Below are 42,556 nucleotides of genomic sequence, written 5' to 3'. Positions count from 1 at the left end.
CACGGTCTCGTCGCTGAGTGCCAGCTCCGGAAGCTCGCCGACCAGTGGTTTCGCCCGCTCCCCCCACTGCGCGGCGATCTACGACCTCACCGCCGGCGAGGCCGCGCAGCGGGCCGCCAACGTGGAGGGAACCCGCGCCGTCATCGAGCTGGCGCAGCGACTGGGCGCCACGCTTCATCACGTGTCGTCGATCGCCGTGGCCGGCGACTTCGCCGGCGAGTACACCGAGGACGACTTCGACGTCGGCCAGCAGTTGCCGACGCCGTATCACCAAACCAAGTTCGAGGCCGAGTCGCTGGTGCGCTCGGCGCCCGGGCTGCGCTACCGCATCTACCGGCCCGCGGTGGTGGTCGGCGATTCGCGCACCGGCGAGATGGACAAGGTCGACGGGCCCTACTACTTCTTCGGAATATTGTCCATGCTGGCCCGCCTTCCCAAGTTGACGCCGATCCTGCTGCCCGACACCGGGCGCACCAACATCGTCCCGGTCGACTACGTGGCCGACGCGCTGGTCGCCCTCATGCACGCCGACGGTCGAGACGGGCAGACCTTCCACCTCACCGCGCCGAAAACCATTGGGCTGCGCGGCATCTACCGCGGCGTCGCCAAGGCGGCCGGGCTGCCCCCGCTGCGCGGGTCGCTGCCCGGCTCGGTGGCGGCGCCGGTGCTGAAGGCCAGTGGGCGCGCCAAATGGCTGCGCAACATGGCGGCCACCCAGCTGGGGATTCCCGCCGAGATCCTCGACGTCGTCGACCTGAAGCCAGTTTTCGTCAGCGACGAGACCCGGAAAGCGTTGCGCGGCACCGACATCGAGGTCCCCGAGTTCGCGAGCTACGCCCCCAAGCTGTGGCGGTACTGGGCCGAGCACCTCGACCCCGACCGCGCACGGCGCGACGACCCGGCGGGACCGCTGCAGGGCCGGCACGTCATCATCACCGGCGCATCGAGCGGCATCGGCCGCGCGTCGGCCATCGCCGTCGCGGAAAAGGGCGCGACGGTTTTCGCGCTGGCCCGCAACGCCGACGCGCTGGATCAGCTGGTGGCCGAGATCCGCGCCAACGGCGGCCGGGCGTTCGCGTTCACCTGCGACGTCACCGACTCCACCTCGGTCGAGCACACCGTCAAGGACATCCTGGGCCGCTTCGGCCACGTCGACTACCTGGTGAACAACGCCGGCCGGTCGATCCGGCGCTCGGTGGTCAACGCGACGGACCGCATGCACGACTACGAACGGGTGATGGCGGTCAACTACTTCGGCGCGGTGCGGATGGTGCTGGCGCTGCTGCCGCACTGGCGCGAACGCCGGTTCGGGCACGTCGTCAACGTGTCGAGCGCCGGTGTGCAGGCCCGCAATCCGAAATACAGTTCGTACCTGCCCACCAAGGCCGCGCTGGACGCGTTCGCCGATGTCGTCGCGACGGAGACGCTGTCCGACCACATCACGTTCACCAACATCCATATGCCGCTGGTCCGCACGCCCATGATCGTGCCGTCGCAGCGGCTCAACCCGGTCCCGCCGATCAGCCCCGAGCGCGCCGCGGCGATGGTGGTGCGCGGGCTGGTGGAGAAACCGGCCCGCATCGACACCCCGATGGGCACGCTGGCCGAGGTCGGCAACTACTTCACACCGAGGCTGTCGCGGCGGATCCTGCATCAGCTCTACCTGGGCTACCCGGATTCGGCCGCGGCCCGCGGGCTGCCCACCGACCCGGGCGCGGCCACGCCGGCCCGCCGCAAGCCGAAGCGCCCGGCGCGGGCAGTCGCCCGCGGCGTCCGGACGCCCCGCCCGGTCAAGCGGCTGGTGCGATTGGTGCCCGGAGTGCACTGGTAAATCCGCTAGTTGCGTTTCGCCGCACCGGATTGCGGTATTCCCGACCGATGACCCGGATTACTTCCGACCGGCGCACGCACGCCGACCCGGTGGCCGTCGCCACCGAACACCTCACCAGCACGGGCGCGGCCCTGATCCCGTCGTTCGATGTGACCCGAAGCCTGGGGGTGGGCCGTGAAGCCTGGACGCGCTTTGGCCGGCACTGGGAGGACCTGGTGTCCGACCCCTACGCGGCGGAGCTCGGTGTGGTGCGGCTACGCCGCTACGGGCAGTACCTGTTCCGCGACGGGGTTGCGCAACGGATGCCCGCCAACACCTTCGCGCAGCCGGACGACTCCAATCCCCTCTACATCAACCGGGGTCGCGACTTCGAGCCGCTGACCGACGCGTTCGGCCAGGATCCCTTGCTGCACAAGGTGATCAAGCTGCTGGCCCGCTTGGCGGCGGCTCTGGACGACGTGGTCAACTGGAACGTCAAGGTGCATCCGTTCCGCGTCCGATCCAGCGGCGAGGGCGGCCATCCGACGCCCGAGGGCATGCACCGCGACGGCGTCACCCTGGTCAGCGCGCTGCTGATCGGACGCCGCAACGCCATCGGCGGCGAGAGTTCGGTATGCGACGTGGACGGTCGCCGACTGCTGACGACCACGCTGGCCGAGCCCGGGACGTTACTGCTGGGCGACGACCGCCGGACCCTGCACGGCGTCACCCCGGTCCGGCCGATCGACGGCCCCGCGCCGGCGCAGCGTGACGTCCTGGTGATCACTTTCGCGTCCCGCTGGCCATGAGCCGGCCATGAGTGGGCCGGCATCCGCCCCGGTATCCTTGCCGCGGTGAAGCCCGTTTTCGTCGATGTCGACACCGGTGTCGACGATGCGCTGGCGCTGATGTACCTGCTGGCCAGCCCGGACGCGGATGTGATCGGCATCGCCTCGACGGCCGGCAACGTCGCGGTGGATCAGGTGTGCGAGAACAACCTGGGTCTGCTCGAATTGTGCGGGGCCACAGACATACCCGTGTCCAAGGGAGCCCAGCAGCCGTTGAGTTGTCCGTTGCGCTCCGGGAAGGCGCACGGCCCCAAGGGCATGGGATACGCCGACTTGCCGCCGACCGGCCGCCGGCTCGCCGACTACGATTCCGCGACCGCCTGGGTGCGCGCGGCGCACGCCCATGCCGGGGAGTTGATCGGCGTGGCCACCGCGCCGCTGACCAACCTGGCGCTGGCGCTGCGCGCCGAGCCCGCACTTCCGACGCTGCTGCGCCGGCTGGTGATCATGGGCGGGGCCTACGATTACCGCGGCAACACCAATCCGGTGGCCGAATGGAACATCAGCGTGGACCCGGAGGCCGCGGCCGAGGTATTTGCTGCCTGGTCTAAAGCCCTTGATCCGCAACGCCTTCCGATGCTATGCGGGCTGGATCTCACCCAGCACATCGCGATGACGCCGGAGATGGTGGCGCGGCTCGCGGCCGCGGCGAACTCGACCACCACGCCGATGAGCGCCGACGACGAACGCGGCACCCGGTCGACGGCATCGAATCCGCTGATCCGGGTGATCGAGGACGCGCTGCGCTACTACTGCGAGGTCCACCACGACCACGCTCACGGATACGTGGCGCATCTGCACGATCCGCTGGCCGCCGCCGTCGCGCTGGAGCCGGAGCTGGTGACGACCCGGGCGGCGACGGTCGACGTCGAGCTTGCCGGCACCCTGACCCGCGGCATGACCGTCGTCGACTGGTCGGCGCGCTGGGGACGGGAACCCAACGCGCACATCGGTGTTGGCGTGGACCCCGAGGAATTTTTCGACCGGTTCATCGCACGGGTCGGCAGGTTCGCGCGCGAGACCGATGAGTTCAGGCGACGCGGAACTGCTCGAGATCCGCGTCCTTGACGGTCACCCCGTGCCCGGGCGCGGTGCGGTCCGGGCGCAGTAGCCCGCCCGGCTCGGGGCCGATGGTCCCGTCGAACGCGAGCCGTTCGATCCGCACGTGGTCGTGGAAGTACTCGAGGTGGCGCAGGTGCCAGATGGCGGTGCCGACCTGGGCGCTGATCTGCGGGGCGCAGTGCAGCGAGAGGTCCATGCCCCGCGCGTCGCACAACGCGGCGACCTTGAGCACCCCGGTGATGCCGAGGGCCCGGGTGACGTCGGCCTGCAGGCAGTCGACCGCGCCCGCGGCGAGCATGTGCTGGAAGTAGGGCAGGTGGTACCCGTACTCGCCCGCCGCGATGTCCATGCCGGCCGGCCCGCGCTCGCACAGCTGGCGTAATCCGTCGAGATCGTCGGAGGACACCGGTTCTTCGAACCACCGCACGTCGTACTCGGCGTAGCGCTCGGCCCACAGCAGCGCCTGCTTGCGGTGATACGCCCCGTTGGCGTCCACGAACAGCTCCGCGTCGTCGCCGATCGCCGCCCGGGCCGCCGCGACCCGACCGGCGTCGGCGTCCGGGTCGCGGCCCACCTTCATCTTGACCCGCGGGATGCCGGCCTCGACCCAGCCGCTCAGCTGCGCGCGCAGGGCGTCGTTGTCGTACGAGGTGAAACCGCCGCTGCCGTAGATCGGGGTGGCGTCGTGGACTGCGCCGAGCGTGACGACCAACGGTTCGTCCAACAGGCGAGCGCGCAAATCCCACAGCGCGATGTCGAGCGCCGAAATCGCCTCGGCGACCACCCCCGGCTTGCCGAGGTTGCGCACCGCCTCCTGCATCTGCGCCCACCGCGCCGGCGGCTGCAACGCGTCCGCGCCGTCCAGGACGCCGGCCAGCTTGGAGCGCACCACATCGACGACAGGCGTGCCCGCGTACGTGTAGCCGACCCCGACCTGCCCGCCGGCCCGCACGCTCGCCAGGACGAGGGTCGTCGAGTCCCACTCCAGCGTGCCGTCGGACTCCGGCGCGTCGGTCGGGATCGAGTAGGCCGAGGCCTCGACGGATTCGATGGGGATCGGTGAACTCGCACGCAAAGCCATGCTGGATGACTACCCGCGCACCCACCGGACACACCCGATAACCAGCGTCTGCGCCGTTTGACGGCCATATCCGCGGGTAGCCGACGAATTGTGGCCCCCGGCAATCGTTGCTATGGGTAGCTGTCCGGACCGAAGGGAGCGATCATGAACCTGCTCAGGGCCGACGAGGTGCGGACGATCCCCGCCCGCCCGGACGCGCGGTTCGTCGCCGGAATGGCCGCTGTCGACAAGATCAACGTCACCGGCCTGGAGAACCAACTGCGCCGGCACGTCACCGGCGAAGTGCGCTTCGACACCGCCACGCTGGCGATGTACGCCAACGACGCGTCCAATTTCAGGCAGGTGCCGATCGGGGTGGTGGTGCCCAAAACGCTGGAGGACGTCGTGCAGACGGTCCGGGCGGCCCACGCCTACCACGCCCCGGTCCTGTGCCGCGGCGGCGGAACCAGCCTGTCGGGCGAAACCGTCAACGTGGCTGTGGTGATCGACTTTTCGAAGTACCTCACCGACATCATCGACATCGACCCGGCGCGCCGGCTGGCCACGGTGCAGACCGGCGTGATCAACGAACAACTCAACAAGGCCACCGGCGAACACGGGTTGGTGTTCGGCCCCGACCCGTCGTCGCACTCGCGGTGCACGCTCGGCGGCAACATCGGCAACAACTCGTGCGGGGTGCACTCGATCCAGTCGCACCTGTACGGCCCCGGACCGCGCACCTCCGACAACACCCACGAGCTGGACATCGTCACCTATGACGGGGCGCGGTTCACCGTCGGCGTCGACGAGGAGAAAAACCTCGACGCCATCATCGCCGCCGGCGGCCGCAAGGGCGAAATCTATGCGGCCCTAAGGGATTTGCGCGACGAGTACGCCGAGGACATCCGCAAGGGCTTTCCTTCCGTCGACGAGCTGCCGCGGCGAGTGTCCGGCTATAACCTCGACGAGCTGCTGCCCGAGAACGGCTTCAACGTCGCGCGGGCCTTGGTGGGCACGGAGAGCACCTGCGCGGTCGCGCTGACGGCCACCGTCATGCTCACCCCGGCGATGAACCACCGCACCCTGGTCGTCGTCCAGTACGACTCGATCGGCGAGGCCGGCGACGCGGTGCCGGAGATCATGGCATGGAAGCCGATCGGTCTCGAGGCGGTCGACCACCTGCTGGTCCACAACCAGGAGCTGACCGACGTCAACTCCGCGGGCCGGGCGGCCCTGCCCCGGCCCAAGTCCACCGGGGCGTGGCTGTTCGTGCAGTTCGGGTCCGACGAGCCGGGCGAATCACTGCGCCGCGCCGAGGAATTCGCGGGCTGGCTGCGCAAGAAGCAGGGCTACGACGACGATCGCATCGTGCTGTCGCGCAGCAAGCAGGACGGCGGGAACAGCGAGGAACTGTGGGCGATCCGCGAGGCCGGCCTGGGGTCGACGGCGTTCCCGGCCGACAGCGGCGATCACTGGCCCGGGTGGGAGGACTCGGCCGTGCCGCCCGCGCGGGTCGGCGACTACCTGCGCGATCTACAGCGCCTTTACGCCGACCACGACCTGCGTGGCGCCATGTACGGGCACCTGGGCGAGGGCTGCATTCACTCCCGGATCAGTTTCGACCTGCGGCACACCGATGGGCTGCGCACCTACCGGCACTTCCTCGAAGCGGCCGGGGACCTGGTGGCGTCCTACGGCGGCTCGATGTCCGGCGAACACGGCGACGGTCAACAGCGCGCCGAGTTGCTCGGCAAGCAGTACAGCCCGCGGCTGATCGAGGCGATGCGCAAGTTCAAGCTGATCTGGGATCCCGAGTGGAAGATGAACCCGGGCAAGGTGATCGACGCGTATCGCTTCGACGAGAACCTCAAGCTGGGCACCGACTACAACCCGCCGCGGCCGCGGGTGAAATTCGCCTACTCCGAGGACGACGGCGACTTCTCGCACGCGGCGCTGCGCTGCGTCGGGGTCGGCGAGTGCCGAGTGCCCGAGGCGACCACCACCATGTGCCCGAGCTACCAGGTCACTCGGGAGGAGAAGCACTCGACCCGGGGTCGGGCGCGGCTGCTGTTCGAAATGCTGCGCGGCGAGGTGATCACCGACGGCTGGCAGTCCAACGAGGTGGCCGACGCGCTGGATCTTTGCCTGGCGTGCAAGGGCTGCACCAGCGACTGCCCGGTCAACGTGGACATTCCCACCTACAAGGCCGAATTCCTCTACCACCACTTCCGGTCGCTGCGCCGCTGGCGGCCGCGCTATGCCTACGCGTTCGGGTTCATCGACCAGGCCGCCCGGTTGGCCAGCGCGATGCCGGAGCTGGCAAACCTCGCCACCCAGACGCCGGGCCTCTCGCGAATCGCCAAGGCGCTGGGCGGAATTGACCGGCGCCGGCCGCTACCCACCTTCGCACCGATGACGCTGCAGCAGTGGTTCGCCGCGCGTCCGGTCGTCAATGCAGGCGGCCGGCGGGTGGTCCTATTCCCCGACACCTTCAACAACCGCCTGCACACCGACGTCGGCGTGGCGTGCGTCGAAGCGATCGAGGCCGCCGGCTGGCGGGTCGTCATGCCGATGGGCCACATCTGCTGCGGTCGCCCGTTGTACGACTACGGCTTCCTCGACGCCGCGCAGCACTACCTGACCCATGTCCTGGACCGGTTGCGCGACGAAATACGCGCCGGCACACCGGTTGTCGGGATGGAACCGAGCTGCCTGGCCGTCTTCAAGGACGAACTCAAGAAGCTGATGCCGTACGACGATGACGCGGACCGGTTGGCGCGCAACAGCTATCACTTTGCCGAGTTCCTCACTTCGTTCGACATCGAGCCACCCAAGGTTTCCGCCGGGCGGGTCCTGTTGTGGGGTCACTGCCACCAGCGCGCCACCGGCGGTGTCGACGCCGACGAAAAGGTGCTCGAGAAGATGGGCCTCGACGTCGAACCGGTCTCCGGCGGATGCTGCGGGCTGGCCGGCTCGTGGGGATTCGAGCAGGGCAAGTACCAGATTTCGCTCGACTGCGGCGAGCAGGCGCTGCTGCCGGCGATCCGGAAGAATCCGGACGCCCTGGTGGTGGCCAATGGGTTTTCCTGCCAGACGCAGATCGGCGACTCCGGGGAGGCCAACGCGCTGCACCTGGGTCAGCTCATGGCCATGGCGAACGGCTCGGCCGACATCCGCTCGGCCGCTCCCCCGGAGCGGCCCCGACCGGACCCGCGGACGCGCGTTGCCCGGGTGGCCATTCCGGCGGTGGTCCTGGGCGCGGCCGCGGCGGCCGGTGCGCTGTTGACGCGAAAGATCTGGCCCACAAGCGATTAGGAAGGAATCCGCCCATGGCTTTCGCCGAATATCAGAACGAGCTTTACGATCAAGGCCAGGCGGGCCGCCAGCCGCCCTACCCCATCAAGTTCGCCGACCTGGAGGCCAAGGCGGCCGCCGCGATGCCTCCGAAGGTGCTGGGTTACGTCGCCGGTGGCGCCGGCGACGAGCACACTCAGCGGGCAAACGCCGAGGCCTTCAAACGATGGGGCCTGTTCCCCCGCATGGGCATCGCCCCCGAGGAGCGCGACATGTCCGTCGAATTGTTCGGCCTCACCCTGCCGTCCCCGATCTTCATGGCGCCGATCGGGGTTCTCGGGGTCTGCGCCCAGGACGGCCACGGCGACCTGGCCGCGGCCCGGGCGTCCGCGCGCACGGGTGTGCCGTTCTTTGTGGGAACCCTCACGTCCGACCCTATGGAAGACGTCGTGCGCGAACTCGGCGATACCCCAAGCTTTTTCCAGCTGTACACCCCGCCGGACCGTGAGATGGCCGCCAGCCTGGTGCATCGCGCCGAGGCGTGCGGCTTCAAGGCCATCGCGGTCACTCTGGACACCTGGGTCACCGGGTGGCGCCCGCGCGACCTGAGCGCCGGGAACTACCCTCAGGTGCCAAGTGGGTGTCTGGCCAACTACACCTCCGATCCGGTGTTCCGCGCCGGCCTGCAACCGGGCGAGGACGCCACCGAGGCGGCGGTGCGCAAGTTGCCGATTTTCGGTGGCCCGTTCCGGTGGAGCGACCTGGAGTGGCTGCGGTCGGAGACCGCGCTGCCGCTGATGGTGAAGGGCATCTGTCATCCCGACGATGTCCGGCGCGCCAAAGACATTGGTGTGGATGGCATTTACTGTTCCAACCACGGCGGCCGGCAGGCCAACGGCGGGCTGCCCTGCTTGGATTGCCTGCCCGGCGTGCTGGAAGCCGCCGACGGGATGCCGGTGCTCTTCGACTCGGGCGTCCGCAGCGGCGCCGACATCATCAAAGCCCTGGCGATGGGCGCGACCGCGGTGGGGATCGGCCGTCCCTACGCCTACGGCCTGGCGCTCGGCGGTGTCGACGGTGTGGTGCACGTGCTGCGCTCGCTGCTGGCCGAAGCGGATCTGATCATGGCCGTCGACGGGTACCCCTCGCTGAAGGACCTGACGCCGGACGCGTTGCGGCCCACCGGATAAGCACCGTCACTCGTAACTCCCCTCGAGATACCAGCGCCGCTGGCGGTAGCACAGCAGAAACGCTCGCTCGTCCTCCAGCAAGACCTGTGCGCGGGCGGCGCGGCCCTTGGCGTCGGGATCCCACCACCGCTCGTCGACCGGCCACGGCCCGGCCCACCAACTCAGCCGCTCGTCTCGAGCGCGCACGGTCAGCCGGGCGGGGTCGGCCGAGAACAGCCCCCGGCCCGTCACCCGTATCGGATTGCCTTGGGCGTCAAGCAATTCCACCGGGTCGTCGAGCAAGACCGCCGGCGACGGCTCGGGCAGTTGCCCGGGCCACGGCAGGCCAGGGTCGGCGTGCGGCACCGGCTCATCACCCAGCGGGGTCAGCGTGATGCGTTCGGCGGGCCCGCGGCCGCCGGACAGGACCGGCACCCGCACCGCCTCCGGGCCGAGCAGGCCCTGCACCCGCACCAGCGCCCGGCGGGCCCGCAGCCGGTCCTCCTCGCCGAGGCCGCCCCATAGCGGCAATTGCAGCGCCTCGGCGGACACCACCTCCACCGCCTGCAGCCGCAACAACGTCACCGCCGCCGTGGGCCGGTCCTGCGCGGTCCGGTTGCTCAACCACCCGTCCAGCTGCCAGCGGACCCGGTCGGCGGTGGCGTCCTCGGTCAGCGGCTCGGCGCACCGCCACACCCGTTGCAGCTCTTCGCCGTTGGCGGTGACGGCGTGGATGGCCAGCCGGGTGCATCCCACTCCGGCGGCCATCAGCATCTGGTGCAGCGTGCCGGCCAGCGAGCGTCCGGCGAATGCCGCGGCATCGACCCGGTCGATCGGTGGATCGCAGTCCAGGACGGCCTCGAGTTCCTGTGGCGGCTCCCGCCCGGACGGACCCCGCTCGGGTTCGCCGCGGGCGAACCGGTGTGCGGTCACCCCGTCGGCGCCGAACCTGGAGGCCACGTCGGTGCGGGACAGCGCGGCGAACTGCCCGATGGTGCGAATCCCCATCCGCCACAACAGATCCGTCAGCTCTTCTCGCCCCGGACCCGACAGGCTCGGCTCGGTGGCCAGCTGCCTGATCGAGAGCACCGACAGGAACTTCGCGTCGCCTCCCGGTTCCACGATCCGACCCGCGCGCGCGGCGAAGACCGCGGTGGACAACTGGTCGGCGATCCCGACCTGACACTCGGCGCCGGCCGCGGCCACCGCGTCGATCAGCCGCTCGGCGGCCTTCTCCTCGGACCCGAAATAGCGGGCCGCCCCACGCACCGGCAACACCAGGAGGCCGGGACGCAGCACCTCGGCGCGGGGCACCAGATCGTCCACCGCCGCGATCACCCCTTCGAAGAAGCGGGCGTCGCGGTCGGCGTCGGCGGTCGCGACGTGCAGTTGCGGACACCGGGCCGCGGCCTCGCGGCGTCGCAGCCCTCGGCGCACTCCCACCGCACGAGCGGCCGACGAACAGGCGATCACCCGATTGGCCAACGTGACCGCAATGGGAGCAGTAGCGGGCAGGTCCGCCGCTGCCGCCGCCGCGACCGCGGGCCAGTCCATGCACCAGATCGCCAGCACCCGAGAACCGGGACCGGAACCCGGACCGGAAGTAGCCACCCGACTTCACCCGGCTCGCGCTCGGCCGCTCACCCGTCTGCCCGCACATACGCCGCTGACCTGCAGCCGCACCCCGCTGATGCGTCCGAATCCAGGGGCGGGAGCCCCTGGAGAAGCCGAAGTGGTCTCGTAGCCGCAAACCCGGGCCGCAAGCCGCGTCGGCGCCCCTTGCCAATCGCCGTCGGTGACCAGCAGGGTGCACCCCCTGCTGCGGGCCCGCGCCACCACCGCCCGCGCGCGGGTATACGGCACCCGGCGCCCGCCCAGACCGAGTACCACCAAATCCATGCCGTCGATGAGTACCGCGGCCACCTCCACCGGATCGGTCCCGGGATCCGGTATCACCGCGAGCCGGCTCAGGTCCGCCCCCATCTCCGCGGCGGCCAGCAGTCCGATGTCCGGCTGGCCGACGATGGCCACGTTGCCCCCGGCCGCCGTCACCGCGGCGACCATGCCCAAGAGCAGTGACCGCGCCCCCGACAGCACCGCCACCGTTCCCCTCGGTATCTGGACTTGCAGCAACTCCGCGAGCCACCGTGGGGTTGCCAGCCGGGACTCGGAGTCCGGCAGCAGGTCGTCGGCGGGGGCGACGGCCCGCCCCGACATCTCAGCCATCCGCCGGCGCAGCGATTCCAGCTGCTCAGCGCGGTTTTCGGAGGCCAATGCCGCGGTCATGACTGCCTCCTAGTGAACGCCGTTTTCGAACGCATGTTCGATATATTGGGAGTAAACACCCGCCCTCCGACAACCGTCAAGAAACGTGAGAGGCTGCTTTATGCGCTCGGTACTGGTGGGGCTCGTGGTGCTTTTTTGCTCTACTTTTCCCGCGCCCACCCATGCCGAGCCCTGTCATCCGGCGGAGCTGTTCGTCACCGACACCACCGATCCCCTGTTCGAGGCGCAGGCTGACGTCACGATCGCGCTGAGCGGCGCGGCGGTGACGGGTTCGACCCCGCTCGACGGCGTGTTCTGGTCGACGGCGCTGCAGCGGAGCACCTATGAGCGCTCGCGCGAGTTTCACCTGTGCGGCGCCGGCGGTTCGCCGCACGCCGCTGCCGAGGCGCTGCGCGGCCAGCTCAACCAGGAAGCGGTGCTGACCTTCGACTACCTGCCACAGCACGCGCCGGAGCAGGACGCGGTCCTCATCGCCGTGCCGGACGTCGACATCGCCCGCTTCGGTGACGCGCTGGTGGCCGACCCGGCCGCCCGCGACCGCATCCGGGGCGGGTCGGTCACCACCACCGACCACACGTTGATCCTGGTGGCCGGGAACGACGACCGAAACGTCGCCCGCAGGCTCGTCGCCGAGGCCGGCGGGAACTGGGATGCGGCCACTATCGCCTATGGCAGGCGCGAATTCGTGGAGTAGCCAAGCCCCGCGTGCTTATTCCCACTCGATGGTGCCGGGGGGCTTGCTGGTGATGTCCAGGACCACGCGGTTGACCTCGGCGACCTCGTTGGTGATGCGGGTGGAAATGCGCTCTAACACCTCGTAGGGCACCCGCGTCCAGTCCGCGGTCATCGCGTCCTCGCTGGAGACCGGCCGCAGCACGATCGGATGCCCGTAGGTGCGGTTGTCGCCCTGGACGCCGACCGAGCGGATGTCGGCCAGCAACACCACGGGGCACTGCCAGATCTGGTTGTCCAACCCGGCGGCGGTGAGCTCCTCGCGCGCGATGGCGTCGGCGCGTCGCAATGTGTCCAGCCGCTTCGCGGTGACCTCGCCGACGATCCGGATGCCCAGCCCCGGTCCCGGAAACGGTTGGCGCGCAACGATTTCCTCCGGCAGGCCTAACTCCCGCCCGACGGCGCGCACCTCGTCTTTGAACAGCAGCCGCAGCGGTTCGACGAGTTTGAACTTCAGGTCGCCGGGCAGGCCGCCGACGTTGTGGTGACTCTTGATGTTGGCCGTGCCGCTGCCCCCGCCGGACTCCACCACGTCGGGATACAGCGTGCCCTGCACCAGGAACTCAACCGGCTTGTCCCCCAACACATCCCGGACCGCACCCTCGAACGCCCGGATGAATTGCCGACCGATGATCTTGCGCTTGCCTTCGGGATTGGTCACCCCCGACAACGCCTCCAGGAAGGTGTCCGCCGCGTCGACGGTCACCAGGTTGGCGCCCGTGGCGGCCACGAAATCGCGTTGCACCTGCGCGCGCTCGCCGGCCCGCAACAGCCCGTGGTCGACGAACACACACGTCAGCCGGTCACCGATGGCGCGCTGCACCAGCGCGGCGGCCACCGCGGAATCCACCCCGCCGGACAGCCCGCAGATCGCATGGCCGTCGCCGACCTGGGCATGCACCTGCTCGACGAGCGCGCCCGCGATGTTGGCGGCCGTCCACTCGGCACCCAGCCCGGCGAAGTCATGCAGAAACCGGCTGAGCACCTGTTGACCGTGCGGGGTGTGCATCACTTCGGGGTGGTACTGCACCCCGGCCAGGCGCCGCTCGCGATTCTCGAAGGCGGCCACCACCGCGCCCGGGCTGCTGGCCACCACGTCGAATCCATCCGGGGCGGCCGTGACGGCGTCGCCGTGGCTCATCCACACCGGCTGCACACTCGGCAGGCCCGAATGCAATTCGCCCCCAGTGACTTTCAGCTCGGTGCGGCCGTACTCGCTGGTGCCGGTGTGGGCGACCGTCCCGCCCAGCGCCCGCGCCATCGCCTGAAACCCGTAGCAGATGCCGAACACCGGCAGCCCGAGATCGAACACCGCCGGATCGAGCTGTGGCGCGCCCTCGGTGTAGACGCTGGCCGGTCCGCCGGAAAGAACCAGCGCCACCGGATCGCGGGCCTTGATCTCCTCGACCGAGGCGGTGTGCGGGATCACCTCCGAGAAGACCCGCGCCTCGCGCACGCGGCGGGCGATCAGCTGCGCGTACTGTGCGCCGAAATCGACCACCAACACAGGGCGGGGCGTCGACACGGCGTCAGCGGGTTCGGTCACGGCAGAAAGTCTAGTGGCCGCCGACTACCGCCCCTGGGTCAGCGCTCGGCGGCCTGGATCACGGCGTCGACAACGCTCCTGATTCGGATGGCGGCGTCGTCGGGGTCGGGCTGGCCGGCGTCGAGCCAGGCGATGACGGCGTCGATCGTCATGCTGGGTAGCAGCCGCGCCGCCCAGCTCCGCCACCGATCATCGGCGACGCCGGCGAGGTGGCGGCGGGTGAGGTCGGCCGAGCTCTCGATGAGGGTGTCGATAATGTCGTGAAACTCCGGTTCGCGGGCGGCGTAACGGTAGAGAAGTCGGAAGGCGTCCGGATCGGCCGCGGCCGCGCGGATGAACGCGGGGATGCTGGCATCGTCGAGGTCTTCGCCGCCGGTCGCCTCGCGCAGCCTCAGGTGACCACTCTCTATAACTTCGCGATACAGGTCGGCCTTCGACGCGAAGTGCCGGTACAGGATCACCGGGGTCACGCCGGCCTCCGCGGCGATGGCGTCGAGTCCCGTGTTCGCGAAGCCGCCGCGGGCGAAGGCGCGGGTGGCGGCCTCGAGGATCTGCTCGCGCCGTTGGGCGCGAGGCATCCGCCGGGTCGGCTCGGATTGGACAAGCGTCACCCCAAAACCTCCTCTTGTCTAGAACCAAGTATACAAGTACGGTTGTATAAGGATCCTTATACTTCCTCGGGACATGTTATGACATCCATCGGACTGCCCATACATCGGGTACGGACCCCGGTCGGCGATATGGCCTGGCTGGTCAGCGACTACACCCACGTGCGACGGCTGCTCGACGACGATCGCCTCGGCCGTTCGCATCGCGAACCCGAAACGGCCGCGCGCACGGGGGAATCGGCTTTGTTCGGTGGCCCGCTGGGCGACTTCGACAGCGAGGCGGCGGATCACGCGAGGATGCGGGCACTGCTACAGCCCCATTTCTCGCCCAAGCACCTGCGCTCGCTGGCACCGAGAGTCGAGGCACTGACCACCGGGCTGCTGGACGAACTCGAAAAGCAGGGCCCCCCGGCCGATCTGCACGCGCGATTGGCGCTGCCGCTGCCCATCCTGGTGATCTGCGAGCTGCTCGGGGTCCCCTACTCCGACAGAGACCAGTTCCGCGCCTGGGCGGAGGACGCAGGCAACGTGCGCGACCACGCTCGCTCCGAGCGCGGGCTGGCCGCGCTGTTCGACTATGGCCGCACCCTGGTCGAGCGCAAGCGCGCCCACCCGGGCGACGACGTCATGTCGCGGCTGTGTGCGACCGACGGCGTCTCCGACGAAGACGCCGCCACGATGTCGATGCTCTTGCTGTTCGCCGGTCACGAGACCACTGTGGTCCAGATCGGCTTGGGGACAATGCATTTGCTGACCAATCGCGATCAGTGGCAGGCGCTTGTTGATAACCCCGCGCTGATTCCCAATGCCGTCGAGGAACTGTTACGAGCGGCGACAACCGGGGGCGGGGTGGGCGGCATTCCCCGTTACGCGCGCACGGACCTCGACATCGACGGTGTCGCCATCCACGCCGGAGACCTGGTGCTGCTGGACGTCGGGGCGGCCAACCACGACCCCGCGACGTTCGCCGACCCGCAACGCGTTGATGTCGCCCGAAAGGAAGCCGCCCATCTCGCGTTCGGATACGGCGGGCACTATTGCATCGGAGCCCCGCTGGCCCGCATCGAGCTGAAAGCGGTTTTCGCTCAACTGATTCCACGGTTTCCGTCGATGAACCTCACGGTCGATCCCGCAACACTGCCCATGCGTCGCGACGTGCTTGCCGGCGGGCTCGTCGAACTTCCGGTCACGTGGTGATCCAGCTCCTGGTGTGCTCCAGCAGGGTGGCCCCGTCGGCGGGCAACAGCTGGAACTCGACCGACATGGCGGGCAGCTGGGGGGTGTATTGAACCCAGCTCAGCCACCTCGGCGCCCGCAGCGACGTGACGCGGCACAGCGCGGTGTCGTCGCGGCCGCGGCGATGACGAATCAGCCGAAACGACGTGCCCACCTGGAGTCGTTGGTCCTCGGCGGCGTGTTCGACGGCGTCCCAGGTGTCGTACCACTCGGCGATGCCGGCGACGGTGGTGATCAGGTTCCACACCTTCTCCGGCGGTGCGGCGAGGCGGATCGACTTGGAGAGTTGTTCGGCGTGACGGAAGGTCATGCGTGCAGGCTTTCGGCGACGGTCCGGGTCGAGGCCGCTGGCCTCGCGGCTCGGGGTCTGGAGGCGACCCGTTGCGGCCACCAGAACCAGCGTCCGAGCAGGGCCGCGATCGACGGCATCATGAGGGAGCGCACAACGAGTGTGTCGAAGAGCAGCCCCATTCCGACGATCGTGCCGAATTGGCCAATCATCCTCAGATCGCTGAACACAAAGGACGCCATGGTGAACGCGAACACCAGCCCGGCGGAGGTCACCACCGCTCCGGTTCCACCCATGGCGCGGATGATTCCGGTCTTGATGCCCGCGCCGATTTCCTCTTTGAAACGGGATACCAGCAGCAGGTTGTAGTCCGATCCCACGGCCAGCAGGACGATCAGCGCCATCGCGATGACCAGCCAGTGCAACGGACTCCCGAGAATGTCTCGCCAGACCAGCACCGACAGTCCGAACGAGGATCCCAGCGACAGCAGCACCGTGCCGATGATGACGAGGGCCGCGATCACGCTGCGGGTGATGATCAGCATGATGACGAAAATCAGGCTGGCCGCGGCGATCCCGGCGATCAGCAGGTCGTACTTGGCCGCATCGCTCATGTCCTTGTACGTCGCGGCCGTGCCACCCAGCTGAATCTTGGCGTCCTCCAAGGGGGTTCCCTTGACGGCGTGCTGCGCGGCCTTTTTGATCGCGTCGACGTGCGAGATGCCCTCGGGCGTCGCGGGATCGCCGTTGTGGGTGACGATGAACCGGGCGGCCTTCCCATCGGGCGAGAGGAACATCGCCAGGCCGCGTTTGAAGTCGGGGTTGTCGAACGCCTCCGGCGGCAGGTAGAAGGAATCGTCGTTCTTGGCCGCGTCGAAGGCCTGCCCCATCGCGCTCGCGTTCTGCTGGGCGGCGTCCATCTGATCCAGCAGCCCGGAGAACGAGCTGTACATCGTCATCGTCATCGTGCGCATGGTCGAGGTGGCGTCGATGATCGGCGGTAGCAGCGAGATCAGTTGCGGCAGCATGACATCCAGGCTGTCGGTGTCTTTCACCAGGCCGGCCAGGTCGCCGGTGAGTTTGTCGACGCCGTCCAGCGAATCGAACGCCGAGCGCAGTGCCCAACAGACGGGGATGTCGAAGCAGTGCCGCTCCCAGGAGAAGTAGCCGCGCAGCGGCCTGAAGAAGTCGTCGAAGTCGGCGATGCGATCGCGCACGTCGTTGGTGTCCGCGACGATCTGTTTTGTCCGGCCCGCGATGTCGTGGGTGGTGGCCGCGAGCCCGCGCATCAGGGCCAGCATCCGTTGCATGGTGTCGATGACGCCCGCCATCTGATCGGCGACGGCGCGCATGTCGGCCATCCGGTCGTGCATGTACTTCATGTTCTCGGTCAGCGTGGTCCCCTGCATGCTGATCTGGAACGGAATGGACGTGTGCTCGATGGGGGCGCCCAGCGGCCGGGTGATGCCCTGAACGCGGGCGACGCCGTCGGCCCCGTAGACGGCCTTGGCAACCCGGTCCAGGATGAGCATGTCGGCGGGATTGCGCATGTCGCGGTCGGTCTCGACGAGAAGTAGGTCGGGGTTGAGCCGCGCCGGCGAAAAGTGCCGGTCCGCGGCGGCGTATCCGATGTTGGACGGCGTGATCGCGGGCAGGTAGTTGCGGTCGTTGTAGCTCGTCGTGAACGACGGCAGGGCCAGCAGCCCGACCAGGGCGCTCGCGCAGCTCGCGGCGAGTATCGGCGCGGGCCAGCGCACGACGGCGGTTCCGACCCGGCGCCAGCCTCGCGTCTTGATTTTCCGTTTGGGATCGAACAGGCCGAATCGACTGCCCAGGGTGAGGATGGCCGGGCCCAATGTGAGCGCGGCCGCGACCATCGTGAACATGCCGATGGCACAGGGCGCGCCCAGGGTTTGGAAGTAGGGCAGCCGCGTGAAGGACAGGCAGAACATCGCGCCCGCGATGGTCAGACCCGACCCCAGGACCACGTGGGCGCTGCCGCGAAACATGGTGTAGTAGGCGGCTTCCCGGTCCTCACCCGCCTGGCGGGCCTCCTGATATCGGCCGACGACGAATATCGCGTAGTCGGTGCCGGCCGCGATGGCCAGTATCGGCAGGATTTGCACCGCGAAGGTCGAAAGCCCGATGACTCCATGGCTTCCCAGAAACGCGATCACGCCCTGCACGGCGGGCAATTCGATGAAGACCATCAGCAGCGTCAGCAACACGGTGACCAACGATCGGTACACGATCAGCAGCATCAGGACGATGACCCCGACCGTCACACCCATCACCTTGCGGGCGCTTTTGTTGCCGAATTCGAGTTGGTCGGTGGTGACCGCCGCCGAGCCCGCGACATACGCCTTGACCCCGCCCGGTGCCGGTGCGCCCGACACGATGCGCCGCACGGCGTCGACGGACTCGTTGGCCAGTGTTTCGCCCTGGTGCCCGGCGAGGAAGACCTGCACGTAGGCGGCCCTGCCGTCGGGACTCTGCGAGCCGGCCGCGGTGAGCGGATCGCCCCAGAAGTTTTGGATGTGCTCGACGTGCTTCTTGTCCTGTGCGAGCCTGCGGATCAGGTCGTCGTAAAACCGGTGCGCCGTGTCGCCCAGCGGCGCTTGGCCTTCCAGGACGATCATGACGGCGCTGTCCGAATCGAACTCGTGAAATACCTGGCCGATGCGCTTCATCGCCTGTATCGCGGGAGCGTCGTCGGGGCTCATCGACACCGCGTGCGCTTCCCCGACCGCTTCCAGTTGTGGCACAACGGTATTCGTGACGGCGGCGAGACCCAGCCAGAACAGCAGGATGGGCAGCGCAAGCCGGCGGACCGTTCGCGCGATCACGCGGACTTCACCAGGCAGAAGGTTTGGGGGTTGACCCCTTCGACGGTTCTCTGATCCTTGATGTTGCCGTTCACCGTGATTCGGCAGCCGATGACCTCACCGCCGCCCTGCGCCACGACGTTGACGCTGACCGCCGGCGCGGTGGTGGAGTCGCTGTAAGTCCACGGCAGCCCGGCACCGTCGACGCGCCGCGGTGCGGCGTTGACGTCGAGGTAGTTGATGTCGGCCACGGTCCCGGCTGGACCGAACACCTCGAGGGTCACGCGCTTGGGATTGAAGGACTTGATGTCATCGGGGCGCCCGTTCGCCGCCGACGTGGTGGGATCAACTCCGAAGATCCCGTGCAGCCGGTAGACGGCGAAACCCGCGATCGCGACCAAGACCGCGATGGCCAGCGGCATCCATGCACGCCTCACGACATTCATCTGGCTCTAGCCTCTCGCGCCGTAGTCGTTAGTCAGTCAGACAACTAACATAAACGCGCAATGTTAGCTAACGCAACCTGCAAACATATTTCCGCCTTGCCAGCGTCCAAGTGAGATAGTAAGTTGGCTAACTAGCTTGCTCGGACAGGAAGAAAGGCCATCGCCATGGGCATCAACGCACACCAATTCGGCCCTTGGGCCGTCGTGACGGGCGCATCATCGGGAATCGGGCGCGAGTTCGCCAGCCAGCTCGCCGTGGCGGGCATCAACGTGGTGCTGGTCGCCCGGCGCCTGGACGTGCTGCGGGACGTCGGCGCGGAGCTGGCGGAGCGCCACGGTGTGGACTATCGCGCCCTCGCCGTCGACCTGTCCGAGCCGGGCATGCTGACCCCAATCGCGGAGGCCACCAACGACATTGACGTCGGCCTGCTGGTGTCGAACGCCGGCCTGGCGTTGCCTGGGGCCTTCCTGACGTCCGATCTGCAGGCGCAGCGCGCGGTCCTGCGGCTGAACACCGCCGCGCACCTGGGCCTGAGCCACCACTTCGGTCAACGGCTGGCGCGGCGCGGCCGCGGCGGCATCATTCTGGTGTCGGCGCTCGGCGCGATCCACGGCGTGCCCTACATGGCGCATACCGCGGCGACCAAGGCCTACGTGACCAGCTTCGGCGCCGGCCTGCACGGCGAGCTGGCCAAGCACGGCGTGCACGTGACGGTCCTGCACCCGGGACCCACCCGCACCCCGGTGCTGGCCGAGTTGCGCCTGGACCCCGACAAACTGCCGATACCGCCCATGGCGGCGGACGACTGCGCCCGCGAGGCGCTGCGCGCACTACAGCGCAACCGCGCCAACTGCATACCGGGCCGCATCAACCGGGTCAGCGCCGCGCTGGTGCCGGCGGCGTTGACCCGCTCGATGATGTCGCGCATGTTGGCGCGGCCCTCGCAGCTCGACGCGGCCGCCCAGTAGCTCATGGACAAACCGATCTGCCTGATCACCGGGGCCACCGACGGCATCGGCAAGGTCAGCGCGACAGCCCTCGCCGCGAGGGGTTACGCGGTCGTCCTCGCCGCGCGCAACGAAGCCAAGGCGGCAAGCGTCACAAGGGAAATCGTCGCGTCCACCGGTAACCACGACGTCGACTACCTCACCGCCGACCTCAGGTCCCTCGCCCAGCAGCAACGGCTGGCCGACACGTTCGCGGTCCGCTACCCGCGGCTGGACGTGCTGATCAACAACGCCGGGATCGTCATGACGCGGCGCACCCTGACCGAGGACGGCTACGAGACGACCTTTCAGGTCAACTACCTCTCGCAGTTCTACCTCACCCACTTGCTGCTCGACGAACTGAAGAGGAGCCGGCAGGGCAGGATCGTCAACCTGAGCTCGAGCGTGTACCGCGTAGGCAAGTTCGAACCGGACAACCTGCAAGGCGAGCAACGATTTTCGGCCCTCCGCGCGTATGCGGCCTCCAAGCTGCTCGTGCTGTTGTTCACCATCGAGTTGGCGCACCGGCTGGCGTCGACGCGGATCACCGCGAACGCCGCGCATCCCGGGATCGTCAGGACACCGATGATGCGGCATGCCCCCGGAGCCCTGCGTGCGATGTCCTATGCGGCGCTGCCGTTTTCGATCTCCCCCGACAAGGGCGCCGCGACTTCGGTGGACCTTGCCTCCTCCGCGCGGCGGGCGCAGCACTCAGGCCAATACTTCGCGCGTGCTAAGGCAAAGAGCGTCAAGACCTCCTGCAACACGCAGGAGAACCGGAACCTGTTGTGGGCGCTGAGCATGGATGCGTGCCGTCTATAGTCCGTGAGTGATATGGCTGACTTAACCGACGCCGACGAAGCCGCCTCGGCGGTGCCCACGGGCAAGCGAGAGCGACTGATTGCCGCGGCGTGCGACCTGTTCTACCGCCAGGGCATCGCCGGCACCACACTCGCGCACATCGCCGAGGCCGCCGAAGTGCCGCTGGGCAACGTGTACTACTACTTCAAGAGCAAGGACGACATCGTGGCCGCGGTCGTCGAGGCGCGCACCGACGAAATCCGATCCGCCACCGCGGCCGTGCAACGCCGGCACGGTAGCCCGAAGGCGCGGCTCAAGGCGCTCGTGGGCATGTTGGCCGACTCCCGAGACACGGTCGCCGACCACGGCTGCCCGTTGGGGACCCTGTGCACCGAGCTCGCGAACCAGTCGGGCCGATCGCCCGCCCTGACCGCTCCGCTCATGCAGACCCTGCTGGACTGGGCCGAGCGGCAATTCCGCGCCATGGGTCGCCGCGACGCCCGCGATCTGGCGCACCAACTTGTCATCGCCTACGAGGGCAGCGCGCTCCTGACCAATGCGTTGGCCCAGCCGGAAATCATGGCCCGCGAAGCCCGGCGGCTGGAGAAGTGGATCAACGGGTTGGAGGTCTGACGGGGCGTGGGTGTCACATCAAGTGGGTGGGTTGGGTGATACCGAATTGGGTGTTGGCATACCGCTTCAGGGCGGACGGGCTGAAGTACACGTGCTGACCGACGGTGTGCAAATCCCGGAAGCATCGCTGCAGCGGATGGGTCGCGTGCACCGCCCCCGCACCGGTCAGGCCGAACGTCGTGTCGACCGCGTGGCGCGCCGCGCGCATCGCCTGCTGGGCGGCGAGCTGGAAACGGGCGCGCTGCTGTAGCGACGGTGCGTCGCCCGCGAGCGCGGTGTCCCACAGGGCGCCGGCCTCGTCGAGAACGAAGGCCCGCGCCGACCGCCAAGCCGCTTCGGCACCGGCGAACTCGACCTGCGCGACAGGGTCCTGGGCGAGCGGCTCGAAGGTGCCGGCACGGGTCTTTGTCGTCGCGAGGTCGGTGAACTCGTCGAGCGCGCGCCGCGCGATCCCGAGCGGGACACCGACCAAGGCGACTCCGACCAGTGTGAAGAACGCCAGTCTCCACAACGGGCCGTCCTGGCGGGCCGGCTCGAAGAACGGGCGGATGGTGTGTTCTTCGGCAACGTGCAGCCCTCGGGCGAGCACGTCATTGCTGCCCGTGGCGCGCAGCCCCAAAACGTCCCAGTTGTCCACGATTTCGGCGTCGGCGCGCGGAAAGAACGCGAGGCGCCAGTCCGGGCCCTGGCCGGGAATCATTCGCGGCGCCTGGCCGTCGAAGCCATCGAACACGAACATCCCGGCCAGCAACCATTCGGCGTGGCGACAACCGCTGGCAAACGGCCATCGGCCCTCGACGGCGAACCGACCGTCGCCATCGGGAACAGCCCGCCCGGTGGGGGCGAACACGGTGGCCGCCAGAAAGTCGGCGTTCGAGCCGAACAGTTCTCTGGCGACGGCAGGCTCGAGCCAAGCCGAGAATGCCGGGGCGCCGGCACCGATGGCCGCGATCCATCCCGTCGAGCCGTCGGCACGCGCCAGTTCCTCGACCATCTGGATGAACTCGACGGGAGCCACTTCAAAGCCGCCAAGCGAGCGCGGTTGCAAGGCACGGAAGATGCCGGCCGTCCGCAGCCGCTCGACCAGGTCGATCGGCAATGTCCCGAGGGCCTCGGCCTCGTCGGCTCGCTGCGTGATTTCGGGCGCCAGGGCACGCGCTACCGCCGTGGAGTGGTCGCCGTCCGACAGGGTGGCGGGGGTGCGTGTCGCGGTTGTCATGGCTGGCTCCCTACGTCTGATACAGTAAACTGTAATAGATACAGGAGCATGTACTGAAATATGGGATCTGTCAAGAGCCAGCCCCCGCGCCGCTACGACTCGACCCGTCGTCGCCAACAGGCCCTCCAGAACCGAGGCGCGGTGCTTGCGGCCGCGCGAAAGCGCTTCCTGGCCCACGGTTACGCGGCGACGACCATTGCAGAGATCGCAAAGGACGCCGGCGTGTCGGTCGAGACCGTGTACAAGGCGTTCGCGACCAAGGCGGGCGTGCTGAAAGCACTGTTCGACGTGTCCGTCGCGGGTGACGACGAACCGATCCCCATGGTCCAGCGAGACGTGATCCAGAACGTGCTCAACGCGCCCGAGGCCGCCGCCAAGATCGAGATCTACGCCAAGCACCTGGCCTCCACGATGCCGCGCAGCGCTCCGGTGCAGCTACTCGCACGCGATGGCGCCGCGTCGTCCCAGGACGCTGCGACGGTCTGGAAGCAGATCCGGAGCGAAACCCTCACGGCCATGACAATGTTCGCCTCCGACCTCGCCGGCACCGGACAGCTACGGGTCAGCGCCAGACAGGCGCGCGATGTCCTATGGACGTATCACGCGCCCGAGCTTTACGAGCTTCTCGTACTGGAACGCGGTTGGTCGGCCGCCCGCTACGGCAAGTTCATCGCCGATGCGCTGATTGATGCACTGCTCGAAAACCGGCATTGACCCGCGGCCTACAACGAAAACGCCCGACGCACCGCGTCGACGGCGCCCGGGTCGCCCGCGAAGTCGATGCGGCGCAGCGCCGCCTTGCGCTTGGCGTCGGTTGACCCGAGCCGGGCGTTGACAAGGTCCGCCGCGCCGGCGGTGATGGTCACCGCGGGCTCTCCGCGCGCCCCGGCGAGGCGACCCTCAGTGACGGCGAACTCGAAACGGCGGCCGTCGATCTCGATGCGGCAAGTCGCCTCCAAGCCGGCCGCGGCACCCGAGTCGAAGCCCAGCAGGATGCCCGCCAGGAACCCGTTCAGCGGCGATGCCGGCCCATCCCCGATCGGGTCCAGCCAGTCCAGCCCGAACCACGCGATGCTCCGCAGGATCGGCAGCACCCGCTGCCAGCCCAGGTCGCTGAGCGTGTACACGGTGCGGCCGATCGGGGCGGGTAGGTCTGCGCGGTCGACGAGCCCGGCGTCCTGGAGTTCCTTGAGTCGCTCGGCCAGCAGGTTGGTCGCGATGCCGGGCAACTCGTCGCGCAGATCGCCGTAGCGGCGGGGCCCGCCGACCAGCTCGCGCAGGATCAGCAGCGTCCACCGCTCGCCGAGGACGTCGAGGCCGCGGGCGATCGGGCAGTTCTGGTTGTAGTTCCTGCGGGCGGGCATAACACCACCCTACCTGCGATGGACATCTTTTTCAAGTTTCTACTTGATTTATTTGTCTATCAAGTTTAGTCTCTTGTCCATGCGTACCGAACCGATATTCCGAAACCACCCGATTTCCGCGCTCGCCGTCATCTGCCTCGGCGTCTTCGTCATCAGCGTCGACGCCACCATCGTCAACGTCGCGCTGCCCACGCTGTCGCGTCAGCTCGGCGCCGACACCGCCCAGCTGCAATGGATCGTCGACGCCTACACCCTGGTCATGTCCGGCCTGCTGCTGTCGGCCGGCAGCCTGTCCGACCGTTATGGAAGGCGGGCCTGGCTCAACTCCGGGCTCGCGGTGTTCGCGCTGACATCTGCCGTTGCGGCACAAGCGAATTCGGCCGACGCCCTGATCGCGGCTCGCGCCGCCATGGGCGTGGGCGCGGCCGTGATCTTCCCGACCACACTGGGCCTGATCACCAACATCTTCACCGACCCGGTGCCGCGCGCCAAGGCCATCGGGCTGTGGGCGGCCATGGTGGGCGTCGGGGTGGCCGTGGGGCCGATCAGCGGCGGCTGGCTGCTCGAACACTTCTGGTGGGGCTCGATCTTCATGGTGAACATCCCCATCGCGGCGCTGGCCATCGTCGGCGGCATCCTGTTCGTTCCCACCTCACGCGACCCGGCGGCACCGCGCGTCGACGTGCCCGGCCTAATCCTGTCCGCGGCCGGTATCACGGCGCTGGTCTACACCGTCATCGAGGCGCCGACGTGGGGCTGGACCAACGGCCGGACCGTGGCCGGGTTTGCCCTCGCCGCGGCCGTCCTCGCCGCGTTCGCGCTGTGGGAGCGGCGCAGCACCCATCCGATGCTGGACGTCTCGGTGTTCTTCAACCGCCGGTTTTCCGGCGGCAGCCTCGCGGTGACCGCCGGCTTCCTGACGTTGTTCGGCTTCATCTTCGTGATCACCCAGTACTTCCAATTCATCAAGGGCTACACGGCATTTCAGAGTGGCGTGCGATTGCTGCCGGTTGCCGCCCTGATCGCGCTGGCGAGCATCCTGGGCCCCCGGCTGGTCCAACGAATCGGCACCACCACCGTCGTCGCCGCCGGCCTCATCGTGTTCGCCGCCGGGCTCGCGTGGGCGTCCACGGCGGACGCCGCCACGCCCTACACCGAGATCGCCCTGCAGATGGTGCTGCTCGGCGGCGGGCTCGGCCTGACCACCGCCCCGGCCACCGAGGCGATCATGGGATCGCTGGCCGTCGACAAGGCCGGCGTCGGCTCGGCCGTCAACGACACCACGCGCGAGCTGGGCGGCACCCTCGGCGTGGCCATCGCCGGCAGCATATTCGCGTCGGTGTACTCGGGACATCTCTCGTCCGCCGCGCTGACCGGCCTGCCGGCCGACGCGATGCGGCACTCGATGGCGTTCGCTCACCGGGTGATCGAACAGCTACCAGCGCACCAGGCCGGCTATGTCCGGGCCGCCGTCGACAACGCATTCCTGGACGGCCTCCAGGTGAGCTCACTCGTCTGCGCGGGCATCGCGCTGGGCGCCGCGATCGTCGTGGCCTGGCTGTTGCCGGCACGCGAGCGGCAAGCGACGCCGTCACCCGAACTGGCCAACGCCTAAAACCGCTCCCACACAGAAAGGCACGAAACCCATGGGTACATCAGACAGCACGTACGTCCTCGGCCACGCCGACGCGGAGGTGCAGCGGCTGCTCCTGCAGGGACGGCTGTACGACGGCTATACGGAGCACGCGCTGCGGCTCGCCGGGCTGCGCCCGGGCATGCGGGTGCTCGACATCGGCAGCGGCCCCGGCGACGTGTCGTTCGTCGCCGCCCGGCTGGTCGGGCCGACGGGAAGCGTACTCGGCGTCGACGCCGCACCCGCCATGGTCGAACTGGCCCGCGCCCGCGCCGCCGAAAAAGGCCTGTCCACAGTGCATTTCACACAAGCGGTCATCGACGCGCTCACCCTGGACGAACCGGTCGACGCGGTCATCGGCCGGCTGATCCTGATGCACCTGCCCGACCCGGCCGCCACGCTGCGGCACCTCAGCTCGTTGCTGCGTCCCGGCGGCGTGATCGCGTTCGCCGAGATCGACATCACTCGGGCGCGCAGCGTCCCGGAGCTCCCGCTGTTCAGCCGAGTGATTGCGGGCATCGTCCGCGCCTTCGAGGACATGGGCATCAGCCCGCGGTTCGGCAGCACGCTGCACGCCGTCTTCGCCGAGGCCGGCCTGGGCGCGCCGCGGCTGACCATCGGCGCGCCGATCGGGACCGCCGCCGAGGCCGACATCCTCGCCTACGGCGCGGAAGTCTGGCGGCTCGTCTCGCCCATCGCAGAACAGGGGGGCTTTGGTCTCGACGATCTCGACGACATGGGCCAGTTCGTCCCGCGTTTCCGCGAGGAGGCGCTGGCGGCCAATGCCCTCATCACCATGCCCTCCATCATCACCGCCTGGACAGAGGTGCAGAAATGAACGACACGATCATCGAGCAGTACTCGACCGGCCTGTCGCGCAACAACATCGAGCGGGCCCTGCGCGCCGCGGGCAAGGACCTCAACCACCTCGCGCCCGCCGACCTGGCCCTGCTGGAGGACTTCCACACGATGGGTCGCATCGCCACCGGCCAGCTGGTGGACCTGGCGCGGATCACCAACGCCAGTAGGGTGCTCGACGCCGGCAGCGGGGTCGGCGGCACCGCCCGCTACGTCGCCGACCGTTACGGGTGCACCGTCGATGCCGTCGATCTCACCGACGAATACTGCGACACCAGTCGTTGGCTCAATCGCCTGGTCGGACTCGACGACCTGATCAGCGTCCGCCAGGCCGACGTCACCGACCTCCCGTTTGCCGACGGCACCTTCGACGTCGCCATCAGCCAGCACGTCCAGATGAACGTCGCCGACAAAGCTCGCTTGTACTCCGAGGCGCGGCGAGTGCTGACGGACGGCGGCCGGCTGGCCATGTGGGACATCACCATTGGCGACCATGGCGACCTCGACTATCCGCTGCCGTGGGCCGACCATCCCGGCCACAGCCAGCTGGTCACCGCCGAAGCATTGCGGTCCGCCGTCGAGTCGGCCGGATTCTCGGTCGAGCACTGGAACGATCTCACCGACCAGGCGGCCGCGCTCATGCAAGCCCTGCTGGCGCAGCCCGCCAATCCGCTGGGCCTGCACGCCTTCGTCACCGACTTCGGGCGCAAGGCCGAGAACCTCACCCAAGCCCTGGCCGACGGACGGCTTCGTGTCATCCAGGCAGTCGGCGGAGGTTAAGGTCATGCAACGCAACGACATTGCGGACCATAAGTACACGACCGCATGGGCCGGTGGCCGCGGCGAGGTCAAGTTTCTCCGCCGCTCCGACGGCTCGCGGCTGCGCTACTTCACCGCGGGAACCGGCCCGCCGCTGGTCCTGCTGCACACGGTCCGCACGCAGCTGGACTACTTCCAGCGAGTCATCCCCGCGCTCTGGGACGAATTCACGGTTTATGCCCTGGACTTCCCAGGCATGGGCTGGTCCGACATCCCAGCCGACGCCCGCTACAGCGAGCCGGAACTGCGAAGCGCCGTAGTGGAATTCGTGAGGGCGCTCGACCTGCGTGACGTCACGCTGGCCGGCGAATCGATGGGTGCCGCGGTCGCGCTGTCGGCGTCGATCGAGCTGCCGGACAACGTGCGCAACGTGATCGCGTTCAACCCGTACGACTACCCGAGCGGACTGGAACGGGGCAACTGGTTCGCAAGCGTGATCGGGACGGCCGTCCGCCTTCCCGGCTCCGGACCGATCTTCGCCGCACTGGAAAACCGCCTCATCCTCAAAGGAGTGCTGGCCGGCGGCTTCGCCGATCGCGGCGCGCTGCCGAAGGACTTCCTCGTCGAGCTGCGCCGCAGCGGCCGCAGACGCGGCTACCCGAGGGTGGCCCGCGCAATCATGCGCAGCCTCAAGGGGTTCATCGCCGCACGGGTGCGCTACCCGGAGGTGAGCGTGCCGGTGAGACTGGTCTACAGCGAACGCGACTGGTCGCGCCCCGCCGAACGCGAACGGGTCGCTCGCCTGCTGAACGTCGACCCAGTCACGGTGCCCGGCGCGGGTCACTTCTCCGCGCTGGAGCGTCCGGCCGACATGGTCCGCGTCATCCGGGAAACCGCCCGCGCATGAACCAAACCCGCGCCTCGGCTTGGCTTCCGCTGATGATCCGGCTGACCGCGATCGGGTATCTGCTCTTCTTCGTGCCCGACCTCGTCCTGGCGAGCACGCATCACATCGGCACCTTGCCGCCGTTTTTCGCCCGGCTTTTCGACTGGGGCGCGGGCGGCGACTCGGTCGCGGTCATGTTCGCCACCGTCTACATCGTCTGGGCGCTCTTTCTGTTCGCGTCGGCGCGCGACCCACTCGCCAACCGGCTGTTCCTTGATTTCAATCTCACCGCGAACGCCGCCCACTTCGCCGCCATGCTCGTCATGGCCGTCGCCATGCACGACGAACACCAGCACATCGCCGGAGTCCTCGCGCTCGGAGTGCTCACCACCGTCCCGCTCGCGGCGTGCTGGCTTCCGGTCCGGCGCCGCCGATGAGTTTCCGCTCCTCGTCGCCTCCATACCGACATGACAACAATTGCGATTTTCGGGGCGACCGGCTACTCCGGCGGGAACATCGCCAACGAGGCGCTCTCCCGCGGGCACCGGGTGATCGCGGTGGCCCGCGACACCGGCCCGTTGGCCGGCCGCACCGACATGGACGTCCGGCGGGGTTCACTGTTCGATGAGCAGTTCGTCCGCGATATCGCGGCCGACGCGGACGTAGTCGTAGTTGCCGTGCCGGCGCATCGCACCGGCCTGGCCGACCACATACCGGAACTGGGGCGAATTGCCGCTGACAACGCGGCGCGCATTGCCGTGGTGGGCGGTGCGGGCAACCTGCGGGTTTCACCCAGTGGGCCACCCGCGCTGGACACGCCGCTCTTCCCCGAGGAGTACAGGGAGGATGGCATCGCGCATGCCGAGGTGCTGGCGCGACTGCGCGAATTGCCCGAAGGCGTGGATTGGTTCAGCCTTTCCCCGCCGGCGGCGTACAACTCCGAAAACCGCGGCGAGCGCACGGGGACCTTCCGCGTCGGGGAAGACGTGCTGCTCGTCGACGCCGAGGGCAACTCCCACATCGGCGGCGCCGACTATGCCATCGCCTTTGTCGACGAGATCGACAACCCGAGGCATCACCGAGCGCTCTTCACCGTCGCCTACTGATCGCGCCTTGATCTGCCAACCCACCACAAATTGAAAATGAAGGGAAGTTCGATGAGTGCAATCAACAGCGAACGCGTGCCAGGAAAGGGCTTGGCATTCAAAGTGTTTCTGCGCATCTACGGTGTCTTGACGCTCACGATCTTCGGTCTGCTCATCGTGGGATTCCTCGCGCAATCCCCGCTACTGGCCGAACACGGCGGGGCTTTGAACTGGACGATCTGGAACGATGTTCGTTGCGGCAGCGAGCATATGCACGTTCCGCCGATGCTGATGGTGATCTACATCGTCTGGGGTGTGTTCCTCCTGATCGCCGCCGCACACCCATACAGCTATGCGTCGTTCCTGCGCTTCACAGCGTGGGCCAACCTGGCACACGGTGGCCTGATGATCGTGCAGGCGGCCTCTGAATTCGACCACTACTGGAGCAAGTTCCTCACCGACATACCGTTCGTGCTGATTCTTGCTGTGGGTATTTTTCTGTGGGCGCGCGGCGCGAAACTCCAGCGGCCAGGCCGGGATGTCCGCCCCTCGTTCGGTACGGATGAGCCGAGCAACGACAGGTGATCTGTGGCGGCTCTCGAGCGCCCGGCGGAGATGGTGCGCTTCCGCCGCCGAAGCGGCTTGCGGATTGTCGGGCCGAGGTGAGCTTATGCCTTTGGTATGAGGTTTGCGGCTGGCATTGATAACGACAATCATTTTCAAATACCGTCGCGATGGTTCTGCAAGCGCCCAGCCCAGGAGTTGCCGTGATGACGTTGCCTGCCGCAACCACCCCGCTGATCGCCGCCCGCAGCGGGGGCGTCCATCGATGACCGCACCGATTTGGATGGCCTTTCCGCCCGAGGTGCACTCGGGGTTGCTGAGCAGCGGCCCGGGGCCGGCGTCTCTGTTCGCAGCGGCCGCCGCGTGGAGCTCGATGAGCGCCGAATACGCTTCCGCGGCAGAAGAACTCAGCGCGGTGTTGGCCTCGACGCAGGCCGGGGCGTGGCAGGGTCCGAGCGCGGAGTCCTACGTGGCCGCGCATGCCCCGTATCTGGCGTGGTTGGCGCAGGCCAGCGCGCACAGCGACGCGGCGGCCGCACAACATGAGACGGCGGGCACGGCCTACACCGCCGCGTTGGCGGCGATGCCGACGCTGCCGGAGCTAGCCACCAACCACGCAGTCCACGGCGCGCTGGTGGCGACGAATTTCTTTGGTATCAATACGATTCCGATCGCGGTCAACGAGGCCGACTATGCGCGGATGTGGGTTCAGGCCGCCGCCACGATGGCGACTTACCAGGCCGTCTCCACGGCCGCGGTGGCGGCCACACCGCCGACAGCCCCTCCGCCGCAGATCCTGAAATCCGATACCGCCGTAGAAGACGACCACGAGCAAGACGATGACCACCATGACCACGACCACGGGTTCGACAGCCCCCTCAATCAGTTCGTCGCCCAGATCCTGCGGCTGTTTGGAATCGACTGGGATCCCGTCGAGGGCACGCTCAACGGACTGCCTTTCGAGGCCTATACCAATCCAGGAGACTTGCTCTGGTGGGTGGCTCGAGCCCTCGAACTTTTTTCGGATTTTCAACAGTTTGGGGCGTTGCTGCAGGAAAACCCGGCGGCGGCTTTCGAGTTCATCACCAACCTCGTGCTGCTCGACTGGCCGACTCACTTGGCCCAGCTCGGTAGTTGGCTTCCGACGCAGCCGCAGTTGTTTTTGGTTCCCGCGCTCCTCGCGGTGGCCCCCTTCGGAGCGCTGGGCGGTTTTGCGGGGCTGGCCCCGCTGTCGGCGCCGCCTGCGCCCGTGCCGGCGCCGGCAGCCCCACCCGCTGCTGCAGCGCCCAGCCTGCCGGCGGCGCTCGGCACGACCCCGGCCGCCGCGCCTGCCGCGGCCACCGCGTCGGCACCCGCCCCTGCGCCTGCTCCCGCAGCGACCACGGCGGCCAGCCCGGCACCGCCCGCGCCGGCGGCCTCGGCTGCGGCCCCATCCGTGCCTCCGTATGCCGTTGCGCCTCCCGGTGTCGGGTTTGGTTCGGGCATGAGTGCGTCCGCTGCTGCCAGTGCGAAAAAGAAGGCGCCGGAGCCTGATTCGGCTGCGGCCTTCTCCGCGGCGGCGGTCGGTGAAGCGGCGCGCACCAGGCGGCGCCAGCGGGCGCGACAGCGTGGTTATGGAGCCGAGTTCATGGACATGAATGTCGACGTCGATCCCGAATGGGATGAGCCGGCGACGACGGCGTCGGAACGCGGCGCCGGGAACCAGGGCTTCGCCGGCACGGCACGCAAGAAAGCCGCCGCCCCGGCGGGCCTGACCACCCTGGCCGGTGATGAATTCGGCGACGGACCCAGCATGCCGATGATCCCACGCACCTGGGCTCCGGAGGACGGCAACGGGGCGCACGACAGCGCGGGCTGAGGTCACCAATCCGGCGGCGGTCATGCTGGCCCGGCCGCCGAGCCGCTGGGCCTGCAAGCCTTCGTCGCCGACTCCGGCATCCTCGCCGCCAGCGCACACCGGCGTCCGGTCCCCCACCCCAATACCCGCCGATCGGTGGCGACGAACATGTCGACATGGTGAAGTGGTATCGCCCGACAAGCCCAAGAGTAAGGATCCGCCGTGCTGGGTCTGCCCGAAAAGGTGCGTGCCTGCCTGTTCGACCTCGACGGTGTGCTCACCGACACCGCGAGCGTGCACACCAAGGCCTGGAAGGCCATGTTCGACGCCTACCTTTCCCAACGGGCCAAGGACACTGGCGAAAAGTTCGTCCCGTTCGACGAGGCGGCGGACTACCGGAAGTACGTCGACGGCAAGAAGCGTGAGGACGGCGTCCGGTCGTTTCTGAGCAGCCGCGGTATCCAGCTGCCCGAAGGGAGTCCCGACGATCCCGACGGCGCCGACACCGTCTACGGCCTGGGCAACCGCAAGAACGAGATGTTCCAGAAGGTTTTGCACGACGACGGGGTCAAGGTGTTCGAAGGGTCGCGGCGCTATCTGGAAGCGGCCTCGGCGGCGAGCCTCGGCATTGCGGTGGTGTCCTCGAGCGCCAACACCCGTGACGTGCTCGAGATCACCGGGCTCGACCGGTTCGTCCAGCAGCGGGTGGACGGGATCACGCTGCGCGACGAGCACATCGCCGGCAAGCCCGCCCCCGACTCCTTCCTGCGGGCAGCACAGCTGCTTGACGTCCCGGCCGACGCGGCGGCCGTGTTCGAAGACGCGTTATCCGGCGTGCAGGCCGGTCGCGCCGGTAACTTCGGCTTCGTGGTGGGCGTCGACCGAGTGGGCCAGGCCGAGGACTTGCGGCGCAACGGCGCCGACGTCGTGGTGACCGATCTGGCCGAATTGCTGCAGTCATGATCACCCAGGAAGCGTTCCCCGTCGAACCGTGGCAGGTCCGCGAAACCAAGCTCGACCTGAACTTGATCGCCCAGTCGGAATCCCTGTTCGCCCTGTCCAACGGGCACATCGGGTTGCGCGGCAACCTCGACGAGGGCGAGCCGCACGGCCTGCCGGGCACCTACCTGAACTCCTTCTACGAAATCCGGCCCCTGCCGTACGCCGAGGCCGGATACGGCTATCCGGAGGCCGGGCAGACCGTCGTCGACGTGACAAATGGCAAGATCTTTCGCCTGCTCGTCGGGGACGAGCCCTTCGATGTCCGGTACGGCAAGTTGCTCTCGCATGAGCGGACCCTCGACCTGCGCGCCGGGACGCTGACCCGCCGGGCGCACTGGTGCTCGCCCTCGGGCAAGCAGGTCAAGGTGGTGTCCACCCGGCTGGTGTCGCTGGCGCAACGCAGCGTCGCGGCCATCGAGTACGTCGTCGAGGCCGTCGATGAATTCGTTCGCGTGACCGTGCAGTCCGAGCTCGTCACCAACGAGGATCAGCCGACGACGTCGGCCGACCCCCGGGTGGCGGCCATCCTGGACAATCCGCTCGAGGCCGTCGACCACGAAAAGACCGAGTACGGCGCGCTTCTCATGCACCGGACCCGAAGCAGCGCGCTGATGATGGCCGCCGCGATGGATCACGAGATCGACGTGCCCGGACGTGTCGAGGTCACCACCGACGCGCGCGAGGACCTGGCGCGCACCACCGTGATCTGCGGGCTGCGCCCGGGCCAAAAGCTGCGGATCGTCAAATATCTGGCCTATGGCTGGTCGAGCCTGCGTTCGCGCCCGGCGCTGCGCGACCAGGCCGCCGCGGCGCTGCACAGCGCGCGCTACACCGGGTGGCAGGGATTGCTGGACGCGCAGCGCTCCTACCTCGACAACTTCTGGGAGAGCGCCGACGTCGAGGTCGAGGGCGATTCCGAATCGCAGCAAGCGGTGCGCTTCGGACTGTTCCACCTGTTGCAGGCCAGTGCGCGCGCCGAACGCCGCGCGATTCCCAGCAAGGGGCTCACCGGAACCGGCTACGACGGCCACGCCTTCTGGGACACCGAGGGATACGTGCTGCCGGTGCTCACCTATACCGCGCCCCACGCGGTCGCCGATGCCCTGCGATGGCGGGCCTCGACGATGGATCTGGCCCGGGACCGGGCCGCCGAACTCGGCCTGGAGGGTGTCGCCTTTCCGTGGCGCACCATTCGCGGCCAGGAGTGCTCGGCGTACTGGCCGGCGGGCACCGCGGCCTGGCATATCAACGCCGACATCGCGATGGCCTTCGAGCGGTATCGCGTCGTCACCGGCGACCAATCGCTGGAGGCCGAGTGCGGTCTGAACGTTCTGGTCGAGACCTCGCGGCTGTGGATGTCGCTCGGGCACCACGACCGCCACGGCGTCTGGCACCTCGACGGGGTCACCGGTCCCGACGAATACACGGCGATCGTCCGCGACAACGTCTTCACCAACCTGATGGCCGCACACAACCTGCTCGTCGCCGCCGACGCGTGCAACCGCCATCCCGAGAAGGCGGCAGAACTGGGCGTCTCCACCGAAGAGGCCGCCTCGTGGCGTGATGCGGCCGGCGCGGTCAACATTCCCTACGACGAAGAACTGGGAGTCCATCAGCAGTGCGAAGGCTTTACCACCTTCGCGGAGTGGGACTTTGAAGCCAACACGACCTATCCGCTGCTGTTGCACGAAGCGTATGTGCGGCTCTATCCCGCGCAGGTGATCAAGCAGGCCGACCTGGTGCTGGCGATGCAATTGCAGAGCCACGCGTTCACGGCCGAGCAGAAGGCCCGCAACGTCGACTACTACGAGCGCCGCATGGTGCGCGACTCGTCACTGTCGGCCTGCACCCAGGCGGTGATGTGCGCCGAGGTCGGGCATCTGGAGCTGGCGCATGACTACGCCTACGAGGCCGCGCTGATCGACCTGCGCGACTTGCACAGCAACACCCGCGACGGGCTGCACATGGCTTCCTTGGCCGGCGCGTGGATGGCGCTGATCAACGGTTTCGGCGGCCTGCGCGACGACGAGGGTGTCCTGGCCCTGGATCCGCAACTGCCCGATGGCATTTCGCGACTTCGGTTCCGGTTGCGGTGGCGGGATTTCCGGGTGACCGTCGACGCCAACCACTCCGATGTCACCTATACCCTGCGCGACGGGCCCGGCGGCGACCTGACCATCCGGCATGCCGGCGAGGACCTCGAACTGAGCACCGAGAAGCCGACGACCATCGCGGTGCGCCGGCGCAAGCCGCTGCTGCCGGCGCCGCCCCAGCCCCCGGGCCGCGAGCCCGTGCACCGGCGCAGCATGCTCCAGCAGTTGACCGATAGCTGAGCCGTCAGTGCGGCTGAACCATCCGGGCCACCTCGGTGCGGATCGCCTCGCGGATTTCGGGCTCGGGCATGTCGTCCAGACCGGTCGCCGAGCGCAGAATGGGCGCGAACAACCGCCAACCGAATTGCAGCGCAAGGGCATTGGCCACGGCTAACCGCGCACTGGTGTCCTTCTCATGCAGTGGACGCACCAAGTCCAGCAGGGCCGCGATGTTCGGAAAGTGCTTTTGCAACTGGGCGGCCGGATACCCGTCCAGCAGTGTGCGGGCCATCACCCGCATCTGCCGGTCCAGGGCATCGTCCAAAACGCCGACGGTCGAGCCGGCCTGCAGTCGCTCTTTCAGATTTGCGCCCAGCTGATCCAACACGGCGCCGACGAGGTTCTCCTTGGTGCCGAAATGACGAAACACCAGCCCATGGTTGACCCTCGATCGCGCGGCGATGTCGCGGATCGAGGTCGCCGCGGGGCCGCGCTCGGCGAAAAGGTCGGTGGCCGCTTCCAGGATCGCCGCCGCCACCTCCTCCCGCCCGGTGGGCGGTTTCGAGCGGCCCCTTGCGGAAGGTGTAGTCATATGACTACAGTAGCGTATGTAGTCAGTTGACTACACCTACGATGACACAGAGGACACAAAAATGACGCAGCCAGTAACCGTCACCAAGCTGGGCAGCCGCATCGGCGCCCGGGTCGACGGGGTGCGCCTGGGCGGCGACCTGGACCCGACCGCGGTCGAGGCGATCCACCAGGCGCTGCTGACCCACAAGGTGATCTTCTTCCGCCACCAGCACCACCTCGACGACCAGCGCCAGCTCGAGTTCGCCCACCTGCTGGGCACGCCGATCGGCCACCCGGCGGCGTCGGTGCTCGCCGCCAAGGACGCGCCGGTCATCACGCCGATCAACTCCGAATACGGCAAGGCCACGCGCTGGCACACCGACGTGACGTTCGCCGCCAACTACCCGGCGGCCTCGATCCTGCGCGCGGTCACCCTGCCCAGCTACGGCGGTTCGACCTTGTGGGCGTCGACAGCGGCGGCCTACGCGAACCTGCCCGAACCGCTGCAGTGCCTGGTCGACAACCTGTGGGCGCTGCACACCAACCGCTACGACTACGTCACCGACGAGGCGCTGACCGACACGCAGCGGGCCTTCCGGCAGGCGTTCGAGAAGCCGGATTTCCGCACCGAGCATCCCGTGGTGCGGGTGCACCCGGAGACCGGTGAGCGGACCCTGGTGCTCGGCGATTTCGTGCGCGGCTTCGTCGGCCTGGACGACCGCGAGTCAGGCCTGCTGCTGGAAATGCTGCAACGGCGAATCACCATGCCCGAGAACACCATTCGCTGGAATTGGGCGCCGGGCGACGTTGCCATTTGGGACAACCGGGCGACGCAGCACCGGGCCGTCGACGACTACGACAACCAGCCCCGCCTCATGCACCGGGTGACGTTGATGGGCGACGTGCCCGTCAGCGTGCACGGCGAGCGCAGCCGGGTGGTCAGCGGAGCACCCCTCGAGGTGATTGCCAGCTGACTCTCAACCGGCCGAGCTGACCGGATCGACCGGCAGCCAGCGCAGGGCACCCGGTGCGTCGAGGGGTACCACCGGGTGCTGGGGCGCGATCGGGGCCAGCCGGCGGTAGGCGTCACCCTGCAAGGGGCGCTCATCGATCTCGCCCTTGTTCGGCCACAGTGACGCGGCCCGCTCCGCCTGGGCGGTAATCGACAGCGACGGGTTGACGCCCAGGTTCGCCGATATCGCGGCGCCGTCCACCACCAGCAGCGTCGGGTAGCCGTAGACCCGGTGGTACGGGTCGATGACCCCGTGCTCGGGGCCGTGGCCGATCACCGCGCCACCGAGGAAGTGCGCGGTCAGCGGGATATTGAACAGCTCGCCCCAGGTGCCGCCGGCGACGCCGTCGATCTTGGCGGCGATGCGGCGGGTGACCTCGTTGCCGACCGGAATCCACGTCGGGTTCGGCTCGCCGTGCCCCTGCTTGCTGGTGTACCAGCGAATGCCCAGCTTCCCGCGCTTGGTGAAGGTGGTGATCGAGTTGTCCAGGTGCTGCATCACCAGCGCGATCATGGTGCGCTCGCTCCACTGGCGGGGATTGAGCAGCCGCAGCATGCTGCGCGGATCCTCGCGGCTCGTCTCGAGCAACTGCTTCCACCGGGGCACGTCGGTGCCCTCGGGGCCGGGGCCGTCGGTCATCAACGTCTGCAGCAGCCCCATCGCATTGGAGCCCTTGCCGTAGCGCACCGGTTCGATGTGGGTGTCGGGCGTGGGGTGGATCGACGACGTGATCGCCACGCCGTGCGTCAGATCCAGATCCGGCGAGACCTCCAACCGGCCGGCGCCGACGATCGATTCGGAGTTGGTCCGGGTCAACACGCCCAGCCGTTTAGACAGGCGCGGCAGGCGGCCCTTGTCGCGCATCTTGAACAACAGGTGCTGCGTTCCCCACGTGCCCGCGGCCAGGATCAGGTAGTTGGCGGTGTAGGTGCGTCGGTCGCGACGCAGCCAACTTCCGGTGCGAACTGTGCGGACCTCCCACAGCCCGTCTGGCCGCTGCTCGAACCCCTTGACGGTCGTCATCGGAATCACTTGCGCCCCAGCCGATTCCGCTAGCCCGAGGTAGTTCTTCAGCAGCGTGTTCTTGGCGCCGTAGCGACACCCCGTCATGCAGCAGCCGCATTCGAGGCAGCCGGTGCGCGCCGGCCCCGCGCCGCCGAAGTACGGGTCGGGAACGGTCTTGCCCGGCGTCTTGGTGCCGTCGGGCCCGAAGAACACGCCCACCGGGGTGGGCACCCAGGTGTCGCCGCACCCCATGTCGTCGGCAACGGCTTTCACGATGCGGTCGGCGTCGGTGAAGGTCGGGTTGAGCACGACGCCCAGCATCCGCTGCGCCTGCTCGTAATGCGGCATCAGCTCGCTGCGCCAGTCGGTGATGTGGGCCCACTGCGGATCTTTGAAGAACGGCTCGGGCGGGACGTACAACGTGTTGGCGTAGTTGAGCGAACCGCCGCCCACACCCGCCCCGGCCAGGATCATGACGTTGCGCAGCGGGTGGATCCGTTGGATGCCGTAGCACCCCAGCCTGGGCGCCCAGAGGAACTTGCGCAGATCCCAGGACGTCTTGGCGAACTCCTCGTCGGAGAAGCGGCGGCCGGCCTCCAACACGCCTACCCGGTAACCCTTTTCGGTCAGCCGCAGCGCGCTGACGCTACCCCCAAAACCCGATCCGATGATCAGGACGTCGTAGTCCGGTTTCATGGCCCCAGTATGGCCGTACCCGCCGGTAATAAACCAGGTCGGGTACTAGACCCTGCGGCCCCAGCGTGCGGCTGGCCGCACATTCGGAGTCGAGCGTGCGGCTGGCCGCACGTTCGGCGGCCGAAAGCGCTCAGCAGCCGACGGTCAGGCCGACCTTCTGGAACTCCTTGAGGTCGCAATAGCCGGCCTTGGCCATCGCACGGCGCAGCCCGCCGACCAGGTTGAGGCTGCCGAACGGATCATCGGACGGGCCGTTGAGAACCTGGCGCAGCGGCGGGCGCTCCCCGACCGCGATCTGCAGCAGCGCGCCACGCGGCAGCGACGGGTGCGCCGCCGCGGCCGGCCAGAACCACCCGTCGCCGAGCGCCTCGGCGCTTTCGGCCAGCGGCGTGCCGAGCACCACCGCATCGGCCCCGCACGCGATGGCCTTGGCTAGCTCGCCGGACGTGTGGATGTCGCCGTCGGCCAGCACGTGCACGTAGCGGCCGCCCGTCTCGTCGAGGTATTCGCGCCGCGCGGCGGCGGCGTCGGCGATCGCGGTGGCCATCGGCACGCTGATGCCCAGCACCTCGTCGCTGGTGGTCACGCCCCGGGTGGAGCCGTAGCCGACGATGACGCCCGCGGCACCGGTGCGCATCAGGTGCAGCGCGGTGCGATGGTCGAGCACGCCGCCGGCGACCACCGGCACGTCGAGCTCGGAGATGAAGGTCTTCAGGTTCAGCGGCTCGCCGTCGCTGGCCACCCGCTCGGCCGAGACGATGGTGCCCTGGATGACCAGCAGGTCGATGCCGGCCGCCACCAGCACCGGCGTCAGCGCCTGCGCGTTCTGCGGGCTGACCCGCACCGCGGTGATCACCCCGGCGTCGCGGATGCGGGCCACCGCGGCGCCCAACAGGTCCGGGTTGAGCGGGGCCGCATGCAGTTCCTGCAGCAGCCGGATCGACGCGGAGGGTTCGGGCTCCTTTTCCGCGGCCTCGACGAGCTGCGCGATCTTGGCCTCGACGTCGGCGTGCCGGCCGATCAGCCCCTCGCCGTTGAGCACCCCGAGGCCGCCGAGCTTGCCGAGTTCGATCGCGAACTCCGGCGACACCAGAGCATCGGTCGGGTGCGCCACCACCGGGATTTCGAAGCGATAGGCGTCGAGCTGCCACGCCGTCGACACGTCCTGCGACGAGCGGGTGCGCCGCGACGGCACGATGCTGACTTCACTGAGTTCGTAGGTGCGACGGGCGACGCGACCCATCCCGATCTCGACCATGGCCAGTTCGCTGTTCACCGCGCGTAGTAATTAGGTGCTTCGACCGTCATCGCGACGTCGTGCGGGTGGCTCTCCTTCAGCCCGGCCGGTGTGATCCGGACGAACTGCGCCTGCTGCAGCACCTCGATGGTGGGCGAGCCGGTGTATCCCATTGCGGCCCGCAAGCCACCGGTCAGCTGGTGGATCACCGACGACAGGGGGCCACGGAACGGCACCCGGCCCTCGATGCCCTCGGGGACCAACTTGTCCTCGCTCAACGCGTCGTCGGCGAAGTAGCGGTCCTTGGAGTAGGACTTCGCCCCGCCCCGGCCCTGCATGGCGCCCAGCGACCCCATCCCCCGATAGCTCTTGAACTGCTTGCCGTTGACGAAGATCAGCTCGCCCGGCGCCTCGGCGGTGCCGGCCAGCAGCGAGCCCAGCATCGCGGTCGACGCGCCGGCGGCCAGCGCCTTGGCGATATCGCCGGAGTACTGCAGACCCCCGTCGGCGATGACCGGCACGCCGGCCGGCCCGCACACCGCCACGGCCTCCAGGATCGCGGTGATCTGCGGCGCGCCGACGCCGGCCACCACCCGGGTGGTGCAGATCGAGCCCGGCCCGACCCCGACCTTCACCGCGTCGGCGCCGGCGTCGACCAAGGCCGCGGCGGCCGCCCTGGTGGCTACGTTGCCGCCGATCACCTCGACCTTCTCGCCCACCTCGACCTTGAGTTTGCCGACCATGTCGAGCACCAGCCGGTTGTGCGCGTGCGCGGTGTCGACGATCAGCACGTCCACCCCGGCGTCGACCAACATCATCGCCCGCACCCACGCGTCGCCGCCGACACCGACGGCCGCGCCGACCAGCAGCCGCCCGTCGCTGTCCTTGGTGGCCAGCGGGTGTTGTTCGGTCTTGACGAAGTCCTTGACGGTGATCAGCCCGGTCAGCCGGCCGTGGCCGTCGACGACGGGCAGTTTCTCGATCTTGTTGCGGCGCAACAGGCCCAGCGCCGCGTCGGCGCTGACGCCCTCCTGGGCGGTGATCAGCGGGGCCTTGGTCATCACTTCGGCGACCTGCCTGGTCTGATCGACCTCGAAGCGCATGTCGCGGTTGGTGATGATGCCGACCAGCGCGCCGGCGTCGTCGACCACCGGCAGCCCGGAGATCCGGAACTTGGCGCACATCGCGTCGACCTGAGCCAAAGTGTTGTCCGGCCGGCAGGTGACCGGGTCGGTGACCATGCCCGCTTCGGACCGCTTGACCATCTCGACCTGGCCGGCCTGCTCGGCGACCGGCAGGTTGCGGTGCAGCACGCCCATGCCGCCGGCCCGGGCCATCGCGATGGCCATCCGGGATTCGGTCACCGTGTCCATCGCCGAGCTGACCAGCGGCACTTTGAGCCTGATCTTCTTGGTGAGCTGGCTGGACGTGTCCGCGGTGGCGGGCACCACGTCGGAAGCGGCAGGCAACAGCAAGACGTCGTCGAAAGTCAGCCCCAGCATCGCCACCTTGTACGGGTCGTCGCCCCCGGTCACCACCCGGTCGTCCGCCAGGCCACCCACGGGCGCGTCGCGCACGTACGGACTGGCGACCAGCTCGGAGCTGTCTTCTAGGTGGGACATGCCACGGGACATCGGTGAAGCCCTCCATGCGCGCGGAGTGAGAAACCCATCCTATCGGCTCGGGGAGACCATCGAGACTCGCTCGCCCGGGCGTGCCGCCGGCCCGTTTACGCCGGGCCGCACGCGGACCTCCCTGCTGGCGTTATGACGGGCCGCCTGCGTAGTCTAGAGGCGTGCGCGACCACCTCCCACCGGGTTTGCCACCCGACCCGTTTGCCGACGACCCCTGCGACCCGTCGGCGGCACTGGACGCCGTCGAGCCGGGACAGCCCCTGGATGCCCAAGAGCGAATGGCGGTAGAGGCCGACCTGGCCGACCTGGCCGTTTACGAAGCTCTGTTGGCGCACAAGGGGATTCGCGGACTGGTCGTGTGCTGCGACGAGTGCCAGCAAGACCACTACCACGACTGGGACATGTTGCGCGCGAATTTGCTGCAGCTGCTCATCGACGGCACGGTCCGTCCGCACGAACCCGCGTACGACCCCGAACCCGACGCCTACGTCACGTGGGATTACTGCCGGGGATACGCCGACGCGTCGCTCAACGAGGCGACGTCAGACGCCGACGGGTTTCACCGGCGTCACTGAACTCCTCAGTACCTCGAGCGCCCGGTAGCTAGCCGCCCGGCGCCGCAGAAGACGGCGTGGACGTCTGCCCGTGGTGGTGGTGATGACTCGACGACGGAGTCGTCGAGGTTGTCGGTGAGGTGGAAGACGAGGGGCTCGGGCTGACCGCCGTGGGCGCCGTGGTGCTCGCAGTGGACGACGCACTCGGCGTGGACGAGGCGGCGGGGGCCTTAGGTGGCTTGGTCTGCGGCGCCGGGGTGACGGCCTGGGGCGGCGGCAGCGTGGCGTTCGGGTCGCGCGACTCGACGCGGGTGTTCAGCAGGTTGACCTGATCCATCAGGTCGTTGCGGCTGGCCCCGTCGTTCATGGACTGCACGGCGCTGCTGACCTCGGCCAGCTGGCTGTGGGCCTGGGCCCATTGGCCTTCGTTGATCAGTTGCTGAACCTTCGCCAGCTCGGCCTTGGCGGACAGCTCGATCTTTTGGTCGTTGACCCGCGGTTGGTCGTAGAACATCGCGTGCAGTCCATACAACGCATCCCCGGGCCGGGCCTCGACCACCATGGCGCCGAAGCCGCTGAGGACCAACAGCGTCGCGGCCACCGACCCGATCGCCGCCAGGCCCCGACGGCTCTGCCCGCCGCGTTCGGCGAGTCCAACGCGCAGCGCCTCGATCGCATCTTCCGGCGACACCA

Annotated in this window: 37 protein-coding genes and 1 pseudogene (1 of these 38 only partly in view); 23 read left to right on the top strand and 15 right to left on the bottom strand. The window is 68.4% G+C overall.

Features of this window, described 5'->3' with window-relative positions; translation table 11 throughout:
- From A5747_RS17600 to A5747_RS17590, 3 genes are all read left to right on the top strand, one after another.
- The coding region (locus A5747_RS17600; RefSeq protein WP_142245632.1) for an SDR family oxidoreductase at positions 1-1,831 on the top strand (1,831 nt) is incomplete at its 5' end.
- A gap of 47 nt (positions 1,832-1,878) precedes the next feature.
- Positions 1,879-2,619, top strand: coding sequence for a 2OG-Fe dioxygenase family protein (locus A5747_RS17595; protein ID WP_076126488.1), 741 nt, complete (start codon positions 1,879-1,881; stop codon positions 2,617-2,619).
- Positions 2,620-2,718: 99 nt separating this feature from the next.
- Positions 2,719-3,726, top strand: coding sequence for a nucleoside hydrolase (locus A5747_RS17590; RefSeq protein WP_369805127.1), 1,008 nt, complete (start codon positions 2,719-2,721; stop codon positions 3,724-3,726).
- On the opposite strand, the gene A5747_RS17585 is transcribed toward A5747_RS17590, so the two are convergent.
- Positions 3,689-4,801 carry an enolase C-terminal domain-like protein gene (locus A5747_RS17585; RefSeq protein ID WP_076126483.1) on the bottom strand — a complete coding sequence of 371 codons (1,113 nt, stop codon included), beginning with the start codon at positions 4,799-4,801 and terminating at the stop codon, positions 3,689-3,691. The two genes, A5747_RS17590 and A5747_RS17585, sit on opposite strands and share 38 nt — an antisense overlap.
- 144 nt (positions 4,802-4,945) lie before the next feature.
- On the opposite strand from A5747_RS17585, the gene A5747_RS17580 reads away from it, so the two are divergent.
- Both A5747_RS17580 and A5747_RS17575 read left to right on the top strand, forming a co-directional pair.
- Positions 4,946-8,095, top strand: coding sequence for an FAD-binding and (Fe-S)-binding domain-containing protein (locus tag A5747_RS17580; protein ID WP_076126480.1), 3,150 nt, complete (start codon positions 4,946-4,948; stop codon positions 8,093-8,095).
- A gap of 14 nt (positions 8,096-8,109) precedes the next feature.
- Positions 8,110-9,264, top strand: a complete 1,155-nt coding sequence (locus tag A5747_RS17575) for an alpha-hydroxy-acid oxidizing protein (protein WP_076126478.1) — start codon at positions 8,110-8,112, stop codon at positions 9,262-9,264.
- Positions 9,265-9,270: 6 nt separating this feature from the next.
- On the opposite strand, the gene A5747_RS17570 is transcribed toward A5747_RS17575, so the two are convergent.
- Both A5747_RS17570 and A5747_RS17565 read right to left on the bottom strand, forming a co-directional pair.
- Positions 9,271-10,797, bottom strand: a complete 1,527-nt coding sequence (locus A5747_RS17570; RefSeq protein ID WP_076126534.1) for a DNA polymerase Y family protein — start codon at positions 10,795-10,797, stop codon at positions 9,271-9,273.
- Between the two features lie 63 nt (positions 10,798-10,860).
- Positions 10,861-11,529 carry a hypothetical protein gene (locus A5747_RS17565; protein ID WP_076126476.1) on the bottom strand — a complete coding sequence of 223 codons (669 nt, stop codon included), beginning with the start codon at positions 11,527-11,529 and terminating at the stop codon, positions 10,861-10,863.
- Between the two features lie 100 nt (positions 11,530-11,629).
- Between A5747_RS17565 and A5747_RS17560 the strand changes: the two genes are divergently transcribed.
- On the top strand, positions 11,630-12,223 hold the full coding sequence (locus tag A5747_RS17560) for a hypothetical protein (RefSeq protein WP_233148075.1): 594 nt from the start codon (positions 11,630-11,632) through the stop codon (positions 12,221-12,223).
- 15 nt (positions 12,224-12,238) lie between these two features.
- Here A5747_RS17560 and guaA read toward each other — a convergent pair whose 3' ends face one another.
- Both guaA and A5747_RS17550 read right to left on the bottom strand, forming a co-directional pair.
- Positions 12,239-13,807, bottom strand: coding sequence for a glutamine-hydrolyzing GMP synthase (guaA, locus tag A5747_RS17555; protein WP_142245631.1), 1,569 nt, complete (start codon positions 13,805-13,807; stop codon positions 12,239-12,241).
- Positions 13,808-13,845: 38 nt separating this feature from the next.
- Positions 13,846-14,418: a TetR/AcrR family transcriptional regulator gene (locus A5747_RS17550; RefSeq protein ID WP_233148074.1), complete on the bottom strand. Its 573-nt coding sequence runs from the start codon at positions 14,416-14,418 to the stop codon at positions 13,846-13,848.
- 78 nt (positions 14,419-14,496) lie between these two features.
- On the opposite strand from A5747_RS17550, the gene A5747_RS17545 reads away from it, so the two are divergent.
- Positions 14,497-15,612, top strand: coding sequence for a cytochrome P450 (locus A5747_RS17545; RefSeq protein ID WP_076126467.1), 1,116 nt, complete (start codon positions 14,497-14,499; stop codon positions 15,610-15,612).
- Here the strand turns inward: A5747_RS17545 and A5747_RS17540 are convergent.
- The 3 genes from A5747_RS17540 to A5747_RS17530 are packed head-to-tail and all read right to left on the bottom strand — an operon-like array spanning position 15,602 to position 19,211.
- Entirely contained in the window at positions 15,602-15,961 is a 360-nt protein-coding gene (locus A5747_RS17540) for an SRPBCC domain-containing protein (protein ID WP_076126464.1), read from the bottom strand. The genes A5747_RS17545 and A5747_RS17540 overlap by 11 nt on opposite strands.
- Positions 15,958-18,786 (bottom strand): RND family transporter, encoded by a 2,829-nt coding sequence (locus A5747_RS17535; protein WP_304528786.1) that lies wholly within the window; start codon positions 18,784-18,786, stop codon positions 15,958-15,960. Before A5747_RS17535 ends, A5747_RS17540 begins: the two co-directional genes overlap by 4 nt.
- Positions 18,783-19,211, bottom strand: a complete 429-nt coding sequence (locus tag A5747_RS17530) for an MmpS family transport accessory protein (RefSeq protein WP_076126459.1) — start codon at positions 19,209-19,211, stop codon at positions 18,783-18,785. Before A5747_RS17530 ends, A5747_RS17535 begins: the two co-directional genes overlap by 4 nt.
- A gap of 165 nt (positions 19,212-19,376) precedes the next feature.
- Between A5747_RS17530 and A5747_RS17525 the strand changes: the two genes are divergently transcribed.
- The 3 genes from A5747_RS17525 to A5747_RS17515 are packed head-to-tail and all read left to right on the top strand — an operon-like array spanning position 19,377 to position 21,632.
- Positions 19,377-20,180, top strand: coding sequence for an SDR family oxidoreductase (locus A5747_RS17525; protein WP_076126457.1), 804 nt, complete (start codon positions 19,377-19,379; stop codon positions 20,178-20,180).
- Between the two features lie 3 nt (positions 20,181-20,183).
- Positions 20,184-21,020 (top strand): SDR family oxidoreductase, encoded by an 837-nt coding sequence (locus A5747_RS17520; RefSeq protein WP_076126454.1) that lies wholly within the window; start codon positions 20,184-20,186, stop codon positions 21,018-21,020.
- A gap of 12 nt (positions 21,021-21,032) precedes the next feature.
- The gene (locus tag A5747_RS17515) at positions 21,033-21,632 is read left to right on the top strand and encodes a TetR/AcrR family transcriptional regulator (protein WP_076126452.1); all 600 of its coding nucleotides are present in this window, start codon (positions 21,033-21,035) and stop codon (positions 21,630-21,632) included.
- 13 nt (positions 21,633-21,645) lie between these two features.
- Here A5747_RS17515 and A5747_RS17510 read toward each other — a convergent pair whose 3' ends face one another.
- The gene (locus A5747_RS17510; protein ID WP_076126450.1) at positions 21,646-22,851 is read right to left on the bottom strand and encodes an acyl-CoA dehydrogenase family protein; all 1,206 of its coding nucleotides are present in this window, start codon (positions 22,849-22,851) and stop codon (positions 21,646-21,648) included.
- A 60-nt stretch (positions 22,852-22,911) separates the two neighbouring features.
- Between A5747_RS17510 and A5747_RS17505 the strand changes: the two genes are divergently transcribed.
- The gene (locus A5747_RS17505) at positions 22,912-23,565 is read left to right on the top strand and encodes a TetR/AcrR family transcriptional regulator (RefSeq protein WP_076126447.1); all 654 of its coding nucleotides are present in this window, start codon (positions 22,912-22,914) and stop codon (positions 23,563-23,565) included.
- A gap of 8 nt (positions 23,566-23,573) precedes the next feature.
- Here A5747_RS17505 and A5747_RS17500 read toward each other — a convergent pair whose 3' ends face one another.
- Positions 23,574-24,215, bottom strand: a complete 642-nt coding sequence (locus A5747_RS17500) for a helix-turn-helix domain-containing protein (RefSeq protein ID WP_076126445.1) — start codon at positions 24,213-24,215, stop codon at positions 23,574-23,576.
- A gap of 79 nt (positions 24,216-24,294) precedes the next feature.
- Between A5747_RS17500 and A5747_RS17495 the strand changes: the two genes are divergently transcribed.
- The 10 genes and pseudogenes from A5747_RS17495 (at position 24,295) to A5747_RS17450 (ending at position 35,172) form a co-directional block, all read left to right on the top strand.
- Complete coding sequence (locus tag A5747_RS17495) at positions 24,295-25,830, top strand: MFS transporter (RefSeq protein WP_076126443.1); 1,536 nt, start codon at positions 24,295-24,297, stop codon at positions 25,828-25,830.
- A gap of 31 nt (positions 25,831-25,861) precedes the next feature.
- Entirely contained in the window at positions 25,862-26,686 is an 825-nt protein-coding gene (locus tag A5747_RS17490) for a class I SAM-dependent methyltransferase (RefSeq protein WP_076126440.1), read from the top strand.
- Positions 26,683-27,486: a class I SAM-dependent methyltransferase gene (locus A5747_RS17485; protein ID WP_076126437.1), complete on the top strand. Its 804-nt coding sequence runs from the start codon at positions 26,683-26,685 to the stop codon at positions 27,484-27,486. The genes A5747_RS17490 and A5747_RS17485 overlap by 4 nt, the downstream gene beginning before the upstream one ends.
- A 4-nt stretch (positions 27,487-27,490) precedes the next feature.
- A complete protein-coding gene (locus A5747_RS17480; RefSeq protein WP_076126434.1) occupies positions 27,491-28,372 on the top strand; it encodes an alpha/beta fold hydrolase in 882 nt (293 codons plus the stop codon).
- On the top strand, positions 28,369-28,788 hold the full coding sequence (locus tag A5747_RS17475) for a hypothetical protein (protein ID WP_076126432.1): 420 nt from the start codon (positions 28,369-28,371) through the stop codon (positions 28,786-28,788). The genes A5747_RS17480 and A5747_RS17475 overlap by 4 nt, the downstream gene beginning before the upstream one ends.
- Before the next feature lie 30 nt (positions 28,789-28,818).
- Positions 28,819-29,457: an NAD(P)-dependent oxidoreductase gene (locus A5747_RS17470; protein ID WP_076126430.1), complete on the top strand. Its 639-nt coding sequence runs from the start codon at positions 28,819-28,821 to the stop codon at positions 29,455-29,457.
- Positions 29,458-29,508: 51 nt separating this feature from the next.
- On the top strand, positions 29,509-30,021 hold the full coding sequence (locus A5747_RS17465; RefSeq protein ID WP_076126428.1) for a DUF6632 domain-containing protein: 513 nt from the start codon (positions 29,509-29,511) through the stop codon (positions 30,019-30,021).
- 244 nt (positions 30,022-30,265) lie between these two features.
- Positions 30,266-31,858: a PPE family protein gene (locus A5747_RS17460; RefSeq protein WP_076126426.1), complete on the top strand. Its 1,593-nt coding sequence runs from the start codon at positions 30,266-30,268 to the stop codon at positions 31,856-31,858.
- Positions 31,859-32,013: 155 nt separating this feature from the next.
- Positions 32,014-32,800 (top strand): annotated as a pseudogene (locus A5747_RS17455) (beta-phosphoglucomutase family hydrolase).
- A complete protein-coding gene (locus tag A5747_RS17450) occupies positions 32,797-35,172 on the top strand; it encodes a glycoside hydrolase family 65 protein (protein ID WP_076126422.1) in 2,376 nt (791 codons plus the stop codon). Before A5747_RS17455 ends, A5747_RS17450 begins: the two are co-directional and overlap by 4 nt.
- A gap of 4 nt (positions 35,173-35,176) precedes the next feature.
- Here A5747_RS17450 and A5747_RS17445 read toward each other — a convergent pair whose 3' ends face one another.
- Entirely contained in the window at positions 35,177-35,743 is a 567-nt protein-coding gene (locus A5747_RS17445) for a TetR/AcrR family transcriptional regulator (RefSeq protein WP_076126419.1), read from the bottom strand.
- Positions 35,744-35,804: 61 nt separating this feature from the next.
- Here A5747_RS17445 and A5747_RS17440 point away from each other — a divergent pair, with 61 nt between their 5' ends.
- Positions 35,805-36,698, top strand: coding sequence for a TauD/TfdA family dioxygenase (locus A5747_RS17440; RefSeq protein ID WP_076126417.1), 894 nt, complete (start codon positions 35,805-35,807; stop codon positions 36,696-36,698).
- Between the two features lie 3 nt (positions 36,699-36,701).
- Here A5747_RS17440 and A5747_RS17435 read toward each other — a convergent pair whose 3' ends face one another.
- The 3 genes from A5747_RS17435 to guaB all read right to left on the bottom strand — a co-directional run bounded on the left by A5747_RS17435 (position 36,702) and on the right by guaB (position 41,309).
- Entirely contained in the window at positions 36,702-38,438 is a 1,737-nt protein-coding gene (locus A5747_RS17435) for a GMC oxidoreductase (protein ID WP_076126415.1), read from the bottom strand.
- A gap of 130 nt (positions 38,439-38,568) precedes the next feature.
- A complete protein-coding gene (locus A5747_RS17430) occupies positions 38,569-39,696 on the bottom strand; it encodes a GuaB3 family IMP dehydrogenase-related protein (protein WP_076061760.1) in 1,128 nt (375 codons plus the stop codon).
- Between the two features lie 14 nt (positions 39,697-39,710).
- Complete coding sequence (guaB, locus tag A5747_RS17425) at positions 39,711-41,309, bottom strand: IMP dehydrogenase (RefSeq protein ID WP_076126413.1); 1,599 nt, start codon at positions 41,307-41,309, stop codon at positions 39,711-39,713.
- 161 nt (positions 41,310-41,470) lie between these two features.
- On the opposite strand from guaB, the gene A5747_RS17420 reads away from it, so the two are divergent.
- Positions 41,471-41,884 carry a DUF5319 domain-containing protein gene (locus A5747_RS17420; protein WP_076061701.1) on the top strand — a complete coding sequence of 138 codons (414 nt, stop codon included), beginning with the start codon at positions 41,471-41,473 and terminating at the stop codon, positions 41,882-41,884.
- 28 nt (positions 41,885-41,912) lie between these two features.
- Here A5747_RS17420 and A5747_RS17415 read toward each other — a convergent pair whose 3' ends face one another.
- Positions 41,913-42,556: the 3' portion of an anti-sigma-D factor RsdA gene (locus A5747_RS17415; protein ID WP_083700519.1), read on the bottom strand. The gene runs 163 nt beyond the window's last position; 644 of the gene's 807 nt are visible here — the last part of the coding sequence; the start codon falls outside the window, past its right edge — the gene reads right to left on this strand; the stop codon is at positions 41,913-41,915.

Source organism: Mycobacterium sp. IS-836 (assembly GCF_001954275.1).
GTDB lineage: Bacteria > Actinomycetota > Actinomycetes > Mycobacteriales > Mycobacteriaceae > Mycobacterium.
The sequence above is the reverse complement of the archived record's forward strand: the minus strand, read 5'-3'. Positions and strand labels throughout refer to the sequence as shown.

What these genes read in the sequence shown, in the direction of transcription:
- A5747_RS17595 (WP_076126488.1), top strand. Translation starts at nt 1,879, where the DNA reads ATGACCCGGATTACTTCCGACCGGCGCACGCACGCCGACCCGGTGGCC.
- A5747_RS17590 (WP_369805127.1), top strand. Translation starts at nt 2,719, where the DNA reads ATGTACCTGCTGGCCAGCCCGGACGCGGATGTGATCGGCATCGCCTCG.
- A5747_RS17585 (WP_076126483.1), bottom strand. Translation starts at nt 4,801, where the DNA reads ATGGCTTTGCGTGCGAGTTCACCGATCCCCATCGAATCCGTCGAGGCC.
- A5747_RS17580 (WP_076126480.1), top strand. Translation starts at nt 4,946, where the DNA reads ATGAACCTGCTCAGGGCCGACGAGGTGCGGACGATCCCCGCCCGCCCG.
- A5747_RS17575 (WP_076126478.1), top strand. Translation starts at nt 8,110, where the DNA reads ATGGCTTTCGCCGAATATCAGAACGAGCTTTACGATCAAGGCCAGGCG.
- A5747_RS17570 (WP_076126534.1), bottom strand. Translation starts at nt 10,797, where the DNA reads ATGGACTGGCCCGCGGTCGCGGCGGCGGCAGCGGCGGACCTGCCCGCT.
- A5747_RS17565 (WP_076126476.1), bottom strand. Translation starts at nt 11,529, where the DNA reads ATGACCGCGGCATTGGCCTCCGAAAACCGCGCTGAGCAGCTGGAATCG.
- A5747_RS17560 (WP_233148075.1), top strand. Translation starts at nt 11,630, where the DNA reads ATGCGCTCGGTACTGGTGGGGCTCGTGGTGCTTTTTTGCTCTACTTTT.
- A5747_RS17545 (WP_076126467.1), top strand. Translation starts at nt 14,497, where the DNA reads ATGACATCCATCGGACTGCCCATACATCGGGTACGGACCCCGGTCGGC.
- A5747_RS17540 (WP_076126464.1), bottom strand. Translation starts at nt 15,961, where the DNA reads ATGACCTTCCGTCACGCCGAACAACTCTCCAAGTCGATCCGCCTCGCC.
- A5747_RS17530 (WP_076126459.1), bottom strand. Translation starts at nt 19,211, where the DNA reads ATGAATGTCGTGAGGCGTGCATGGATGCCGCTGGCCATCGCGGTCTTG.
- A5747_RS17525 (WP_076126457.1), top strand. Translation starts at nt 19,377, where the DNA reads ATGGGCATCAACGCACACCAATTCGGCCCTTGGGCCGTCGTGACGGGC.
- A5747_RS17520 (WP_076126454.1), top strand. Translation starts at nt 20,184, where the DNA reads ATGGACAAACCGATCTGCCTGATCACCGGGGCCACCGACGGCATCGGC.
- A5747_RS17515 (WP_076126452.1), top strand. Translation starts at nt 21,033, where the DNA reads ATGGCTGACTTAACCGACGCCGACGAAGCCGCCTCGGCGGTGCCCACG.
- A5747_RS17510 (WP_076126450.1), bottom strand. Translation starts at nt 22,851, where the DNA reads ATGACAACCGCGACACGCACCCCCGCCACCCTGTCGGACGGCGACCAC.
- A5747_RS17505 (WP_076126447.1), top strand. Translation starts at nt 22,912, where the DNA reads ATGGGATCTGTCAAGAGCCAGCCCCCGCGCCGCTACGACTCGACCCGT.
- A5747_RS17500 (WP_076126445.1), bottom strand. Translation starts at nt 24,215, where the DNA reads ATGCCCGCCCGCAGGAACTACAACCAGAACTGCCCGATCGCCCGCGGC.
- A5747_RS17495 (WP_076126443.1), top strand. Translation starts at nt 24,295, where the DNA reads ATGCGTACCGAACCGATATTCCGAAACCACCCGATTTCCGCGCTCGCC.
- A5747_RS17490 (WP_076126440.1), top strand. Translation starts at nt 25,862, where the DNA reads ATGGGTACATCAGACAGCACGTACGTCCTCGGCCACGCCGACGCGGAG.
- A5747_RS17485 (WP_076126437.1), top strand. Translation starts at nt 26,683, where the DNA reads ATGAACGACACGATCATCGAGCAGTACTCGACCGGCCTGTCGCGCAAC.
- A5747_RS17480 (WP_076126434.1), top strand. Translation starts at nt 27,491, where the DNA reads ATGCAACGCAACGACATTGCGGACCATAAGTACACGACCGCATGGGCC.
- A5747_RS17475 (WP_076126432.1), top strand. Translation starts at nt 28,369, where the DNA reads ATGAACCAAACCCGCGCCTCGGCTTGGCTTCCGCTGATGATCCGGCTG.
- A5747_RS17470 (WP_076126430.1), top strand. Translation starts at nt 28,819, where the DNA reads ATGACAACAATTGCGATTTTCGGGGCGACCGGCTACTCCGGCGGGAAC.
- A5747_RS17465 (WP_076126428.1), top strand. Translation starts at nt 29,509, where the DNA reads ATGAGTGCAATCAACAGCGAACGCGTGCCAGGAAAGGGCTTGGCATTC.
- A5747_RS17460 (WP_076126426.1), top strand. Translation starts at nt 30,266, where the DNA reads ATGACCGCACCGATTTGGATGGCCTTTCCGCCCGAGGTGCACTCGGGG.
- A5747_RS17450 (WP_076126422.1), top strand. Translation starts at nt 32,797, where the DNA reads ATGATCACCCAGGAAGCGTTCCCCGTCGAACCGTGGCAGGTCCGCGAA.
- A5747_RS17445 (WP_076126419.1), bottom strand. Translation starts at nt 35,743, where the DNA reads ATGACTACACCTTCCGCAAGGGGCCGCTCGAAACCGCCCACCGGGCGG.
- A5747_RS17440 (WP_076126417.1), top strand. Translation starts at nt 35,805, where the DNA reads ATGACGCAGCCAGTAACCGTCACCAAGCTGGGCAGCCGCATCGGCGCC.
- A5747_RS17435 (WP_076126415.1), bottom strand. Translation starts at nt 38,438, where the DNA reads ATGAAACCGGACTACGACGTCCTGATCATCGGATCGGGTTTTGGGGGT.
- A5747_RS17430 (WP_076061760.1), bottom strand. Translation starts at nt 39,696, where the DNA reads ATGGTCGAGATCGGGATGGGTCGCGTCGCCCGTCGCACCTACGAACTC.
- guaB (WP_076126413.1), bottom strand. Translation starts at nt 41,309, where the DNA reads ATGTCCCGTGGCATGTCCCACCTAGAAGACAGCTCCGAGCTGGTCGCC.